Source organism: Rhodopseudomonas sp. P1 (genome assembly GCF_039642825.1).
Classification (GTDB): Bacteria; Pseudomonadota; Alphaproteobacteria; order Rhizobiales; family Xanthobacteraceae; genus Rhodopseudomonas; species Rhodopseudomonas palustris_H.
This window is the reverse complement of the sequence record NZ_CP088006.1, coordinates 912,821-968,905: the sequence shown is the minus strand read 5'-3', so window position 1 is coordinate 968,905 and position 56,085 is coordinate 912,821. Positions and strand designations below refer to the sequence as shown.

The window sequence follows — 56,085 nt, the reverse complement described above, 5'->3', positions numbered from 1 at the left end:
ATGAGATTTAGAGTCGATTCGGCCACATCGAGGATGATTTCGCAGCCAAGCCGAATGGGACCACAGACTATAAGTAGCATTTCTCGTCGAACATTCGCTTTGCGACCCAAATTCGTTGCGAATGAAGACCGCGGCGGACCTATCACTCTCAACGGCATCTCGCGGTTTGCCTGTCAAAGGAATAGGGCCTACTCACCACCTGGGACGCCAAGGTGATCGCGGTCGCCGATCCGGAAGCCGCGGTCCGCGCAATCGAGGGCAGCGAGCAGCGCGTCACCGGCCTTCTGGTCGACTACCACCTCGACCGCGGCAACGGCATCGCGGCGATCCGTGAAATCCGCGCCCGCTTCGGCCAGAGCATCCCGGCGATCCTGATCACCGCCGATCGCAGCCCCGGCGTCCGCGCCTCGGCGCGGCAGGAGGAAATCGCGGTGTTGAACAAACCAGTGAAAGCCGCCTCGCTGCGGGCGCTGCTGAGCCAGTGGCATGCTCAACAGTCGGTCGTTGCGGCGGAGTAAGCGCCGCCGAGACAGGTCGGCGCAAGGCCGAGTTCACAGCGTCATTGCGAGGAAGCGAAGCCGACGAAGCAATCCGGGAGCCCCGTGCGCCGGAGCCCTGGATTGCTTCGCTTCGCTCGCAATGAGGGAGATAGGCCGACGACTTCCGTCATGCCCGGCCTTTTGCCGGGCATCCACGCCTTGCTGCGCAGATACGCTCGTCTAAAGACGTCGATGGCCGGGACGAGCCCGGCCATGACGGAATAAGCAAGAATTGGTCAACCTAAGCCAACGCTCGGCTTACGACGCGATCGGCTCTTCCTGGCGCCACTGGCTGCCGGAGATCTTGGCCGCGGCGATCACCGCCTGGGTGCGGCTTTCGACGCCGAGCTTCTGCAGGATGGCCGAGACGTGAGCCTTGATGGTCGCTTCCGACACCCCGAGCTCGTAGGCGATCTGCTTGTTGAGCAGGCCTTCGGATAGCATCATCAGCACCCGGACCTGCTGCGGGGTCAGCGTCACCAGCCGGTCACGCAGCTTGGAGGTCTCGGGATCGGCCGCCGCCGACAGGTCGACATCCGGCGGAACCCAGACGTCGCCGTCCAGCACCCGCAGGATCGCCTCGCCGAGCTTTTCGACGCCGAACCGCTTCGGCACGAAGCCGGAGGCGCCGAAATCGAGCGAGCGGCGGATGGTTTCGACGTCGTCGCTGGCCGACACCACGACGACCGGGATCGCCGGATACTGGGCCCGAAGGTAGATCAGCCCGGAAAACCCGCTGATCCCCGGCATTTTGAGATCGAGCAGCACCAGGTCGACGTCGCCCTCGCGCTCGAGCATTGCAGTCAGGTCTTCGAAGGAACCGACCTCACCGATCTTCGCGGAGGAAACTACGCTGGCAACCGCCAGACGGAGCGCATCGCGGAACAACGGGTGGTCGTCGGCAATGATCAAGTGCGTGCTGGCGGGGGTGCTCATGGTGTCCCTTACTCGCAAGCTGGAACCAAACCGTCTTCGCTCTCGGACCGCCAAAGCGAACCGATGGCAAGTTGGGTGGCAAGTGTCGCCCTCTGATGGACGGCTGGCAAGGCGGACGTGAATGCCTTGTCCGTACCATCATGCCCTCACGGCAACCCAAAAACATTGAGCAAGCGCAACTATCAGCGGATTTGGCGTCGAAAGTCGTAATGCCGCAGGACGGTACCGGTGCTACCGTACACTGACGGACCGTTGCCGCGCGCCCGGCGCTGTGGCTCGGACCTCAAACAAAACAACAACATAGCCCTCGAAACAACCCAAGGGAGGCAGACGCTGATGGCTACACTTGCCGAGACGAGCAGGCGGTCGGGTGGAATGACCCGTGACGAGCGCTTCGTCATTCTTGCATCTTCGCTCGGTACCGTTTTCGAATGGTACGATTTTTACCTGTACGGCTCGCTCGCCGCGATTATCGGCGCCCAGTTCTTCAGCGCCTATCCGCCGGCCACCCGGGACATCTTCGCGCTGCTCGCTTTCGCCGCCGGCTTCCTGGTGCGTCCGTTCGGCGCCATCGTGTTCGGCCGGGTCGGCGACATCGTCGGCCGTAAATACACCTTCCTGGTCACCATCCTGATCATGGGCCTGTCGACCTTCATCGTCGGCCTGCTGCCCAACGCGGCCACCATCGGCATCGCCGCCCCGATCATCCTGATCACGCTGCGCCTGCTGCAGGGCCTGGCGCTCGGCGGCGAATATGGCGGCGCCGCGACTTACGTGGCCGAGCATGCTCCGCCCGGCAAGCGCGGCTACTACACTGCGTTCATTCAGACCACCGCGACCCTCGGCCTGTTCCTGTCGCTGCTGGTGATCCTCGCCACCCGCACGATCGTGGGCGAAGCGGCGTTCGCCGATTGGGGCTGGCGCGTGCCGTTCCTGGTGTCGGTCGCCTTGCTCGGCGTCTCGGTCTGGATCCGGCTGCGGCTCAACGAGTCGCCGGTGTTCAAGAAGATGAAGGAGGAAGGCAAGAGCTCGAAGGCACCGCTGACCGAAGCGTTCGCCAACTGGGGCAACGCCAAGATCGTGCTGATCGCGCTGCTCGGCGCGGTGATGGGCCAGGGCGTGGTCTGGTACACCGGCCAGTTCTACGCGCTGTTCTTCCTGCAATCGATCCTGAAGGTCGACGGCTACACTTCGAACCTGCTGATCGCGTGGTCGCTGCTGCTCGGCACCGGCTTCTTCATCATCTTCGGTTGGCTGTCGGACAAGATCGGCCGCAAGCCGATCATCCTCACCGGCTGTCTGATCGCGGCGCTGTCGTTCTTCCCGATCTTCCGGATGATCACCACCTACGCCAACCCGGCGCTGGAAAAGGCGATCGAGACCGTGAAGGTGCAAGTCGTCGCCGATCCGGCGGGCTGCGGCGACCTGTTCAACCCGGTCGGCACCCGCGTCTTCACCAAGCCGTGCGACACCGCGCGTGACTTCCTGTCGAAGTCGTCGGTGAAGTACTCCACCATCAACGGCCCCGCCGGCTCCGGCGTCAAGGTGATGGTGAACGACAAGGAAGTGCCGTACACCGACGCCAAGACCTCCAACCCGCAGGTGCTCGCGGCGGTGCAGGAAGCCGGCTATCCGAAGGCCGGCAATCCGCAGATCATCAAGATGGCGCACCCGTTCGACGTGTTCAATCCGAGCACCGCAGCGGTGATCGGATTGTTGTTCGTCCTGGTGCTGTTCGTCACGATGGTCTACGGCCCGATCGCGGCGCTTCTGGTCGAACTGTTCCCGACCCGCATCCGCTACACCTCGATGTCGCTGCCGTATCACATCGGCAACGGCTGGTTCGGCGGCCTGCTGCCGGCGACCGCGTTCGCGATCGTGGCCTCGACCGGCGATATCTATGCCGGCCTGTGGTACCCGATCGTGTTCGCATCGATCACGGTCGTGGTCGGCCTGATCTTCCTGCCGGAGACCAAGAACGTCGACATCAGCAAGACCTGATGATCAGCGGGCCGGCGCCGGCCCTACCAAATAACAACGGCCGCGGAGCAATCCGCGGCCGTTTTTTTGGGAAACTGGGATCCCTCACAGCTTCCTCGCGAGGAGCGCAGGGATGATCCGATCCATCTCGGTGCACCGTGCTGGATTGGATCGCGTCGCTCGCCAAGACGAAGTGATCAAGAAGAGGAACTACCCGGTCGTACCGATGAACTGCAGCACGACCTCGCGGCGATGCGGCCGCGCCCGGTGCTCAATCAGATACACGCCCTGCCAGGTGCCCAGCGCGAGCCGGCCCTGCAGCACCGGGATCTGCAGCGAGACCGACGTCAGCATCGTCTTGACGTGGGCCGGCATATCATCCGGGCCCTCAGTGTCGTGACGCCAGCCGGCATTCTCCGGCGCGAGCCTGTTCAGCACTGTGGTGAGATCGGCCAGCACGGTTGGATCGGCATTTTCCTGGATCGTCAGCGACGCGGAGGTGTGGCGCACGAACACGGTGAGACCACCGTCCTTGGCCTGCGCCTCGGCCACGAATGCCGCGAGCTCGCGCGTGATGTCGGTAAAGCCCGCCCCATTCGTCTGCACGGTCAGGAGCGATGAGGCGACGCTGGTGGCGGTCGCGCGCGCCAGCGGCGCGCGGCTGAGAGTACGGGATGAACTCATCGATGACCTCGTGTCACGACCGATCAGATCTTGTCGCCGCTGAAGTCCTTCTGCAGCCGGTTGGCGGTCTCGACCAGACGGCGCCAGGCGCGCTCGAGGAAGCCCATCACCCGATTGACGTCCTGATCGCTCGGCAGCGGGATTTCCAGTTTGCGCTGGCCGTCCTTCTCGGTGATCTGCGGCTGGGGCAGCTTGTCGCTCTTGGGCAGCGCCTCATCGGTCTTCACGCCGGGCTGTCCGGCGCTGGCAAGCTGCGCCTTCAGGCTGTCGTTGGCAGCGCGCAGCGTATCGGCCTCTTTCTTCAGCCGATCGATTTCGGCCTGCAGCCGTCCGGTCTCGGCATCGAACGCGGCGCGTTCGTCGGCGATCTCGTAGCAGGCCCATCCGCTGCCTTTATCGGTGCAGGTCGAGACCTTGCCGGTGCGGGTATCGAGCCGTACCACGCCCTCGGTTGCGGGCTTAAAGGCATAGCGGCCGTTCTCGCTGTCCGGCAGTGGGGTTTCGGCCAGCGCGCCGCCGGCGCCGCCGACAGCAAGCAGCAACGTCAGCGCGGCGAGGCGCGGGCTGCGCCTGGCGCCCGCGGGCAAGAAGGCCACGGCCATGGGTGCAAAGCTCATCGGGATGCTCCGCCTCTCGGAATCAAAGACCCCGCCTATATGGGGCCTCAGTTCGTCGGCCGGTACGGGGCGCGACCGGATTTCAACGCATCCTCGAGCAGTTCGATCCGGTCCTGGCCCCAGAACACCTCGCCGTCGAGCACATAGGCCGGCGAGCCGAACACGTCGGCGGCGATCGCATCCAGCCGGTTCTGCTCGTAAGCGGCGCGAATTTGGTCCGAACCGGCATGCGCGACCAGCTTTTCGCCGGGCAAGCCGGCCGCATTGGCAAGCTCGATCAGTACCGCCGGCGAGGCGAGATCAAGCTCGCGCTCCCACACCGCGGCAAAAGCGCGCTGCAGATACGGTTCGGGATCGTGTCCAGCGGCAAGCGCCGCGATCACCACGCCATCGGCGAGCCGCGCATCGAACGGCCAGTGCTTCGGCCACAACTTGAAGTCGAGCCCCCGCCTGTCGCGCCAGCGCTGCAGCTCGACCAGCCGGTAGCGCTGCCGCGCCGGGTGCCGCTTCGCCAGCGGCATACCGCCGGTCTCCGAAAACAGCCCGGTCAGCAACACCGGCTTGTAGGCGAGCTGCAGATCGTAGATCTCGACCAGCCGTCGCAACGGCTGGTGGCCGATATAGGCCCAGGGCGATTGAAACGAGAAGTAGTAGTCGAGCCGGCGCGACATACAGTCTCCGATAACGATGGCTTTCCGCGAGACCGTTGCGAACCGGTCGCCGGAAGCGATCGCATCGGATCAGAGCCATTCCGGCCATGCAAGCCGGATCATGGCGCACCGCCGCAAATGCACTGCGGACAAGTTAGCGCACGGACTCGCAAATCCTCAATAAAATCAGCCAAAACAACGCTGTAAGCGGCTGCGACCGAATCTTGACTTGCCAACAGGTGGTCAGTATGGTCCGCGCGGCTTTTAAGGGTTTCTGGGGCGTTATTTCATCGTTAGCGGCAGCTAGTTCGGGTCTCCACGACATGGCGGACGACACGCACGACAGCAGCCGACCAGCGCATGAACCGCGCGACGGATCGCCTGAGGAGGCTGCGCTTTCCGCACGGCTCGGAAGCCTGGAACAACGGTTGGCCCATTCTCGGGTGAGCCGGAAACTCCAGACGGATCAATCCGAAACAGGAAGTGAAAACGGACATGCCAAAGCTTCGGCGATGGCGCTCGGTTTTCGGCTTTCATCGGAGTTGATTGCGGGCGTTCTCGGCGGAGCGGCTCTCGGCTGGGGTATCGATCGTTTGTTTTCGACCTCGCCCTGGGGTCTCATTGCGTTTTCGCTGATCGGCTTCATCGCCGGTGTAGTCAACGTGATGCGGGCAGCAGGCGTTATGGCGAAGCAGTCCGAGCGACTCTGAGCGGGATCCAAGGCGCACCGATCGTTCGAATCCCGCGCAAGCTCGCGACACCGACAGACTGAGAGACGAATGGCCGCCGATCCGATCCATCAGTTCCAGATCACCAAGCTCTTCACCCTCGGTCACGTTGGCGGACAAGAAATCGCGTTCACCAATTCGTCGGCCTACATGTTCGGCACGGTGGCGTTGATCGCCATCCTGATGCTGGTGCCGGGCCGCCAATTGGTGCCGGGCCGGCTGCAGTCGATCGCAGAGCTGTCCTACGAATTCGTCGCCAACATGATACGGTCGACGGCCGGCAAGGAAGGCCTGAAGTTCTTCCCGCTGGTGTTCTCGCTGTTCATGTTCATCGCCGTATCGAACCTGATCGGCATCGTGCCCTACACCTTCACGGTGTCGAGCCACCTGATCGTCACCGTCGCGCTGGCGCTGCTGGTGTTCTTCACGGTGCTGATCTACGGGTTTTCCAAGAACGGCCTGAAGTTCTTCAAGCTGTTCGTGCCCTCCGGCGTTCCGGTCTACATCCTGCCGCTGGTCGTCTTCATCGAAGTGATCTCGTTCTTCCTCAAGCCGGTTTCGCACTCGGTGCGTCTGTTCGCCAACATGCTGGCGGGCCACATCGCGCTGAAGGTGTTCGCGAGCTTCGTGGCGATGCTCGGCGCACTGGGCATCGTCGGCTGGTTCGGCGCCGTGCTGCCGCTCGGCCTGACCATCGCGCTGACCGCGCTGGAGCTGCTGGTCGCGTTCCTGCAGGCTTATGTGTTCGCCATTTTGACTTGCATCTATCTCAACGATGCAATTCATCCGGGCCACTAAAGACCCACTCGCAAACGACTACACCCAACCCCAACAGGAGTTCGTTACATGGATCCGATTGCCGCGAAGTACATTGGCGCTGGTATTGCCTGCATTGGCATGGGCGGCGCCGGCGCTGGCGTGGGCATCATCTTCGGCAACTACCTCGCCGCTGCGGTGCGTAACCCCTCGGCCGCCCAGGGCCAGTTCGGCAACCTGATTTTCGGCTTCGCGGTGACCGAAGCGCTCGGCATCTTCTCGCTGCTGATCGCGCTGCTGCTGCTGTTCGCCCTCTAAGATCCAAAATCCGGTCCTGACCTTCCGGGGTCGCGACCGGCCGAACAGGAGAAGCCCGTGGCTCAAGGTCATGGCGACGCCAAGGGCACCACTGCCCACACGGAAGCGGGCGGAGGCCACAAGGCGCCGTTCCCGCCCTTCCAGCAGGAAACCTTTGCCTCGCAACTGGTGTCGCTGGCGATCGCATTCGTTGCGCTCTACCTGATCGTTTCCAAGATCGCACTGCCGCGCGTCGGCGGTGTGATCGAAGAGCGGCAGAAGACCATCGACGGCGATCTGGCGGCGGCTCAGAAGCTGAAGGGCGAAGCGGACGACGCGCTGAAAGCCTATGAGGCCGAACTCGCCGACGCCCGTGCCCGGGCTCAGGCGATCGGCGCGGAAACCCGTGAAAAGCTCAATGCGCAGGCGGAAGCCGAGCGCAAGACGCTGGAACAGCGGCTCGCGGCGAAGCTCGCCGACGCCGAGAAGACCATCGCAGCGACTCGTACCGCCGCGATGGGTAACGTGCGCAACATCGCGTCGGACGCCGCTTCGGCGATCGTCCAGCAGCTCGCCGGCGTGACGCCGGATGGCAAGGCGGTGGACAGCGCGGTTGACGCTTCGTTGAAGGGCTGAGGCTGATGGCAATCTTCGGAGAAGCAGAAACCTGGGTCGCGATTGCGTTCGTCATTCTGCTCGGCGTGTTCGCCTATTTCGGCGTGCACCGCACCGTGCTGCAGGCGCTGGACAAGCGTCGCGACCGGATCAAGGCGGAGCTCGACGAAGCGCGCAAGCTGAAGGAAGAGGCCGCCAAGCTGCTCGCCGACTATCGCGCGCGCCGTGCCTCTGCCGAACGCGAAGCGCAGGCGATCGTCGAAAGCGCCAAGGCCGACGCCGAACGGATCGCGGCGGAAGCCAAGGCCAAGCTGGAAGACTTCGTCGCTCGTCGCACCAAGACTGCGGAGAGCAAGATCGCCCTCGCCGAGGCCCAAGCGCTCGCCGACGTTCGCGCGGCGGCAGCCGAAGCAGCGGTGGCGGCGGCCTCGCGCATCCTGTCTGAATCGGTCAAGGGCAACCTCGCCGACGAGCTGCTCAGCAAGGGCATCCAGGAAGTCCGCGGCAAGCTCAACTGAGCTGACGCCTGTTACAAATCAAAGGCCGGCGCGAGCGATCGCGCCGGCCTTTTTGTATTTGCAGTCGCGGCGCGGGCAGCGTTGCCGCTGTCGGCGATCGCCGCCGCGGCTATTTCCGCTTGCGCGCCTTCGGCTCCGGCTTCAGCGCCTGCGGATCGAAGCCGACATAAAACACATAGGCGTCGTTATCCGAGACCGAGGGCGCCGGATAGGCGACGTCTTCGGCCACCAGGCTGAAGGGAACGCTGCCGTCCGGCTGCATCGAGACGCTGGTGCGATAGGCCTTGGTGAAGACCGTCTTCGGCGACACGCCTTCCTGCACCACCGCGACGCGCAGCGGCACGTCGACCGAGGTCGGCGCACCAGCCGGACCGGCGATGATCCGGCCCTGGATGCCGATCTTGGCGGTGATGACGCCGGTGTTCAGATTGCACTCGCGGGCGGTGCGGCTGATCACCGCCTGATAGCGCAGATCGGAGCCGCTGGCTTCCTTGCCCGGCAGGCCGACCGCATAGGTCGAGGCGCCGGAGCGCACCGTCACCGACGGGCAGGTCAGCTGGCTCTCGACCGGCGGACCGTTGGAAACGGTCGGCGCCTGATCCTTGTCGGAGCTGCCGAACAAGCTCTTGAAACGATCGGTGATCGATTGCGACCACGCCGGCGTCGCCGCCAGCACAGTGCCGCAGATCGCCACCGCGACGGTGGCGCGCGCCGCGCGCGCGATCCGGTGCCGCGACGGCACCCGTTCAATCTCCTGAGCCATTCACCCTACCCGGCTGTCCAATTCGTTGCGACCGGCGGGGTTATAGCAAAGCAATGCCGGCGAACCAAAGGCGGCAGGTGCTCCCGGACCGGCCGAATCAGCCGCGGAAATCGTCGTGCAGCAGCCCGAACAGCAGATGGTCCTGCCAGACGCCGTTGATGCACAGATACCGCCGGGCCAGCCCCTCGCGGGTGAAGCCGCACTTTTCCAGCACCCGGATCGACGGCGCGTTGGTCGGGATGCAGGCCGCCTCGACGCGGTGCAAATTGAGTTCGCCGAACAGCGTCGGCAGCAGCACCCGCAGCGCCGCCGTCATATAACCCTGATGCGAGAACGGCTGGCCGATCCAATAGCCGATGGTGCCGGCCTGGACGATGCCGCGACGGACATTGGCGAGCGTCACCCCGCCCACCAGCTGGTTGTCGTGCTCGCGAAACACCAGGAACGGGTAGGAGCGGTCGGAGGCGACGTCTTCAGAATAGCGGCGCAGCCGGCGGCGAAAACCGGAGCGGGTCAGGTCGTCGGACGGCCAGATCGGCTCCCATGGCGTCAGATAGGCCCGGCTGTACTCGCGCAGCTCGGCCCATTGCGGGAAATCGGCCATCTGCGGCGCGCGCAGCAACAGCCCATTGCCGCGCGGCGCCAGCGCAGCGGGCCCGACGGATGGCATACGAAACAGCGCCATGCACGGCACTCCCGACCCGCAGAATCGGCGGGCCTCGAACGCCGCGACCCGCGGCGTCAGCTCAATGATAGGACGTCTTGGCCTTGGATTGTGTCAAACCTTCAGCAAAGCTGACAGCTCTGTCGAGACCGCGGCCACTGCCGAGAGCCACCACGGCCGGCCGGCTCCGCGCCAGCAGCGTGCGTCCGGCTTCCCGCGCGGTGTCGATGGTGACGGCATCGATTCGCCCGACCAGCTCGTCGACCGGCAACGGCCGGCCATAGGCCAGGATGTGCCGTGCCAGCTGCTCGGCGCGCGACGAACAGCTCTCCAGCGCCATCAGCAGGCCGGCCTTCATCTGGGCCTTGGCCCGCGAGATCTCGGCGTCGGTCAGGGTGTCGACCGCATCGTTGATGACGTCGACGATCACTTCCATCATCTCCGGCGCATCGGCCGGATCGGTGCCGGTGTAGAGACCGAAGAACCCGGTGTCGCTGTAGGGCGCGTGGAAGGTGTAGATCGAGTAGCACAGCCCGCGCTTTTCCCGCACCTCCTGGAACAGCCGCGACGACATTCCGCCGCCGAGGATGTTGGTGAACACCTGCAGGCTGAACAGCGTCGGCGCGCCCTGCGGCAGCCCTTCGAGCGCCAGCGTCAGATGCGCCTGCTCGAGATCGCGATGCACGACCCGCGAGCCGCCGGCGCCGAACATCGCCGGCTGCGGCTTCGGTGCCGGCGTGGCGTCGAAGCTGGCGAAGCGGTGCGACACTTCTTCGACGATGCGGGCGTGATCGACCGCGCCGGCCGCCGCCACCACCATGTCGGGACCGCGATAATGCGTCGACAGATACGACTGCAGCTTTTCGCGGCTGAAGCTCTTCAGCGTCTTGGCGGTGCCGAGCAGCGAGCGGCCGATCGGCTGCTCCGGGTAGCAAAGCTCGTTCAGATACTCGAACACGACGTCGTCGGGCGTATCCTGCGCGGCGCCGATCTCCTGCACGATCACGCTCTTCTCGCGTTCGAGCTCTTCGGCCTCGAACGACGGATTGGCCAGAATGTCCGACAGCACATCGAGCGCCAGCGGCACGTCCGCCTTCATCACCCGCGCATAATACGCGGTGGTCTCCGTCGAAGTGCCGGCATTGAGATCGCCGCCGACCGCCTCGATCTCCTCGGCGATCTCGCGCGAGGTGCGGCGCGTGGTGCCCTTGAACGCCATGTGTTCGAGCAGATGCGAGATGCCGTGCTCGTCCGGCTTTTCGTCACGGCCGCCGACGCCGGTCCAGACGCCGAGCGCGGCAGTCTCGAGATGCGGCATAGTGTCGGTGACGATGGTGAGGCCGGAGGGAAGCTTGCTGACTTCGACGGTCATCCGGCGGCTCCTTGCTTGGCGGCGCGGCTCACCGCCAGCACGTGACGTTCGATCGCCACCTGATCGCGCGGCATGATCTTGATCGTTTCGGTCTTGCTCATCAGCCCGTCGAGCCAAGCCGGCAGATCCGGCCGGATGCCGCAAGCAGCTTCCACCGCGTCCGGGAACTTCGCCGCATGGGCGGTCGACAGCACGATGTTCGGCACGCTCGAATCGGTGGTGTCGCGATCGGCCACGGCCAGCGCCACCGCGGTGTGCGGATCGATCAGATCGCCCGCCTCGCGCCAAGCGGCACGGATCGCCGATTCGGTCTCCGCCTCGTCGGCACGGCCGGCGTCGAACTCCTCGCGCACCGCGGCGAGCACCGCATCCGGCAGCACGAAGCGGCCGGACTGGCCGAGCGAGCCCATCAGCGAGCGAATCAGCGCCGCGTCGCGCCCGGAGGCCTCGAACAGCAGCCGTTCGAAATTCGACGACACCTGGATGTCCATCGACGGCGAAGTGGTGGCGTGGACCTCGCGCACTTCGTAGATGCCGGTCTTCAGGGTGCGCGCCAGGATGTCGTTGACGTTGGCGGCGATCTTCAACCGGCGCACCGGCAGGCCCATCTTCTTGGCGACGTAGCCGGCGAAGATGTCGCCGAAATTGCCGGTCGGCACGGTGAAGTCGACCACACGGTTCGGCGCGCCGAGCGCGACCGCGCTGGTGAAGTAGTACACCACCTGCGCGACGATACGGGCCCAGTTGATCGAGTTGACGCCGGACAGCGCCACCTGGTCGCGGAACTTATGGTGATTGAACAGCCCCTTCACGATCGCCTGGCAGTCGTCGAAGTGCCCTTCGATCGCCAGCGGATGCACGTTCGGAGCGCCCGACGTGGTCATCATCATCCGCTGCACGTCGGAGATCCGGCCGTGCGGAAACAGCACGACGAGGTCGACATTGTTCAGGTTGGCGAAGGCTTCGACCGCGGCGCCGCCGGTGTCGCCGGAGGTCGCCACCACAATGGTGGTGCGCTGCTTGCGCTTCTCCAGCACGTGATCCATCAGCCGCGACAGCAGCTGCATCGCGACGTCCTTGAACGCCAGCGTCGGCCCATGGAACAGCTCGAGCACGAACTGGCTCGGGCCGGTCTGCCGCAGCGGCACCACCGCCGGATGGCGGAAGGTGGCGTAGGCGTCGCTCGCCATGCGGCCGAGTTCGGCGTCGGAGATCTCGCCGGCGACGAACGGCCGGATCACCTCGACGGCGACCTCCCAGTACGGCCGGCCGAACAGGCTGGTGATGGTATCGGGAGTGAGCTGCGGCCAGACTTCCGGAATATACAGTCCGCCGTCACGGGCGAGCCCGGTCAGCATCACGTCGCAAAAGCCGAGGCGCGGGGCTTCGCCCCGGGTCGAAACATAGGTCGTCAAGGGTGCCTCCAAAGGCCCGGCCCAACGCCCAAGCCTTTGATATTGATCGAGTTCAGTCTCACGCGCGGGTGAAATCGGCCTCACCATAAAGGAGTTTGACCCGCAGGGGAAATCGCTCCCTGTGGCGGATGCGCCTACCGAGGGGGCTCAGGCGATGCGACGTGATGCCTTCGCCGGCGGCACTGCCACCTGCCGTCCCTGGCCGCGCAGCCAGAACGCGAACGCCACCAGCACCGCAGCGGCAAGCCCGAACCAGGTGATGGCGTATTGCAGGTGGTTGTCGCGCAGATGCACGCCGAGCGGCCCCGGCTTCGGCACACCGCCGGCCGGCATCGGTGCTTCCAAGTCGATGTAAAAAGGCGCAATCTCGGCCGGCTTATCCCAACCGAGCGCAGCGGCCATCGCCGGCACGTCGCGGCTGAACCACAGCCGGTTGTCGAGATTTGGGGCCGGCGCAAACAGGCCGGGCTGCTCGGGAAATCGCAAATACCCGGTCAGCGTCGCCGTCTCCCCGCCCAGCAACGGCTGCACCACGCGATCCTCGGCGCCGCGCTCCTGCATGGTGTTGGGCACGAAGCCGGCGTTGATCACCACAATGCGCCCATCCGCCAGCCGCGCCGGCAGGAACGCCCAGGTGCCGGGACCGGCGACGTCGTCGCGAACCGCCGAGCCGGACGAATACACCATCACGTCCGGCAGTTTCAGATAGGTCGCGGTGAAGCGGACGCGGCGAAATTCATCGTTCAGCGGATCGAGCGCCGGCCAGTCGCGCGCGGCGGGCAGCGCGACCGGCTCGGCTGCCAGCCGCTCACTCAGCGCCGCGATCAGCCGATGCTTCTCGTCGCGCCGCTGCAACTGCCAGATCCCCAGCGATAGCAGCACCGCCACCATCGTCAGCGCGATCAGGCTCATCCCGGCGATGCTGCGCCGGCGCGCGGCCTCCGCCGTCATTGCGGCTCGCGACCGACGAGGCGGCCCTCCTGCGCCTTGTGGTAGAACTGCAGGGCGATCAACAGCGCCTTGATCGAGCGCAGCGGCACCAGCGTCGTGATCACCACCAGCGGCAACCAGAGCGCTGCGTGCAGCCAGAACGGCGGCTGATACTTCACCTCGACGATCAACGCGCACAGCACCACGATGGCGCCGCCGATCAGGATGGTGAAAACCGCCGCGCCGTCACCGACATCGGTGAAGCCGAAGTCGAGACTGCAGACCTCGCAGCGCGGCGCCAGCGTCAGGAACCCGGCATACAGCCGCCCCTCCCCGCAACGCGGACAGCGGCACGCAAGGCCGCGGAGCGCGCTCTGCAGGATGGTGGGCGAAGACGTCTCCATTTGGCGTCATTGCGAGGAGCGAAGCGACGAAGCAATCCAGGGGCTCCGAGACGCAGCTCTGGATTGCTTCGCTTCGCTCGCAATGACGAACGTGGCCGAGGGCATCAATGCGCGCCGTGCGCCATCGCCGAGGCGCCGTGGCCCCAGACGTAGATGCAGACGAACAGGAACAGCCAGACGACGTCGACGAAATGCCAGTACCAGGCGGCAAATTCGAAGCCGAGATGCTGCTTCGGCGTGAAGTGACCGGCATAGGCGCGGATCAGGCACACCAGCAGGAAGATGGTGCCGACCAGCACGTGGAAGCCATGGAAGCCGGTCGCCATGAAGAAGGTGGCCCCGTAGACATTGCCGGCGAACGAGAAGGTGGCGTGGCTGTATTCGTAGGCCTGCACGCAGGAGAACGTCGCGCCGAGCAGGATGGTGCAGATCAGCCCCTGCTTCAGACCCTTGCGATCGTTGTGCAGCAGCGCATGGTGCGCCCAGGTCACCGTGGTGCCTGAGGTGAGCAGGATCAGCGTATTGAGTAGCGGCAGGTGCCAGGGATCGAAGGTCTCGATGCCTTTCGGCGGCCACACCCCGCCGAACAACGCCTCGCGGGTGGCGTGGACCGGATCGGCCGGAAACAGCGCTGCGTTGAAGTAGGCCCAGAACCAGGCGACGAAGAACATCACCTCGGAGGCGATGAACAGGATCATGCCGTAGCGGTGGCTGAGCTGCACCACGCGGGTGTGATCGTGCTGATACTGCGCCTCGCGGATCACGTCGCTCCACCAGCTCGCCATGGTGTAGAGCACGCCGATCACGCCGACGCCGAACACGATCGGGGCGCCCTGATACAAATGGTGCATCCAGGACACCGCGCCGAACGCCATGATGAACGCCGACACCGACCCGACGAACGGCCAGGGGCTCGGATCGACGAGATGATAGTCGTGGTGCTTGACGTGCGCCGTGGCCATTGTCGCTCTCCGTTTCGATCCCTCCGGGATGGTGATGCGTGTCCCGGTCGTTTTTGTTGCTGCGTTTCCTGTCAGAGATTGCCCTTGCGCGGTGCCGGTTCGCTTGAAGCCACCGGCTTCGGCGCCGGATCGCGCACCGGGTAGTAGGTGTAGGACAGAGTGATGGTCTTGACGGTGTCGTTCTCCGAATCGGCAGCGAACGCCGGATCGATGTAGAACACCACCGGCATGTCGCGGCTCTCGCCGGCCGCAAGCGTCTGCTCGGTGAAGCAGAAGCAGTTGATCTTGGTGAAGTAGGAACCGACCGTCAGCGGCGTGACGTTATAGGCCGCCTGCCCGACCGTGTCGGATCGCGACAGATTGGTGATGCGGTAATACACCGTCACCACCTTGCCGATCGGCACCTCGATGTCGCGCTGCTCCGGCTCGAACTTCCACGGCAGCCCGTTGACGTTGGAATCGAAGCTGACCGTGACGGTGCGGTCGAGCGGCGCCGAGCTCGGCGCGGCGCGTGACACCTGCGTGGTGCCGTTGAAGCCGGTCGTGCGGCAGAACCAGTTATAGAACGGTACCGCCGCGAACGACGCCCCGACCATCAGGGCGACCACCAGACCGCACGCCGCCGCCACCGCTGTGTCGCGCCCGAGGCCGCGGCGCGGCGCCGGCTGCTGCGGAGCTTGCGGAAGCGGTGGCGACATCGGCGGCACCTTTCTCACATCGGCCGGTGCAGCACCGCCGGTCCCTTGACCAGCGTCACGGCGAAGAACAGCACCACCAGCACGCCGAGCGCCACCGCGATCGCAATCGAGCGTTCGCGCTGACGCTTCTTCTGCGCATCGGTGAGGACGATACCGGGCGGCGTCTTATGAGCTGGCTCCATCGCGCCCTCCATCAGCCGATCAACCGCAGCACGGCCGCGGCGACGACCTCGACCAGGAGGATCGCAAACAGCGCGAACAGATACAGGATCGAGAACTTGAACAGATTGCGGGTCGCGCGCAGCGCTGCGCTGCCGGAGCGATGGCGATACACCCGCACCGCCAGCACCAGCATCCAGCCGCCGAGCGCCAGCGACGCCACGCCGTAAATTGCATCGAAGTACCCGAGCGGCCACGGCGCCGCCGCCACCGCGACCAGCGCCACGGTGTAGAGCAGGATCTGCAGCCGCGTGTGATCGGGGCCAGCGACCACGGGCAGCATCGGCACGCCGGCGCGGGCGTAGTCGTCGTTCCGAAACAGCGCCAGCGCCCAGAAATGCGGCGGCGTCCAGAAGAAGATGATCAGGAACAGCAGGATCGGCTCGACCGCCAGCGATCCGGTGACCGAGGCCCATGCCACCACCGGCGGCAGCGCACCGGCTGCGCCGCCGATCACGATGTTCTGCGCGGTCCAGCGCTTCAGCCACATCGTGTAGATCACGACGTAGAAGAAGATCGTGAAGGCGAGCAGCGCGGCGGCGATCCAATTGACCAGGATGCCGAGCGTCACCACCGAGAAGAACGCCAGGGTCAAGCCGAAGGTCAGCGCCTCCGGCCGCGTCACCCGACCGCGCGGGATCGGACGGTTGGCGGTACGCGTCATCTTTGCGTCGATGTCGTCCTCGTACCACATGTTCAGCGCGCCGGCGGCGCCGCCGCCGACCGCAATGCAGATGATCGCGGTGATCGCCAGCACCGGATGGAAGCTGCCCGGCGCCATCAACAGCCCGACCAGAGCGGTGAACACCACCAGCGACATCACCCGGGGCTTCAGCAGGGCGATGTAGTCCGCGACGCCGGCTTCGGAGATCCGGGGCGCAAGCGGGATCGGATTGACGTCGATGACCGACACGGGCTCACCTCTTCTTTCGAGCTGCATCCGCTGCCGCAACAACGGCGGCGGATGCAGGTTCCAACACCGCCTCAGCGCACCTGCGGCAGCACCTCGAACTGATGGAAGGGCGGCGGCGACGACAGCGTCCACTCCAGCGTGGTGGCGCCGGCACCCCACGGATTGTCGGCGGCACGCTCCTTACGGATGAAGGCGAGCGCCATTCCGTACAGGAAGACCAGCACGGCGAAGCCGGAGATATAGGAGCCGATCGAGGACACCAGATTCCAGCCGGCGAACGCGTCCGGATAATCGACATAGCGCCGCGGCATCCCCGACAGACCGAGGAAGTGCTGCGGGAAGAACACCATGTTGACGCCGATGAAGGTGAGCCAGAAGTGCAGCTTGCCGATGGTCTCGTTGTACATGTAGCCGGTCATCTTCGGGAACCAGTAGTACCAGCCCGCGAAGATCGCGAAGACGGCGCCGAGCGACAGCACGTAGTGGAAGTGCGCCACGACGTAGTAAGTGTCCTGCAGCACCCGATCGACGCCGGCATTGGCCAGCACCACGCCGGTCACGCCGCCGACGGTGAACAGGAAGATGAAGCCCACCGCCCACAGCATCGGCGTCTTGAACTCGATCGACCCGCCCCACATCGTGGCGATCCAGGAGAACACCTTCACGCCGGTCGGCACCGCGATCACCATGGTGGCGGCGACGAAATAGGCCTGCGTCGTGCTCGACATGCCGACCGTGTACATGTGGTGCGCCCACACCACGAAGCCGATCACGCCGATCGCCACCATCGCGTAGGCCATGCCGAGATAGCCGAACACCGGCTTCTTGGAGAAGGTCGAGACGATCTGGCTGATCATGCCGAAGCCCGGCAGAATCAGGATGTAGACTTCGGGGTGGCCGAAGAACCAGAACAGATGCTGGAACAGCAGCGGATCGCCGCCGCCTTCGGCCGAGAAGAAGGTGGTGCCGAAGTTGCGATCGGTCAGCAGCATGGTGATGGCGCCGGCGAGCACCGGCAGCGATAGCAGCAGCAGAAACGCGGTGATCAGCACCGACCACACGAACAGCGGCATCTTGTGCAGGGTCATGCCCGGTGCGCGCATGTTGAAGATGGTGGTAATGAAGTTGATCGCACCGAGGATCGACGATGCGCCGGCCAGATGCAGAGCCAGGATCGCGAAGTCGACGGCGGGCCCGGGATGTCCGATGGTCGATAGCGGCGCATACATCGTCCAGCCGGCGCCGACGCCGTTCGACGACGGCTCGCCCTCGACGAAGGTCGAGATGATGAGCAGCGCGAACGCGGCTGGCAGCAGCCAGAACGAGATGTTGTTCATCCGCGGGAACGCCATGTCCGGCGCGCCGATCATCAGCGGCACGAACCAGTTGCCGAACCCGCCGATCATCGCCGGCATCACCATGAAGAAGATCATGATCAGGCCGTGCGACGTGACGAACACGTTGTAGGTGTGGGTGTTGTGGAAGATCTGAATGCCGGGGAACATCAGCTCGACCCGGATCGCGATCGACATCGCCGCGCCGATGATGCCCGCGATCACGGCGAACACCAGATACATCGTCCCGATGTCTTTGTGGTTGGTCGAGTACAGATAGCGTCGCCATCCGGTCGGATGCGCATGCGCGTGATCGTCGTGCGCGTGTTCGGAATGAGCGACCCTTGCAGCTTCCATTGCCATCTTCAGATCCTGACTTGAAAACCTCAGACCTTGCGGTCTCCGTTCGACGTCTTGCGATCCCGCCGCTTAGCGCGTGGCGGAAGCGGCCGAGGCGTAGGAATCGTCACGCATGCGCGAGGCGACCTGCTGCTTTTTCTTCCAGGCTTCGTACTCCTGTTCGTTCACCACACGGACGACGATCGGCATGAAGGCGTGGTCGCGGCCGCAGAGTTCCGAGCATTGGCCGTAGAAACGACCTTCCTTGGTGGCCTTGAACCAGGCTTCGTTGAGACGGCCGGGAACGGCGTCGATCTTCACGCCGAACGACGGGATCGCCCAGGAGTGGATCACGTCGGCCGCGGTGGTCTGAATCCGAACCACCTTGTCGACCGGCACCACCATCTCGTTGTCGACGCCGAGCAGACGCGGCGGGACCGGATTCATCTTGGCCCGCTCTTCGTCGGTCAGCATGATCGAGGTGAACTCGATCTTGTCGTCGGGATAGGTGTAGGTCCAGTTCCACTGATTGCCGGTCGCCTTCACGGTGAGGTCCGGCTTCGGAATGTCGAGTTCGAGAAACAAGAGGCGGAACGACGGCACCGCGACCGCGACCAGAATCAGCACCGGCACGATCGTCCAGGCGACTTCGATCAGCGTGTTGTGAGTCGTCTTCGACGGGACCGGGTTGGCCTTGGCATTGAACTTCACCACCACGATCACCAGCAGCGCCAGAACGAACAGCGTGATCAGAGTGATCAGCCACAGCATGAAGCCGTGAAACCAGACGATGTTCTGCATCACCGGAGAGGCGGGTTGTTGCAGGGTAACTTCCCACGGGGCCGGCTGCCCCATCTCGGCGAATGCGGTCCCGCCGACCGCCGCCGCACAGCAGGCGATCGCAAGTCCCAGCGACCACCGCCCAAAACGCCCCTTCGACACCTTCATGCCGCCGCGCTCCCTATGACTTGTCACAGCGAGCCCGCCGTATCGGCGTGACCGGCCGTGCAGTTTTATTGCGCTCGGCACAAAAGCGTAGCCTAAGTGCGAACGCTTCTTATTCTACTTTTCAAATCACAATTCTCGGGACGTCGCAATGCAGGAGTGAGGGTTCGCGCGTGCAAACAACCCAGGCCTGCTCATCGGTTAAGAATTTTGTCCGGTGCCGCTGACACAGTACATCGGTCTTGTGAGGCCGGCTTGACAGATGTGCCCCTCGCTGTAGGCAAAGCACCCGGATGTCACGGAAGCCTGATTCGCTGGCGCGCGCGCTGCCTTCATGGCGCCGTCATTGCCGGTCAGTCGGAACCCGCCGCCGACCATCCCGTTCAACCGTCACCACCTCGGAAACATCTCTGATGGGCTTCGCCAGACTTTCGCCAATCCTTGCCTCGAGCCGCCGCGCTGCGTCCGGGGCCATGCTGGCGGTCGGGTTGATCGCGCTGGCGGCGCTGGCCGGCAGCAGCACGGCGCAGGCCCAGGGCGCGGTGCGGTCTGTGCATGGAGACTGGCAGATCCGCTGCGACACCCCGCCCGGCGCCAAGGCCGAGCAGTGCGCGCTGATTCAGAGCGTGGTGGCGGAGGATCGCTCCAACGCCGGCCTCACCGTCATCATCCTCAAGACCGCCGATCAGAAGAGCAAGCTGATGCGCGTGGTGGCACCGCTCGGCGTGCTGCTGCCGTCGGGCCTCGGCCTCAAGCTCGACAACGCCGACATCGGCCGCGCCGGCTTCGTGCGCTGCCTGCCGAACGGCTGCGTCGCCGAAGTGGTGATGGACGACAAGCTGCTCGGCCAGCTGCGCAACGCCAAGACCGCGACCTTCATCATCTTCGAAACGCCGGAAGAAGGCATCGGCTTCCCGCTCAGCCTCAACGGCCTCGGCGAAGGCTACGACAAGCTGCCGTAGGCCGCCCTGCGCAAGAGCGACGGCGCAACGCAAGCCCTCGTCGTGTTGGGCAAGAAGCCCGTGAACAGAATGATGCTGTCATCCCCCGCGCATGCGGGGGACCCAGTATCGCAGAGCTTCCGTGGCAAGCGCGCGGCGTACCAACAAGCGCCCTGGAATACTGGGTCGCCCGCATCCGCGGGCGATGACGTCAGTGTTGTCAACGGCCGCCTTGGCGAGGCGGCCCGGCCGCTCAGACCAGCGTCAGCGTGACGTCGATGTTGCCGCGGGTGGCGTTGGAATACGGACAGACGATGTGGGCGCGGTCGACCAGCGTCTGGGCCTGCTCGCGATCCATGCCCGGCAGGCTGATCTTCAACTCCACCTCGATGCCGAAGCCGGTCGGGATCGGGCCAATGCCGACCGAGCCGGTGACGCTGACATCCTTCGGGATCGGCAGCTTGTCCCGGCCGGCGACGAACTTCATCGCACCGAGGAAGCAGGCGGAGTAGCCGACCGCGAACAGCTGCTCCGGATTGGTGCCGGCGCCACCGGCGCCGCCGAGTTCCTTCGGCGTGGTCAGGGCGACATCGAGATGGCCGTCGCTGCTGACGCCGCGTCCGTCGCGGCCTCCAGTGGCGGTGGCAGCGGCGCGGTAGAGAACTTTCTCGACTGACATGGTGTGGTCCTTTCAGGTGGGAGAGAGGCGGCGGAGGAATATCGCGCGACGCTATATCGCGAACGATATATTAGAGCAGCAATTGGGACTGAACGTGCTCAACGTCATCCCGATCAGGCGCTACGAAACAGATTAGTGCGAAGGCCGGTCAGCCGGTCGCGCAGCTCGGCGATCTCGCTGCCGGAATAACCCATAGCTTCGGCGAGGCAGTCGGGCACGTGCTTGACGCGCGCCCGCAGCCCCCGTCCCTCGTCGGTCAGCGACACGATCACCTGGCGCTCGTCCTCGGCCGACCGCCGCCGCCGGATCAGCCCTCGTGCTTCGAGCCGCTTCAGCAGCGGCGTCAGCGTGGTGGTTTCGAGGAACAGTTGATCGCAGATCTCCGAGACGTTGACCTGATCCTTCTCCCACAACACCAGCATCACGAGATATTGCGGATAGGTCAGATCGAGCTCGCGCAGCAGCGACCGATACACCTTGTTGACCCCGAGCAGCGTCGAATACAGCGCAAAGCAGAGCTGGGTCTCCAGCTTCAGCTTGTCCGCCGGCCGCGGCGCGCGTGACGATGTCGAGGGCGACTTCATGGACCATGATTTATATCGCGCACGATATATTGTCAAGCGAGGCATCCGGGCGCGAACGCGTCTCCCTGAGACCCGGCTTGGTGGAGACAGCTGGATTGCTCCGCAGCGCTCGCAATGACGGCATGTTGAACCGATGCCTGCAAACGCCGGGCACCCTAATCCGCCAACCCCTCGCAGAAACAGGTCAGACCGCCTATCTTGTGATCCAAACAACTTCGGGAACAGGACCTCATGACCAACCCAGCCCAGACCTCGCTCATCGACCGCGCCAATCTCGATCGCGACGAGGTGAGGCGTGAGATCGCACGAGGGCTGCAGGGAGCGGACGATGGCGAATTGTTTCTCGAATACAGCCAGACCGAGGCGCTGGCGTTCGACAACGGCCGGCTGAAGCAGGCGACCTACGACACCGCGCAGGGCTTCGGTTTACGCGCCGTTAAAGACGATGCGGTCGGCTATGCGCATTCCTCCGACGTGTCGCTGCCGGCGCTGATCCGCGCCGCCGATGCGGTCGCTGCGGTGCGCGGCGACTACAGCGGCAGCCTGTCGGTGGCGCCGCCGCACACCAATGTGCAGCTGTATGGTGACGACAACCCGCTCGACGCGCCCGGCTTCGAGGCCAAGGTCAAGCTGCTCGGCGAGATCGACGCCTATATCCGCGATAAGGATCCGCGGGTGCGGCAGGTATCGGTCTCGGTCGGTGCCACCTGGCAGGTGGTCGAGATTCTTCGTCCCGATGGCGAGAGCTACCGCGATGTCCGCCCGCTCGTGCGCGTCAACGTCTCGGTGGTCGCCGGCCAGGGCGACCGTCAGGAGAGCGGGTCCAAAGGCTATGGCGGCCGCGAGCCCTATGCGCGGTTCATCGAGACCAAGGCCTGGCGCGACGCCGCCGATGGCGCGCTGCGCGAGGCGCTGGTCAATCTCGAATCCGTGCCCGCGCCCGCCGGCGAGATGGACGTGGTGCTCGGCCCCGGCTGGCCCGGCGTGATGCTGCACGAGGCGGTCGGCCACGGCCTCGAGGGCGACTTCAACCGCAAGAAGACCTCCGCCTTCGCCGGCCTGCTCGGCCAACAGGTCGCCGCCAAGGGCGTCACCGTGGTGGACGACGGCACCATCTCGGCGCGGCGCGGCTCGCTGTCGATCGACGACGAAGGCACCCCGACCAGCCGGACCGTGCTGATCGAGGACGGCATCCTCACCGGCTATATGCAGGACCGCCAGAACGCCCGGCTGATGGGCATGAAGCCGACCGGCAACGGCCGCCGGCAGTCCTATGCCCACGTCCCGATGCCGCGGATGACCAACACCTACATGCTGGCCGGTCAGCGCGACCCTTCCGAAATCCTCGCCTCGGTGAAAAACGGCATCTACGCGGTGAACTTCGGCGGCGGCCAGGTCGACATCACCTCAGGCAAATACGTGTTCCAGTGCACCGAGGCCTACCGGATCGAGAACGGCAAGATCGGCGCGCCGCTGAAGGGCGCGATGTTGATCGGCAATGGTCCGACCGATTTGCACCGCATTTCCATGATCGGAAGTGACATGCAGCTCGACGACGGCATCGGCACCTGCGGCAAGAACGGCCAGGGCGTGCCGGTGGGTGTCGGTCAGCCGACGCTGCGCATGGACAGGATCACGGTCGGAGGCACCGGCGGATGACGACGAAGACGGAGACGGCCGCGAGCACCGCGCGGCGCTGGGGCTCGCAGCTGACGCAGCTCGCCGCCGTGGTGGCGATCGTGCTGGTCGGCAAGGGCGCGGTCGCCGAGCCGTTCTACGTGCCATCCGGCTCGATGGAGCCGACGCTGCTGATCGGCGACGCGCTGCTGGCCTCGAAATATCCGTACGGCTATTCGGCTGCCTCGCTTCCGATCCACGTGTCGGTGCCGGAAAGCGGCCGGGTGTTCGGCGCGACGCCGCACCGCGGCGACGTGGTGGTGTTTCGCTGGTCCGGCGATCGCTCGCAGGTCTGGGTCAAGCGCGTGGTCGGCCTGCCCGGCGACCGCGTGCAGCTCGACAACGGCCGGGTGTTCATCAACGGCGTCGCCGCCAAGGTCACGCCGGACGGCGTCGGCCGCGCCGAGGACGACAACGGTTCGTATGAGACCGCCGCGCGCTACATCGAGACGCTGCCCGGCGGCGTCGCCCACCCGATCTTCAAGCTGTACGACAATGGCCGGCTCGACAACACGGCGGAAGTCACGGTGCCGCCCGGCCACCTGTTCGTAATGGGCGACAATCGCGACAACTCCGCCGACAGCCGCGTGCCGGTCAGCGAAGGCGGCGTCGGCATGCTGCCGATCGACGATCTGGTCGGCCGGGTCGATGCCATCGTCGGCTCGTGGAATCCCGGCGTCCGCCGCCAGCCGCTCACCGACTGGTTCTCCGGCTTCCGCGTCGCGCGGTTCTTCACCGCGGTGCATTGAGCCGTAGTGCATTGATTCAGAGCGTTTTGCGCCTCAGCGCACCACGCCTGAGATGAACCCGGCCTTGCGGCGCGGCGGCTTGATCTGGCTTTTCAGGAAACAGCGGGCGTTGCGACCGACATAGCCGGGACGCGCATAGGTCCAGGCCCGGCATTTGTGTTCGTCGACGCAGGCCGCCTTGCAGGCCTCGTCGCCCTCCCCCGATTTCAGTTCGAAATTGCGGTAGTCGCCGCCGAAGCGGTCGATCGAGACCTCGTTAGAATCGTTGCGCGGCTCCAGCACGCCGGCACCGCGGACGCCGGACACGCAGCACGAGTTCGGCGTGCGCGGCGGAACCGTGCTCTTCAGCCAGCACATCGCACCGTCTTCGGGCGAGCGCGGATAGCTGAAGGTCCACGACCGGCAGCGCTTGTCGCGCTCGCACAGCAGCGCGCATTCGGCCGGGTCGCCGCTGGTCACAGGCGTGCGCAGGTAATCGCCGCCGATGCGATCAATATTGGCTTGGGCACGGGACGCATGCGGCGACAGCGCCGCCGCAGCCACGGCGAGCACGAGCAAACACGCCCTGAGCAGGCCGCTTCGCATTCACACTTGCTTTCGCGTTAGGCCCGGAACTTTGGCCGATGGAACTCAGGCCAATCCGGAGCGCAGCCCCACGGCCCATCTGACGGCCGGCAACCTGTATGGCGGATGAACGGCGCGGGCCAGCGCGGTCTTGGTCCGCCAGCGCTCAGAAAGCGTATTCGTCGTAAGCCGGCTCCACCGAGCCGCGCCACGCACCGTGATACTTCTCGAGCATCTCCTCGGCCGGGGTATGCCCATTGTCGAGAATACGGTCGAGCGGCGCCAGATGCCGCGATTCGTCGAGGCCGGTTGGATCGACACGGCCGCGGCGACGCAGCCCGGCATGCGCCAGCACCAGGCAATCCTTGGCGATTTCGAACAGGAAGCGGTTGCCGATCTTGGCCTTGAAGCCGAGCCGCGGCACCTCGTCCCGCAGCGCCTGGCGCTCCTCGGCGCTCCAGCCTTTGACCAACTCCCAGGCGGCATCGAGGCTGGTGTCGTCATACAGCAGACCGACCCAGAACGCCGGCAGCGCCGTCAGGCGGCCCCACGGCTGGCCGTCGGCACCGCGCATTTCCAGGTACCGCTTCAGCCGCACTTCGGGGAAGATCGTCGACAGATGATTGGCCCAGTCCGACAGCGTCGGCCGCTCGCCCGGCAGCTTGTCGTTCTTGCCGTCGAAGAAGTCGCGGAACGACGAGCCGGCCACGTCGATATAGCTGTCGCCGCGCTTGACGAAATACATCGGCACGTCGAGCGCGTAGTCGACCCAGCGCTCAAATCCCATGCCGTCCTCGAACGCCCACGGCAGCATGCCGGAGCGATCATTGTCGGTGTCGCGCCAGATCTCCGAACGGAACGACAGGAAGCCGTTCGGCTTGCCCTCGGTGAATGGCGAGTTGGCGAACAGCGCGGTCGCGACCGGCTGCAGCGCGACCGAGACCCGCAGCTTCTTGACCATGTCGGCTTCCGAGGAGAAGTCGAGATTGGTCTGCACCGTGCAGGTCCGGTACATCATGTCGAGGCCGTAACGACCGACCTTCGGCATGTAGTTGGTCATGATCTTGTAGCGGCCCTTCGGCATCACCGGGATTTCGCTCCGCGACCACGACGGCGTCATGCCGAGGCCGAGGAAGCCGATCCCGAGCGGCGTCGCCACTTCACGCACCTGCGCCAGATGCGCCATCAGCTCGGCGTGGGTCTGGTGCACGGTCTCGACCGGCGCGCCCGACAATTCGAACTGGCCGCCCGGCTCCAGCGAGATCGCGCCGCCGCCGGTGACGTCGTGCAGCCCGATGATATGCGGGCCTTCCATGATCGGCTCCCAGCCGAGCAGGATCTGCATCCCTTCGAGCAGGGCGCCGATGCCGCGGGCGCGCTCGTAGGGCACCGGATGATGGCCGTCGAGCGTGAACGGGGTCTTTTCGTGTTCGGTGCCGATGCGGAATTCGGCCGGCGATTTCACGCCCGCTTCGATCCACGCGACGAGTTCGTCACGCGAATTCAGCGGGGTCATATCGAGCTGGTCACGCGCCATGGGAAGTCCGGAAAAAGCGCGCGGGATCGGGCGACGCGAGGTGGTGGAAGCCGCGGCCGGAAGCAACCGCGAACACGAAGCGAGAGCTGTTTATCATCGCGAGACTGCGGTGTCTCGCGCATCGAGCGCAGCGGCGGAGCCGTCGCACGAGCAGCCGAGCCGGTCGAGCAGCCCGCACAGCCGGACGGCGTCGGCATCGGACAATTTCGAGCCGACGTGTTTTTCGATCGCCGCCGAATAGGCGGCCCACATCTTCTTCTGCAATTCGCGGCCCGCCTCGGTGATTTCGACGAACTGGCCGCGCTTGTCGCTGCGGCACTCACGGCGCACCACCAGCCCCTCGTCGACCAGCCGGTCGACCAGCCGCGAGGTAGAGTATTGCGGGATCAGCATCTGCTTTTCGAGCTCGACCGGGCGCATTTCGCCGCCCGGCGCGCGCGACAATTCGAGCAGCGCGTCGTACCAGGCCAGCGGCGGGAAGCCCGCCTTCTTCAATTCCTGCTCGACAGCGTCCAACACCCGGCTCCGGACCCGCATCAGGCGGACCCAGGCCGCAGTGGCCTCGGTCGACGGTTTGCGTTTCATCGGTTCGTCCATCCGTGGCGACTGTAGCCTAGTGTATGCAGCTGCATCAATCTTGACTTGCCCATGCACCGGCATTTAATCGCCCGCGCGCCTGAATCCAATCCCGCCGAGGAGCCCCTGCCATGAAGCTGTATTATTCGCCCGGAGCATGTTCGCTGTCGCCGCATATTGCGCTCAGCGAAGCCGGCCTGCCGTTCGACCTGGTCAAGGTCGACATCCGGGCGAAGAAGCTGGAGACCGGCGACGACTACGCCGCGATCAACCCGAAGGGCTCGGTGCCGGCGCTTGGCCTCGACGACGGCTCGGTGCTGACCGAGGGCCCGGCGATCGTGCAGTTCATCGCCGACAAGGAAGGCTCCGGCAAGCTGGCGCCGGCCAATGGATCACCGGAGCGCTACCGGCTGCAGGAATGGCTGAACTACATCTCGACCGACCTGCACAAGAGCTTCGGCCCGCTGTTCGCCCCGACGCTCGGCGAGGACGCCAAGAATTTCTTCAAGGACCGCATCGCCCGCCACCTCGGCTATGTCGACAAGCAGCTCGCCGGCAAAGACTATCTGATGGGGTCGTCGTTCACGGTCGCCGACGGCTACCTATTCGTGATCCTGAGCTGGTGCGACCGGATGAAGATCGACCTCGCTCCCTACCCCAACCTCGCCGCCTTCAAGGCCCGCGTCGCCGCCCGCCCGAAGGTGCAGGAAGCGCTGCAAAGCGAAGGTCTGCTGCAGAAGGCGTAAGGGATTTCGTTTCTCGCTCGTCATTGCGAGGAGCGAAGCGACGAAGCAATCCAGCGCGATGCACTGAACTGGATTGCTTCGCTTCGCTCGCAATGACGGAGTGGGAGTAGCGGCGAAAGACAAAGGGCCGGATCACGATGAGCCGGCCCTTGTTGTTTCTGCTGGAAGTAAGAGGAAGCCTCGCCCCAGCGGCAGCGCGCTCCCTCTCCCGCTTGCGGGAGAGGGAGCCGGCCGCGCTCGGGGCCGGCTACCCCCGTCTTCTTAAAGAGTCAGCAACTGACTACGCCGCCGCCTGCTTCTTCGGGGCGAAGCGGTGGTAGAAGGTGTCGCCGGTCTTGGCCATGTCCTCGAGCAGCTTCGGCGGGGTGAAGCGCGAGCCGTATTTGCCCTCGAGCTTGTGGCACAGCGCCACGAACTCCTTGGTGCCCATGAAGTCGATGTAGCTGAGCGTGCCGCCGGTGAACGGCGCGAAGCCGAAGCCGAGGATCGAGCCGACATCGGCCTCGCGCGGATCGACGATCACGTTGTCCTCGACGGTGCGGGCCGCTTCCACCGCCTGCACGGCGAGGAAGCGCTGCTTCAGCTCTTCGACGTCGATGGTATCCGGATCGAGGTGCTTGGGCTGCAGCGCGGCAATGCCGTCCCACAGGCTCTTCTGGCCCTTGCCCTTCTCCGGATAGACGTAGAAGCCCTTGCCGTTCTTGCGGCCGAACCGGCCCTGCTTCTCGACCAGCTCGACCATCAGCTTCTTCTGCTGCTGATCGACCGCCTGTTCGCCGAGGTCGGCTTCGGTGGCCTTCATGATCTTGAGGATCAGGTCGAGCGCGACTTCGTCGGCCAGCGACAGCGGGCCGACCGGCATGCCGGCCATCTTGGCGGCGGTCTCGATCATCGGCGCCGGGACGCCTTCCATCAGCATCTCGAGGCCTTCGGCGGTGAAGCGCAGCACGCAGCGGTTGGCGAAGAAGCCGCGGCTGTCGTTCACCACGATCGGGGTCTTGCCGATCTGGCGGGTGTAGTCGAGCGCGGCCGCCAGTGTCGCGTCGCTGGTGTTGTTGCCGAGGATCACTTCGACCAGCATCATCTTCTCGACCGGCGAGAAGAAGTGGATGCCGATGAACTTCGACTGGTCCTTGAACTCTTCGGCCAGCGAGTTGATCGGCAGGGTCGAGGTGTTGGAGGCGAAGATCGCGCCTTCCTTCAGCAGCGGCTGCGCCTTGGCGTAGGTCTCGGCCTTGACCTTGCGATCCTCGAACACGGCTTCGATGACGAGGTCGGCATCCGAGATCGCATTGAAGTCGGCGGTCGCGGTGATCCGCGACATCAGCGCGTCGCGGTCGGCCTCCTTGGCGCGCCCCTTCTTGATGAGACCTTCGATGACCGACTGGCAGTGCGCCTTGCCCTTGTCGGCGCTCTCCTGGTCGCGGTCGATCAGCACCACTTCGATGCCGGCCTTGGCCGAGACGTAGCCGACGCTGGCGCCCATGAAGCCGGCGCCGATGATGGCGAGCTTCTTGACCTTGGTCGGCGGCACGCCCTGCGGACGGCGCGCGCCCTTGTTCAGCTCCTGCATCGACAGGAACAGGCTGCGGATCATCGCAGCCGCTTCCTTGGTCTGCAGCACGTGCGCGAAGTAACGCGACTCGATGCGCAGCGCGACGTCCATCGGCACCAACAGGCCCTCATAGACGCAGCTCATGATGGCGCGAGCGGCCGGATATTTGTCGTAGGTCTCGCGGCGATAGATCGCGTTGCCGGCCGGGAACATCATCATGCCCTGCTTGGAGAACACCTGGCCGCCGGGCAGCTTGAAGCCCTTCTCGTCCCACGGCGCCACCGCCTTGCCGCCGCCCTTGATCCAGTCCTTGGCGGTCTTGATCAGATCGGCCGCCGGCACCACGGCGTCGACCAGCTTCAGCGCCTTGGCCTTGTCGAGCTTGATCTGATCGCCCTTGAGCAGGATGGTCATCGCCTCCTGCGGATTGACGATCCGCGGAATCCGCTGAGTGCCGCCGCCGCCCGGGAACAGGCCGACCTTGATCTCGGGCAGGCCGAGGCGGGTCTTCGGATTGTCGGCTGCGACGCGGTAGTGGCAGGCCAGCGTCACTTCGAAGCCGCCGCCGAGCGCCAGGCCGTTGATCGCCGCGACCCACGGCTTGCCGCCGGTCTCGATGCCACGCAGGATCTGCGACAGCTTGCGGCTCTCGTCGAACAGCATCTTCTGGGCGGCTTCTTCGCCCTTCTCTTTGCGGATCTGGACGAACTGCTGGTTCATGCCTTCCAGCATCGACAGATCGGCACCGGCGCAGAACGCCTCCTTGGCGGAGGTGATCACCACGCCCTTCACCGCGGCGTCCTTGCTGGTCTGTTCGGCGATCGCGCCGAGTTCCTCGATCGTCGCGGTGTCGAGCACGTTCATCGACTTGCCGGGCAGGTCCCAGGTCACCAGCGCGATGCCGTCGGCGTCGGTCTCGACTTTGAAAATCTTGAAGGCCATCTGATTAGCTCCTTCGATGCCAGCAGCCGTTGCGGCGCGGCGGTTGATGTTCTTCTCCCCTCCCCTCGCAAGGGGGGAGGGAGCAGGCCTGCGCGCGTTGCGCGGCCCGCGGCGCTATCGAATACTCACACCCGCTCGATGATCGTCGCGGTGCCCATGCCGCCGCCGATGCACAGCGTCACCAGCGCAGTCGCCTTGCCGGTGCGCTCGAGCTCGTCGAGCACGGTGCCGAGGATCATCGCGCCGGTAGCACCGAGCGGATGGCCGAGCGCGATCGCGCCGCCATTGACGTTGATCTTGTCGTTGTCGATCTCGAACGCCTGGATGTAGCGCAGCACCACCGAGGCGAACGCCTCGTTGAGCTCGAACAGGTCGATGTCGCTCTTCTTCATGCCGGAGCGCTCGAACAGCTTGTTGGTGACGTCGACCGGACCGGTCAGCATCATCGCCGGCTCCGAGCCGATATTGGCGAAGGCGCGGATCTTGGCGCGCGGCTTCAGGCCGTGCTTCTCACCGGCTTCCTTGCTGCCGAGCAGCACCGCGCCGGCGCCGTCGACGATGCCCGACGAGTTGCCGGCATGGTGCACGTAGTTGACCTTCTCGACTTCCGGGTGCGACTGGATCGCCACCGCGTCGAACCCGCCCATCGCGGCGATCGGCGCGAACGACGGCTGCAGCTGCGCCAGCGACTGCATCGTCGTCGAGGGACGCATGTGCTCGTCCTTGGCCAGGATGGTCAGGCCGTTGATGTCCTTCACCGGCACCACCGACTTGTCGAACCGGCCTTCGTCCCAGGCCTTCGCGGCGAGCTGCTGGCTGCGCACCGCATAGGCGTCGACGTCGTCGCGCGAGAAGCCGTATTTGGTGGCGATCAGGTCGGCCGAAATGCCCTGCGGCATGAAGTAGGACGGGATCGCCATCGACGGATCCATCGGCCAGGCACCGCCCGAAGCACCGATGCCGATACGGCTCATCGATTCCGCGCCGCCGCCGATCACCAGCTCATGCTGGCCGCTCATGATCTGCGCCGCAGCGAAGTTCACCGCATCGAGACCGGAGGCGCAGAACCGGCTGATCTGCACGCCGGGCACCGCTTCGCCGAGGCCCGCCTTCATCGCCGCGAACCGCGCGATGTCCGAGCCGGCTTCGCCGACCGGATCGACCACACCCATCACGACGTCGTCGACCACGTCCTTCTTGAGGTTGTTGCGCTCCTTCAGCGCCTTCAGCGGCACGGTGGCGAGCGCCAGCGCGGTCACCTCGTGCAGCGAGCCGTCGGCCTTGCCGCGGCCGCGCGGAGTGCGAACGTGATCGTAAATATAGGCTTCGGGCATCCGTTTTCTCCCGTTTCGGTCCGGGCTCACAGGAGCCGGACGAATTGAACAATCGCGTGTCGAGGCGTCATTGCGAGGAGCGTAGCGACGAAGCAATCCAGACTTCGTGCGCGGCTCGGACTACTTCGCTTCGCTCGCAATGACGACGTTGGTTTGACGAAAGCGTCAGAACGCTTCCGCCGGCAGTTCCATCAGCGTGGCGCAGCCGGATTCGATCCGGGTCAGCCGCAGCGCGGTTTCGGGCAGCATCCGCTCGGCGAAGAACCGGCCGGTGACCAGCTTGCGGGTCAGGAAGGGCTTTGCACCCTCGGCCGCGATCTTGTCCTGCGCCACCTTGGCCATCTTGGCCCACATGTAGCCCATCGCAACGAGGCCGAAGAGGTGCATGTAGTCGGTGGCGGCGGCGCCGGCGTTATCGGGCTGGGCCATCGCGTTCATCATCAGCCAGGTGGTAGCCTTCTGCAGATGGCCGAGCGAAGTCGACAGCGGCGCCACGAACGGCTTCATCGCCTCGTCGCCGCCGTGCTCCTTGGCGAAGGCGCCGACCTCGGCGAAGAACGCCATCACGGCGCGGCCGCCGTCACGCGGCAGCTTGCGGCCGACCAGATCGAGCGCCTGAATACCGTTGGCGCCTTCGTAGATCATCGCGATGCGGGCATCGCGGACGAACTGCTCGACGCCGTTGGCGGCGATGTAGCCGTGGCCGCCGTAAACCTGCTGGGCGGCGACCGCATTGGCGAAGCCGCCGTCGGTCAGAACGCCCTTCAGCACCGGCGTCATCAGGCCGAGATGATCGTCGGCCACCTGGCGCTCCTTGGCATCGCTGGAGCGATGCGCGACGTCGCTCTTCAGCGCGGTCCACAGCACCAACGCCCGCGCCGCCTCGTTGAAGGCGCGCATCGTCAGCAGCGCGCGGCGGATGTCGGGATGCACGATGATCGGATCGGCCGGCTTGTCGGTCGCCTTCGGTCCCGACAGCGCCCGGCCCTGCAGCCGCTCGCGGGCGTATTCGACGGCGTTCTGATAGGCGACTTCCGATTGCGCCAGGCCCTGCACGGCGACGCCGAGGCGAGCCTCGTTCATCATCACGAACATGCCCTGCATGCCCTTGTTCTCTTCGCCGACCAGCCAGCCGGTGGCGCCGTCGTAGTTCATGGTGCAGGTGGCGTTGCCGTGGATGCCCATCTTGTGCTCGATCGAGCCGCAGATCACGCCGTTGCGGGCGCCGACGGTACCGTCGGGGTTGACCAGGAATTTCGGCACCACGAACAGCGAGATGCCCTTGATTCCGGCCGGTGCGCCTTCGATCCGCGCCAGCACCAGATGGATGATGTTATCGGCCATGTCGTGCTCACCGGCCGAGATGAAGATCTTGGTACCGGTGATCTTGTAGCTGCCGTCCGCCTGCTTCACCGCCTTGGTCCGCAGCAGGCCGAGATCGGTGCCGCACTGCGGCTCGGTGAGGTTCATGGTACCGGTCCACTCGCCGGACACCATCTTGGGCAGATAAGTCTGCTTCTGCTCCGGCGAGCCGTGCACCGTCAGCGCCGCCGCGGCGCCCATCGTCAGGCCCGGGTACATCGCAAACGCCATGTTGGCGGAGTTCAGGAATTCCTGCACCGTCTGGGTCAGCGTGATCGGCAGGCCCTGGCCGCCATATTCGGCCGGCGACGACAGGCCCATCCAGCCGCCTTCGGCGATCTGCTTGTAGGCGTCCTTGAAGCCCTTCGGCGTGGTGACGCTGCCGTCGTCGTGGCGGGTGCAGCCTTCGTGATCGCCGACTGCGTTGAGCGGATGCAGCACTTCCTCGCTCAGCCGAGCCGCCTCGTTGATGATCGCGTCGCGCACGTCGGCCGCAGCATCGGCGAACCCGGGCAGGTTGTTGTAGCGGTCGAACTGAAAAACGTCGTTGAGCAGGAAGCCGACTTCTTCAACCGGGGCCTTGTAGATCGTCATGCGGTTCTCTCGATCGGGATCAGGTGTGAAGTGTGCGCCGCCTGAAACAACTTCAGGCGACGGCGAGATGAATTCGACCAGTCGCCGGCGCGCTTATTGCTGCGCCAGCTGTTCTCCCATCAAGCGATGCAGCAGGTTGATCGCTTTCAGGGGTCTTACCATGACCTTGAAGTGGGTAATACGTCCGTCGTCGGCGAAGGTGATGATGTCGACGCCGTTGATCTTGATGCCTTCGATCACGTTCTCGAACTCGAGCACCGCGCTGTTATCGCTGCGCCATTCGCCCACATAGGTGAAGCCCGGGCCGCCGAGCACTTTTTCTGCCCCCTTAAGGTACTTGAACACGATGTCGCGCCCGACCTGCGGGGTGTGAACCACCGGGCTTTCGAACACCGCGTCCGGATGCAGCAGATCCCACAACGCATCTGAGTCGTGGGACTTCATGAAGGCATACCAGGTGTCGAGCCCGTTCAAGGCCATCGGCAGTTCTCCGGATGAGCAAGATCAGATTGTGGCAAAGACGTAAGGCGGGGCGGATGTTCGACCATCATCGGTCGCGACATCAAGCGCGATGACGCCGCGGCGCACTCGGGCGCCGGCACGTCTCCAAATCTCTGCAAAGCACCGGGATGGCGGCTCGGAACAGGTCGACCATCGGCCGCTTGGACCCACATGGCGTGCACGAGCGCTCCTCCGATGTGATGATTTCCAGCGGCCGCAACGCAGCAGCCTGCCAGATCATCTCCATACACCTCTGAATGGCATCTAACGGCGCGGCTTGGCCGTGTCAATACACACGTGTATGGTGCCGGCATGGATTCGGATACCAAAGATCGGCTGACGCGCGCGGACTGGCTCGCGCATGGGCTGCGGACACTCGCCCGACATGGCGCCAACGCCCTCAAAGTCGGCGATCTGGCCGCCGGCCTGGACGTTTCCCGCGGCAGTTTCTACTGGCACTTCAAGGACGCCACCGACTTCCGCACCCAGTTGCTTCAACTCTGGAAGGAGCGGGTCACCGAGCAGGTGTTCCGCGAGATCGATGCGGCGATCGTCGGCCCCGCACGGCTGACACATCTGATGAAGCTCGCCTTCAACGAGGACCGCAGCCTCGACCGCGCCATCCGCGAGCTCGCCGCGACCGATCCGGCCGCCGCCGAGATGGTCGCCGCGGTCGACGCGAGGCGGGTCGAATACCTGTCCAAGCTGATGATCGAGTCCGGCGTCGAGAGCCGCCATGCCCGGCCGCGGGCGGAGTTCCTGTACTGGGCCTATATCGGCCAGACCGCGGTGATGAATCCGGCGCTCAACGCCGTGACGGAATCCGACATCGACGACCTCAGCGCGCTGTTCACCCGCGCCGGCGGTTAGCAACGCCGACGGTAACGGACGGCCTCCCGAGCCGCTCCCGCCCCGCTGAAAGCGCGGCAAAATAGCTGCAAAACCAAGCTATCTGCCTCGACCGTTAAGTTTCACCGCCGTCCGCGCCGATCCTTAACTCGGTATTTACCCTAACGGGAAAAAGTCGATCCAGAGGCAGACTCCCGCGTCGTGTCGATGTTCGCTTGAGCACGACGCGGAGGTGTGCGGGGCGCGGCATGGGCCGGCTTGGGTGCGGACAAGAGCATGAATCGCGTGTCGTGGAGTGTCGAGGAGATCGAGCCGTCAGTGCGCGAGAAGGCCGAGGCCGCCGCCAAGCGCGCCGGGCTGTCGCTCACCGACTGGATCAATGCTCAGCTCGGCGAGGCTGCCCCGCAGCAGCCGGCCACCGAACAACCGCGCATGCCCGGCCGCCCGGCAATGCCCGAGCGCAGCGCTACCGAAGTCGCTGAAATCCATCAGCGGCTCGACGCCATCGCCCGCCAGATCGACCATATTTCCCGCACGCCGGCGCGCAGTGAGCCGCCGGTCGCGCGGCAGCTGAACGACGCGATTTCCCGGCTCGACGCCCGCCTGGCGCGGATTACCGAGCCGAAGCCTGCGGCAGCTCGGCCGGCCGAGGCCGCAGCCGTGCCGCCCCAATCGCCCACCGAGCGCGTCGAACGCGCCGCCGAGCAAGTCTACCCCTCCCCCACACTCGACCCGAACGCGCTCGACAAGGCGATTGCCGAAATCGCCGCGCGGCAGAGCGAACTCGATGCCAGCATCGGCCGGATGCCGCGGCAGCCGGCGTCGTTTGCGCCGCCGATCGCACCCGCGATGGCCCCCCCGAATCCGCTGGCCGGGCCGGATTTCACCAGCCTGGAGAAGCAGCTCCACAAGATCACCAGCCAGATCGACGCGCTGCAGCGCTCCGACAAGGTCGAGCAATCGATCGCCGCGTTCCGTGCTGACCTCGCCGAGATCCGCCAGACCATCACCGAAGCGATGCCGCGCAAGGCGATCGAAACGCTGGAAGGCGAGATCCGCTCGCTGGCGCAGCGGCTCGACGAAAGCCGGGCCAACGGCAGCGACAGTGAAGTGATTGCCGGCATCGAACGCGCGCTCGGCGAGATCTACACCGCGTTGCGCTCGCTGACGCCGGCCGAACAGCTCGCCGGCTTCGACGAAGCGATCCGCAATCTCGGCGGCAAGATCGACATGATCGTCCGCAACAGCGACGATCCGGGCACGGTCCAGCAGCTCGAGAACGCCATTGGCGCGCTGCGCGGCATCGTCTCCAACGTCGCTTCCAATGAAGCGCTGGGGCAGCTCAGCGCCAACGTCCACGCGCTTGGCGAGAAGATCGAACAGCTGGCGCAGGCCGACAACCACAGCATCTCGTTCGCCGCCCTGGAGCAGCGCATCTCGGCGCTGACCGCGGCGCTGGAAAGCCGCGAGCGCCCTGCCCCGAGCGAATCCACCGAGCAGCTCGAAAGCGCCGTACGGGCGCTGTCGGAACGGATCGATCATCTGCCGATCGGCAACGACAATCAGTCGGCGTTCGCGCATCTCGAACAACGCGTCACACATCTGCTGGAGCGGATGGAAGCCGCGACCGAGCAGCGCGGCGGCAGCGCCAATCTCGGCCGGGTCGAGGAAGGCCTGCACGACATTTTGCGGATGCTCGAGCGGCAGCAATCGCAATTTGCGGTGCTGACGGAGCTCGATCGCCGACCGGCGCCGGCGCTCGACCCGAGCTTCGTCGACACCATCAAGCGCGAACTCTCCGATATGCGCTTCAGCCAGTCGGAAACCGATCGCCACACTCAGGATTCGCTCGAGGCGGTGCACAACACCCTCGGCCATGTCGTCGACCGGCTGGCGATGATCGAAGGCGATCTGCGCACCGCGCGGGCGACACCTCCGCTGGCACCGCCGCCCGTCCCAACTCCGGCACCCGAACCGGCGAAGCCCGCTTTCCTCGCTGCCGCGCCGATCGCGCCGGCCCCGGTTGCTCCCGCGGCCACGCCTGTTCCGCCGCAGCCTCAGCCCGAGATGGCCAATCCGGCCGTCGAGGCGTTCGCTGCCGCGCCGCGCGAATTCGCCGCCGCCAAACCAGCCGCCGAGCCACCGGCCCCGGCGCCCGAGCCGCGTGGGCCGCGAGCTTTCCACGACATCCACGAGTCCGCCGCGGGCCCGCATCAGCCGCAGAAGATCGAGCCGGTCGTTGCTGTGCCGCCGCCCGCTCGCCGGGAAGCCACGCTGCCGCCGGACCATCCGCTCGAGCCCGGCACCAAGCCGCCGGCCCGGGTCGCTTCGCCGTCGGAACGGATCGCCGCTTCTGAAAGCGCGCTGGGCGAGATCGCGCCGGCGCAGCCGGAGCCGGCAAACGCCACCAGCTTCATCGCTGCCGCGCGCCGCGCCGCGCAGGCGGCAGCATCCGCCAGCGCCGGCAAGGCCAAGCCCGGCAAGCCGAAGACCGATGGCGACAAGCCCGATCCGGACGGCGGCACTCCGGGCTCGCCGCTCGGCTCAAAGATCAAGTCGCTGCTGGTCGGCGCCAGCGTCGTGGTGATCGTGCTGTCCAGCTTCCAGATGGCAATGAAACTGTTCGACAGCGGCGAAGCGCCGCCGGTCGCCAGCGTCACTGCGCCGAAGCCCAGCCCGGCGCCGGAAAAACAGCGCCTGCCTGCGGACGAGCGGCAATCAGATCCGACCGAGCCCGCCGCGCCGCCGTCTGTCGCGCCGGTCGCTCCGCCGCCTTCGATGATTTCGCCGACTCCGGTCGAGCGTCAGTCGCTGTACACGCCGCCGGCGGCGCAGCAGACCGAGCCTGCAGCGTCCAGCGACATCACCGGCACAATCCCGTCGCAGCCGAGCGCGGCGCCGGAGAAGTTCGGCACCGTCGCGATTCCGTCTGCCGAGCGGCTGCCCGACACCATTGGCGGTGCGACGCTGCGTACCCTGGCGCTCAAGGGCGACGCCGCCGCCGCTTACGAAGTCGCGACCCGTTACGCCGAAGGCAAGGGCGTGCCGGTGAACTACGACGAAGCCGCCAAATGGTATCAGCGCGCAGCGGATGCCGGCGTGACGCCGGCGATCTTCCGCATCGGCACGCTTTACGAGAAGGGCCTCGGCGTGAAGCGCGACCTCGACGTCGCGCGGAAGCTGTATTCGACCGCGGCCGATCGCGGGAATGCCAAGGCGATGCACAATCTGGCCGTGCTGTACGCCGACGGCGGCAGCAAGGGCGCGAACTACAAGACCGCCGCGGCCTGGTTCCGCAAGGCCGCCGAGCGTGGCGTTGCCGACAGCCAGTTCAACCTCGGCATCCTGTATGCCCGCGGCATCGGTGTCGATCAGAACCTCGCGGAGTCGTACAAGTGGTTCTCTCTCGCCGCCGCTCAGGGCGACGAGGATGCGGGCCGCAAGCGCGAAGATGTCGCCAAGCGCCTCGACCCGCAGTCGCTGGCGGCCGCCAAGCTCGCGATCCAGACCTTCACGGCCGAACCGCAGCCCGACGCCGCCGTCAAGGTCGCGGCGCCAGCCGGCGGCTGGGACGGGCAGCCGGCCGCTGCGGCCAAGCGCGCGGCTCGCTAACGCCAGCGTCCATCAGGTGGACGAGATCGCCGCTACCGAGCCTAAAAAACTCGGTTGCGACCGATTCTGTAATCCCGGCGTGAACTAATTTCGGTTATGCAAGGACAGCGGTTCAGATGGACCGCGATCTGGCGCGAAGTCCGCCATGCCGGTCCGGCTGAGCGGGTCTGATGTGTTGCCAGATCATTGAATCAAGAACATCTCCGGGGCGAAGCGTCAGCCGTTGAGCCGGGGGATGCTGTCGTCACAGCGAGAACTCCGAAGCGAACCGCGCGTGCAGCTCTATCTCCCGATCGCCGATCTCCCGGTCAACGTCCTGCTCGTGCTGGCGATGGGCGCCGCGGTCGGGTTCGTGTCAGGGATGTTCGGCGTCGGCGGCGGCTTCCTGATGACGCCGCTGCTGATCTTCATCGGCATCTCGCCCGCGGTCGCGGTCGCCTCGGTGACCAGCCACATGGCCGCCTCCTCATTCTCCGGTGCGCTGTCGTACTGGCGACGCCGCGCAATCGATCCTCTCCTCGCGTTCGTGCTGTTATGCGGGGGCATTGCCGGTACAGGACTTGGCGTCTGGTTCTTCGTGCTGATGCGCTCGGTCGGTCAGCTCGACCTGGTGATCGCAGTGTCCTACGTGGTGCTGCTGACCTCGGTCGGCGGTCTGATGGTGTACGAAGGCATCCGCGCGATCCGCCGCTCCAGCCGCGGTGAGGTGCCGCTGGCAGGCCGCTCCGGCAACCGCAACTGGCTGTATGCGCTGCCGTTCAAGGTCCGGTTCAAGCGCTCCAAAATCTATCTGTCGGTGCTGCCGGTAGTGGCGATCGGCGTACTGATCGGCTTCATCGGCGCGGTGATGGGCGTCGGCGGCGGCTTCATCCTGGTGCCCATGCTGATCTATCTGCTGCGGGTGCCAACCAGCACCGTCGTCGGCACTTCGATGGTGCTGACCCTGGTGACGATGCTGATCGCCACCGTGCTGCATGCCGCCACCAGCCACCTCGTCGATGCGGTGCTGGCGCTGATCCTGATGATTGGCGGCGTCACCGGCGCGCAGTTCGGCGCCCGAGCCGGCCAGCGCATCCGCGGCGAACAGCTCCGCCTGCTGCTCGGCCTGCTGGTGCTGGCGGTTGGCGTGCGGTTCGCAATCGAACTCGGCATCCGCCCTGCCGAACTGTTCACGCTGCGCGAATTGAGCCCGACGTGACGGCGCGGCTCACCTCACTCCGCACGATCGCCACCGCCGCGCTGCTGGCGCTGATGCTGCCGCTCGCTGCGCCCGCGCGTGCCGAGCGACTGATCGTGTCGGTCTCCAACGCCCGCGTCACCGTCACGCCGAACTATTCGGGCGGCGAGCTGGTGCTGTTCGGCGCGATCGAGAAAGACCATCCGGCGTTCGTCGAAGCCGGCAAATACGATCTGGTGATCAGCGTGTTCGGCCCCCGCGCCAACATGGTGACGCGGCGCAAGGAGCGCAAATTCGGCATCTGGATCAACAGCGACTCTCGCGAATTCCTGATGGTGCCGAGCTATCTGGCGATCTTCGCCAACCGGCCGATCGACGCCATCGCGCCGACCGAGGTGCGGCGCCGGCAGCAGCTCGGCATGAACCATGTGCTGCTGACCCAGCGGATCGGCACCGACTACGCCGACGTCGTCGCCGACGATCAGTTTCGCCAGGCTTTCCTCCGGCTGCGCGAGGATCGCGGGCTGTACCGCGAAGACACCACCGCGGTGAAATTCCTGACCCCGACGCTGTTCCGCACCGGGATTCCGCTGCCGGCCGAAGTGCCGATCGGCAGCTACGACATCTCGATCAAGCTGTTTTCCGGCGGCGAGCTGCTGACCGAGACCGACACCTCGTTCGAAATCGCCAAGATCGGCTTCGAACAGTTCGTCGCCACCGCAGCGCGCCAGCACGGCATCATCTACGGCCTGATCACCGCCCTGATGGCCCTCGCCACCGGCTGGATGGCATCGATCGTGTTCCGGCGCGACTAAACCTTCCCCACACTCGTCATTCCGGGGCTTAAGGGCACCCGGCAGCGCCACGTGTGTCGACCTCTCGGCCTGATAGCTTCGGGATTCCGGGTTCGGTCGCTTCGCGACCGCCCCGGAATGACGGCGTATGGGGCTAACTAAAGCAAATAGCCCACCGCCATTGCCACCACGCTGACACCCATCGCGGCGGTCGAGAGCCAGCCGAGCCAGTGCAGCGGGCCACGGACGACGAAGCCGTGCATGGCGTCGCGGCGGCGGGCGATCAGCATCAGCAGCACCATCACCGGTACAGCCAGGACGCCGTTGATCACTGCGCTCCAATACAGCGCCGAGATCGGGTTGATCGGGGCGAAATTGAGCGCGATGCCGAGCACAGCCGACAGCGCCAGTACGCTGTAGAACGCCACCGCCTGCTTCGGCTTTCGCGCCAGACCGACCGGCCAACGCCTCCCCTCACCGACCGCATAGGCCGCTGAACCCGCCAGCACCGGAATCGCCAGCAAACCGGTGCCGACGATGCCGAGCGCAAAGATCCATTCGGCGAACGAACCGGCAATCGGCTGCAGCGCCTCGGCAGCCTGCGCCGAGGTTTCGATATCGGTCTTGCCGCTGGCGTGCAGCGTGGCGGCTGCAGTGATGATGATCGCCAGCGCAATCAGATTGGAGAACGCCATGCCGATGATAGTGTCGGCCCGGATGCGCTGGAATTCCTGTGGCGCGTCCTGTGGCGTTTTGATCAGCGGCTTCTTGTGCGGATCGATCCGCTCTTCCTCCGCCTCCTGCGAGGCCTGCCAGAAGAACAGATAGGGCGAGATCGTGGTGCCGAGGATCGCCACGATGGTGGTGAGATAAGTGCTGCTCCACGCGACGTGCGGGATCAGCACGCCGGCGGCAGCCTGTCCCCAGTCGACTTTGGCGGCGGCCAGTGCGCCCACATAGGCGAACAGGCATAGCGTCAGCCATTTCAACACAGAGACGTAGCGCTTGTAGTCGAAGAAAATCTGCGCCAGCACCGAGATCGTACCGAACGCCACCACGTAGAATAGTGCCGGCCCGCCGATCAGCAACTTGGTGGCGTCGGCCATCGCGGCGAGATCGGCGGCGATGTTGATGGTGTTCGCGGTGAACAGCAGCACCACGATTACGGCGAGCAGGCGGCCGGAATAATGCCGACAGACGTTGCCGGCGATGCCGTGGCCGGTGACGCGCCCGACCCGGCCGGAAATCTCCTGGATCGCCACCATCAGCGGAAATGTCAGCAGCATGGTCCAGCCGATGCCGTAACCAAGCTGCGCGCCGGCCTGACTGTAGGTGCCGATCCCGGACGGATCGTCGTCGGAGGCCCCAGTGATCAGGCCGGGGCCGAGAGTCTTGAAGAAGCCGCGGAGCCGGAAGGTTTGGAGGCGTTGGACCTTGGGCGCCCCATCCGGGGCTGGATCGATCAAGTCTGGCCGGTCGAACTCTCGTCTGGCGTCAAAGGTCACGCTCGGGATCCCGGCTAAGTGGATGAGCTCCAACGTAGCGGAAGCCGCTTCGTTCCGGCAGCGGAACGCTCCACCGGCAATTCAGCCTGCCGGGACAGCCGGACGCGCCGGCCTTGTCACCAGATAGATTCCGATCGCCACCGGGATCACACCCAGCAAATCTCGGCCATCGATCGATTCGCCAAGCACCAGCCAGGCGAACAACATCGCCAGCGGCGGCATCACGAAGTGCCAGGCGCTGGCGGCAGTCGCGCCATAAAGCGTCAGCAGCCGAAACCACAGCCAATAGGCGATGATCGAACCGCCGAGCACCAGGAAGGCAAATGCGCCGGCGAGCCGCCAGCTCGGTACGATGTCGTTGACGCTCGATAGCGAGAACGCCAGGGGCGTCAGCGCGAGGCCGGCGGCGAGATTCTGGATGCCGTTGCCGATCCACAGGCTGCCACTCGGCGCCAGACGCTTGAACAGGATGGTGCCGGCGACGATCGACGCCAGCGAGGCTAGTGTGAAGCCGAGCCCGGTCCATGCCTCGGCACCGATCGCGACGCGGTGCCAGACGATGAAAGCGACCCCGGCGACACCCAGTACCAGGCCGGCGACCTTTCGCCAGGTCAGCGCCTCGTGCAGCAGCAGCGCGGCCGCCACCGCGGTGAATACCGGATTAGCGCTGACGATCAGCCCGCCGATGCCGGCCGAGACGGTCTGCAGCCCGACATAGCCGAGGCCGAGATACAGCGCGTTATTGGCGAGGCCGAGCAGCGCGCAAATCGCGACATCGCGTGGCCGCAACGTCCACGACTCGCGGCGCAACGCCGAGATGCCGAGGATCAGAATGCCGGCGAGGCTGAATCGCGCCGCCAGCAGGATCAGCGGCGGGCAATCGGAGACGCCGACTTTGCCGGCCACGAAGGCGAAGCTCCACAGCGCGCAGAACAGCACGATCTGGAGGGCACGCGGGTTGAGCAGCGGCGAGGCGAGCGAAACAGCGGGCGTAAGCGACATCGAAAGCGTCTCCTGATGCCTCGGCTTAGGGGCTCGCGTTGTCATTGGGAAATTAAATGATAAAATCACCCTCAGTGGATTTTCGAATGAGGCTGCGATGCTCGATCTCGAACTGCTGCGCAGTTTCGTCTCGGTGGTGGAGGCCGGCGGCTTCACACGCGCCGGCCAGCGCGTGCACCGGACGCAGTCGACGGTGAGTCAGCAGATCAAGCGGCTTGAGGACGATCTCGGCCAGCAACTGCTCGACCGCAGCGGCAAGGACGTGCTGCCGACCGAGGCGGGCGAGCGGCTGTTATCCTACGCAAGGCGCCTGCTCGCACTCGCCGAAGAGGCACGCGATGTGGTCGGGCGGCCGAGCACCGAGGGCGCGGTGCGGCTCGGGATTCCGGAAGACTTCGCGCTGTACCGGCTGCCGCGGCTGCTCGGCAATTTCTCGCGTGCCCGTCCCGGCCTGCGGCTCGATGTCCGCGCCGATCAAAGCCTGAATTTGAAGCGCGATCTCGAACGCGGCGATCTCGATCTGGTGCTGCTCAAGCGCGAAGCTGGCGGCACCGGCGCGGTCGCGGCGTGGCCGGAGCGCGTGTACTGGGTGAACAGCAAGAGCCACCCGTGCAACCCCAAGGCCAACTCGGTGCCGCTGATCTTCTTTCCCGGCGGCTGCCTGTATCGGCGCCGCGCGATCCACGCAATCGAAGCCGCGGGCCGGCGCTGGCACATGGCCTATACGAGCTCGAGTCTCGCCGGCATTCAGGCCGCAGTCGCGGCGGGGCTCGGCCTGTCGATCCTGTCGGAGATTTCAATTCAGGCCGATCATCGCAAACTCACCGCGCGCGATGGCTTCCCGCCGATCGAACGCACCGAGCTCGCGCTGATCGCCGCCCCGCAAGCCAGCCCGGCGACGTTGCGGCTCGCCGACAGGCTCGCCGAATTTTGCGAGGAGGTTCACACCAAGGCGGCGTGAGCATTCTTCTCGTCGTCATTCCGGGGCGCGCGTAGCGCGAACCCGGAATCCCGAGGTTACTTTGTGTTGCAGATTCCGGGTTCGCTCGCTTTGCGAGCGTCCCGGAATGACTCGTAGATAGTTATGGAATCAGCAACACCGCGAGGCGGCAATGGCGTGGAGGCGGTTGTCGCCGAGCACGTGGGCGGTGAAAGTCGCACCGCCGAACAGTCTCGCGAACGCTGCATCGCGAATGTTCAGCCCACCCGTATAGGCACCGAACGCCGGCATCACCACGCGCGTGCCGTCGCCGGCAAAGCAGCGCCGCTCGATGCTGCGGCCGCGGCGGCTGACCCTCGCCTTCGGATGCAGGTGGCCGGCGATCTCTCCACAGGCACCGGTGGGCTCGTGGCGGAACGCGACGGCACCGACCGCCACCTCGGCCGCAACGCTGCCGCCGAGATCGGACGGCAGGTCCGGATCGTGATTGCCGGAAATCCAGATCCAGTCGCGCCGCGCCTGCAGCGCGGTGAGGATGTCTCGATTGGCGGGCGACAGCCGGTCATGAGCGTCGCGGTCGTGGAAGCTGTCGCCGAGCGCGATTACGGTGGCCGGATTGAACCGCGCGATCACCGCGCCGAGCCGTCCGAGCGTCGCTACCGTGTCGTAAGGCGGCAGCAGCACGCCGCGCATTGCGAAGCTCGAGCCTTTTTCGAGATGCAGATCGGAGACGACCAGCAGCCGCTCGTCTTCCCAATACAGCGCGCCGAATAGATCGGCGACCAAGGTCACGCCGGCGATGGTAACGACAGGCACCTCTTCCAGTTCGTTCGAAGCGCGGTCTGCCAGCAAAACAATCCACCCGTAGGATGGGTTGAGCGAAGCGAAACCCATCGATTCAATGCGCGCGTCTGATGGGTTTCGCTTCGCTCAACCCATCCTACGTGGATCCCATCGCCTCGCGGACCAGGTCGTCGGCAGCTTCGGCGAGCAGGATGTCGGAGGCCTCGCCGTACACGGCTTCCCGGCCGATTTCCAGCATCACCGGCACCGCGAGTGGCGACACCCGGTCGAGTTCCTTGTGGACGATGCGCCCGTTGATTCGCATCAGCATATCACTCAGCCGCCGCAAATCGAGCAGCCCGGTGGCGGCGTCGGCGCGGGCGGCGCGCAATAGCACATGATCGGGCTGATGCTTGTTGAGGACGTCGTAAACGAGGTCGGTTGAAAACAGCACCTGTCGCCGCGACTTCTCTTCGCCAGCGAAGCGCCGCGCGATCAGGCCGGAAATGATCGCGCAATTGCGGAAGGTGCGTTTCATCAGCGCCGACTCCGCAAGCCAGGCTTCGAGATCGTCGCCGAGCATGTCCGGATCGAACAGCGCATCGAGATCGAGCCGGCCCTGCCGGATCATCTGCGACATGTCGCTGAGACCCCACACCGCGAGCGCGTATTCGTTGGCGACGAAACCGAGCGGCCGCGCGCGGGCGCGTTCCAGCCTTCTCGTCACCAGCATGCCGAGCGTTTGATGGGCGAGCCGGCCCTCGAACGGATAGCAGACAAGATAATACTTGGCGGCGCGCGGGAATGTCTCGATCACCAGTTCGCGCCGGGCCGGGACCTGCGACGCCCTGGTCTGCAGCGCCAGCCAGTCGCGCACCTGATCCGGCAAGCCCTTCCATGCCCGCTTGTCGGCGAGCAGCCCGCGGACCCGCTCGGCCAGATAGGTCGAGAGCGGAAATTTCCCGCCCATATAGGACGGCACCCGCGCGTCCTTGTCGTGCGCGCGCGAGACGTAGACCTGATCTTCCATCAGCGCCTCGTAGCGTACCACCTCGCCGCCGAACACGAAGGTGTCGCCGGGCGTCAGCCCTTCGATGAAACCCTCTTCGATCTGGCCGAGCATCCGGCCGCCGCGCGCGATCGCGCCGGTGGTGCCGCTGCCCTTGGCGCGCGACGAGCGCACCAGCTTCACCTTCAGCATCGCCTCTTCGACGATGGTGCCGACGTTGAGCCGATAGCTCTGCCGCACTTTCGGATTGGCAACCCGCCAGCGGCCTTGCTTGTCCTGCTTGATGCGGGCGAAGCGCTCGTAGCTTTTCAGCACGTAGCCGCCGCTGGCGACGAAATCGAGCGTGTCGTCGAAGTCGGCGCGGGATAAATCCGCATAGGGTGCAGCGCTGCGAATCTCCGCGTACAGATCATCGGCGAAGAACGGCTCGCCGCAGGCACATCCGAGGATGTGCTGCGCCAGCACGTCGAGCGCCCCCTTGCGCTGCGGCGGCGTGTCTTGCGCATTCTCGGCTACCGCCTCGATCGCGACGGCGCATTCGAGCACTTCGAAACGATTGGCCGGCACCAAAACGGCGCGCGAGGCCTCGTCGATGCGGTGATTGGCGCGGCCGATGCGCTGCATCAGCCGCGACGATCCCTTCGGCGCGCCGACATTGACGACGAGATCGACGTCGCCCCAGTCGACGCCGAGATCGAGCGACGACGTACAAACAACTCCGCGCAAGCGCCCTGCTGCCATTGCGTCCTCGACCTTGCGGCGCTGGCCGACATCGAGCGAACCGTGATGCAGCGCGATCGCGAGGTTGTCGTCGTTGATCCGCCAAAGCTCCTGGAACAGCATCTCGGCCTGGCTGCGGGTGTTGACGAACACCAGCGTCGTGGTGTTGCGCCGGATCAGGTCGTAGATCTCCGGCAACGCGTGGCGTGCGGAGTGCCCAGCCCATGGCAACCGCTCCTTGGTGTCGAGCATCTCGACGATCGGCGGCGCGGCGCCGGTGGCGACGACGATGTCGGCCGAGACAGCCTCGCCGTCCGGCTGCGGCACCAGGAAGCGGGCGAGTTCGTCCGGGTCGGCCACCGTTGCCGACAGCCCGATGGCGCGAAGTTGCGGCGCAATCCGCCACAGCCGGGCGAGGCCGAGCGATAGCAGATCGCCGCGCTTCGACGTCACCAGCGCGTGCAATTCGTCGAGCACGATGCGCCGCAAGGAGCCGAACAGATAGGGCGCATCGTCGGAGGCGAGCAGCAGCGCGAGCTGTTCCGGCGTGGTCAGCAGAATGTCCGGCGGATTGCGACGCTGCCGCGTCCGCCGAGACACCGGGGTATCGCCGGTGCGGGTCTCGACGCGGATCGGCAGCTTCATCTCTGCGATCGGCGTCTCGAGGTTGCGCGCGATGTCGACCGCAAGCGCCTTGAGCGGCGAGATGTAGAGCGTATGGAGCCCGCCGCTGCGCGGGACCATTCCTTCTCCCCGCGCGCGGGGAGAAGGTGGCGCGGCAAGGCTGGCTTGCGGCGCCGGACGAGGGGGCGTCTCGGCAAGCGGGGCTGGTTCAACCGGGTGAAACTCATCAGCCCCCTCACCCGGCTTGCCGGCATTGCCGACAAGCCGCCCCCTCCCCGCAAGCGGGCTTGAAGAGGACAGTTCCACCAGGGACGGCAGAAAGCCGGCCAGCGTCTTGCCGGCACCGGTCGGCGCGATCAGCAGGGCGGAGCGTTGCGCCTGTGCCTTTTCCAAAAGCGCGAGCTGATGGTCGCGCGGCTCCCAGCCGCGTTCGGCGAACCAGCGGCGGAACCGGTCGGGCAGCAAATCGGAGGAAGAATCGGCGACGCTCACCCCGCCAAGCTAGGCATTCGCCGTGCGGCGGTCGAGGTTGCGCGCGAGAAATGCCCGCCGCCTGCCAGTCTCTGCCGCATCATGGTTCGAGACGCCTGGCTGACGCGATGCTTCTCACCCTTGAGGGGCCGTCGCCGTAACGAAAACCCCGGCCGCGCTTCCGCTTGGCCGGGGTCATCACAGCACGCGCGGCTGTTACTCCGTGAACGGCTTCTCCGAGATGTCCCAATCGGTGCCGTTGAAGGTGGCGATGTAGAGGGTCTTCATCGGGGTGTAGTCGTCCGGCGTGTAGCTGTAGTCGATGCCGTCGAGGAAGTAGGGCGAGTGGAAGCCCTTCAGCGAGGTCGCCTGCTTGATCACGTTTTCACGGGTCAGGTTATCGCCGCAGCGACGCAGGATCTCGGCCATCGTCACGGCCTGGCCATAGCCCGCGTACGCAATGGTGTTGTCCTTATCGACGTTGGGCAAGTACTTGGCGCGCAGCTCTTCGAACGCCTTGACGTCCGGATCGTTCTCGAAGCGCGGCACGCCGACTTCCTTCGAGTAGCGGACCGCCACGATGCCCTTGGCATTGTCGAGCCCGGCGGCGTTGAGGATCGAGCGGCCGGTCGAACCGGCCGACAGCAGGTGCAGCGGCTTCCAGCCGATCTCGGCGATCTTGCGGATCGACTGCGAGGTCGCCTTGCCGGTCGTGATGTTGAAGAACACGTCGGCGCCGGACTTCGACAGGTTGATGATCTGCGAGTCGATCGTCGGCTCGGTCAGGTCGTAGCTGGCTTCCGCCACCACCTTGGCCTTGCCTCCGGCCTCTTCCAGCACCTTTTTGAACGGCCCCAGGAAGTCGCGGCCGAAATCGTCGTTCTGGTACAGAATCGCCACCTTGGCGTCCGGCTTCACCGCAATGACGTGCTTGGCGAGGATGCGGGCCTCGGTCGGGTACAGCGGCAGGCCCGCCATGGTCCATTTGAAGTTCTTCGGGTCGTTCCACTTCGACGCCCCGGTGTTCAGCAGCAGCTGCGGAACCTTCTTGGAATTCAGATACTTATGGACCGCAGTCTGGGGCGCGGTGCCGAGCGAGCCGTACAGCGCCAGGACTTCCTCCTGCTCGACCAGCCGGCGGGTCGCTTCCACCGCCTTCGGCGCGCTGTAGGAGTCGTCCAGGGTGATGAACTTGACCTTGCGGCCGTTGATGCCGCCCTTCTCGTTCAGCATCTGGAAATAGGCTTCACCGACGCGGCCGAGCACGCCGTAGAGCGAGCCGGGACCGGAATGCGGGACGGTCTGGCCGATCTTGATTTCGGTGTCGCTGGCGCCCGGATCGTATTTCTTGTCCGCCGCCGTCGCCGCCCCCGCGGTCAACATCACCGCCGCGATCACCGCCACGGACGTGCGGACGGAGCTGGTGCGCAAATTCATCGAGTTTCTCTCCCCTTGGATGTGCCGGCTCGAAACGACCGGTTCTTGTTCGGCCGCGGCGCTGTGCGCTTCTGCGGCGGAGCCATCCTGGGCAGAGGCGGAAAGCCGCGCAACCCATCAACCGATTGAATGATCGCCGAATACGCGCAAGGAGCGAGATTTCTGCCGCGCGGCGGGCAATCGGAGGGCGACTCGTCGCCGCACCCCGGAACTTTGAAAACCGGGATTTACCGCGTCAATCAATCGTTTACCCGCGATTTTCGGCCGGTGTGGCCGCCCGGGTACAGACGACTCGATGCCGTCCCCGTAATGTCCGCCCAGGTTTAAGAGGGGATTCCCGTCCATGAAACGCATCTTCGCCGGCGTCGTGCTGGCTGGCACCGCCGCCGTCAGCGCCCAAGCGGCCGATCTCGCCGTCAAGGCTCCGTACCTGAAGGCCCCGGTTGCCGCCGTCTATGACTGGACGGGCTTCTACATCGGCGCCAACGTCGGCGTCGGCCTCGGCCGCAACCTGCAGACCCATGCCTATCCGGGCGGCGGCTCGCTGAACACCACGTACCTGCAGCCGCAGGGCGTGATCGGTGGCGGCCAGATCGGCTACAACTGGCAGCTCGGCTCGTTCCTCGGCCCGATGCTGCTCGGCCTCGAAGCCGACATCCAGGGCAGCGGCGCCAGCGACGGCTACACCTCGCTCAACGGCCTCGCCACCAACTACAACCAGAAGCTCGACTGGTTCGGCACCGTGCGCGGCCGCGTCGGCCTCGTGCGCGGCCCGGCGGTCGCCTACTTCACCGGCGGTTATGCGGTCGGCAGCGTCAAGACCACCGTCACAGAAGGTGGTCTGGTGGCGTTCGACAACAGCAAGACCCGCTCCGGCTGGGTGATCGGATCGGGTGTGGAAGCTGCGCTGGGCGGCAACTGGACCGGCAAGATCGAATATCTGTATCTCGACCTCGGCAACCAGACCGACTTCTTCGGCAATCAGAGCCTGCGCACCGAAGTTCGCGAGAGCATCTTCCGCGCCGGTCTGAACTACCGCATCGGCGGCAACGGCACTTACATCACCCCGCCGCCGGCGAACTGGGCTGGTCTGTACATCGGCGGCAATTTCGGCGGTGCGACCGGGCGTGATCGCTCGAGCCTGACCCTCGGCGGCGCGACCGACGCCTTCAACCTGGCGCCGGACGGTTTCATCGGCGGCGGCCAGATCGGCTACAACTGGCAGGCCTCGAACTGGGTGTTCGGTGTCGAAGCCGACTTCCAGGGCTCGACCCAGAAGGACCAGCGCGCCTCGGTGCTCGGCCCGCAGGCCTACTATGATGCCAAGCTGCCCTGGTTCGGCACTGCGCGTGGCCGCATCGGCTACTCGCTCGGCTCGACGCTGTTCTACGGCACCGCGGGCTACGCCTACGGCAACATCAAGTCCGACATCGTCAGCTCGATCGGCAACTACAGCTTCAAGACCACCAAGGGTGGTTGGGCTGCCGGCGCCGGCATCGAGACTCCGTTCCAGCTGTTCGGCCTGCTCGGCCCGAACTGGACCTCGAAGACCGAATATCTCTACGTTGACCTCGGCTCGACCACCGACGTGTTCGGCGGCACCGGCATCAACACCACCAAGGTCACCGAACACATCCTGCGCACCGGCATCAACTATCACTTCAATCAGCCGGTGGTCGCGAAGTACTAATCTTCGCCTCACAGCGACGGACACAGAGCCCCGGCCTAGCGGCCGGGGTTTTTGTTTGCGGCAGCCTCGTCATTGCGCACGAAGCGAAGCAATTGGGACCTGCGTGAACCAAGCTGGATTGCTTCGTCGCTCCACTCCTCGCAATGACGAAAAATCACTCGGTCCGTTGTCAAAGCTCGGCTAGGTATCGCAAGGCGTCTCGGGTTCGACGCGTCGGACCTCGTCGTCGGGCTTGAAGGCAACGACGACCACCCCCGGCAGCGGGGCTTGATTCTCATTGCGGGCCGACGCGTGCTGCAGCAGCGCGACCGCAAGACTCGCCTGCTCCAGTTCTTCGCGCAGATAGCTTTCCGCCTGGGCGAACCGCAGCCCGGCCGTCAGCACCACGCCATCGCCCGGATGCGTCTCAGCAGTGACGGCGAGCAGGCCGCCCGGCCGCAGCACTCGCGTAGCTTCGCGGAGCAGAGGCGCCACGTCCTGGATGTAGATCAGCACGTCGGCGGCAAGGATCAGCTCCGCACTCGCCGGCGGCTCGTTGGCAAGGCCCTGCACCAGATCAGTCACTGCGAGCCGCGCATACACGCGGCTCGCGCGGGCGCGCTCGATCATCTGCGGCGACAGATCGAAGCCGATGATTTCGGAAACGATTGGCGCAAACGCGCGGCCGACCAGCCCGGTGCCACAGCCAAGATCGATTGCGCGCCGGAACGACATCGGTCGGCCTGTCGTTGTGCAGACCTCGCGTACCGCCTCGAGCAGCAGCGCCGGGCCGCGATAGCCGAGATCCTCGACCAGCGACTTGTCGAACCGCGGCGCATACTGATCGAACAGCGTGCCGACATAGGCGGGCGACATCGCATCGAGATTGGCGGCGCCGAGCCGCATCAGGCGCAAACCGGCGCCGTGCCGATCGCGCGGGTCCGCCGCGCGCGCCCGCCGAAACGCATCGATCGCCCCGTCGCGGTCGCCGAGCCGGTCCTGACGAACTTCCCCGAGTGCAAACCACGCCGAGGTAAACTCCGGCGCCAGTTCGACCGCCTGCGCCAGCAGGTCGGCTGCCGCCTCCGCCTCGCCGCGAGCCAGGAGCTCGCGCGCAAAGTCGTAGCGTCGGTCGGCAAGAACATTTCCGGACGACAGGAACAGGTACGTCGGCATCGACGGAACCCGGCGGGATGAGACTCGTTTGAAAGGTACGCCCGCCTATATAGCGAAGATGCGACCGCACGACATCCTGATGCCGACCGCCGCGGGCCTGTGTTGCAGGCTTGGCGGCTTCCACATCGATCCGGTCCGGCCGGTCGACCGCGCGGTGATTACTCACGGCCATTCCGACCACGCCCGCGCCGGCCATGGCACCGTGCTGGCGACCCAGCCTACGCTCGACATGATGCGGCTGCGCTACGGCGACAACTTCGCAGGCTCGACCCAGGCGGTCGCCTATGGCGAGACCATCCGGCTCGGCGACACGACGGTCACGTTCCATCCTGCCGGCCATGTGCTCGGCTCCGCCCAGGTCGCGGTCGAAGCCGGCGGCATCCGCATCGTCGCGTCCGGTGATTACAAGGACGCGCCGGACCCGACCTGCACGCCGTTCGAGATCGTGTCGTGCGACGTCTTCATCACCGAGGCGACCTTCGGTCTGCCGGTGTTTCGCCATCCCGACGCGGCGGGCGAAGTCAGAAAGCTGCTCGACTCCGTCGCGCTGTTTCCGGAGCGCGCGCATCTGGTCGGCGCCTACTCGCTCGGCAAGGCGCAGCGGGTGATCGCACTGATCCGGCAGGCCGGCTACGACGCGCCGATCTATCTGCACGGCGCGATGGAGAAAATCACGCATTACTATCAGGTATCCGGCATCCCGCTTGGCGAACTACGCCCGGTGAAAGGCGTCAAGAAGGCCGAGCTGGCCGGCACCATGACGCTGGCGCCGCCGTCTGCGACCTCCGACCTCTGGACCCGCCGCTTCCCCGATCCGCTCACAGCGTTCGCGTCGGGGTGGATGCGGGTGCGCGCCCGTGCCCGCCAGCGCGGCGTCGAACTGCCGCTGGTGATCTCCGATCACGCCGATTGGGCCGGCCTCACTGCGACAATCGCGGCCACCGGCGCCGGCGAAGTCTGGGTCACCCATGGACAGGAAGACGCGCTGGTGCATTGGTGCAAGAGCAAGGGCCTCGCCGCCCGGCCGCTCGATCTGGTCGGCTATGGCGACGAAGATGAAGACGTCGGCATGCCGGCCGCCGACGAGGCGAACGACGCATGAACCGCTTCGCAGAACTGCTCGACCGCCTCGGCTACGAGCCCGGCCGCAACAACAAGCTGCGGCTGATCACTAATTACTTCCGCGAGGTCGAAGATCCCGATCGCGGCTGGGCGCTGGCGGCGCTGACCGGCGCGCTGTCGTTCCGCCACGCCAAGCCCGGCCTGATCCGCGCCCTGATCGCCGAGCGCACCGACCCGGTGCTGTTCGGCCTGTCCTACGATTACGTCGGCGACTTGTCCGAGACGGTGGCGCTGATGTGGCCCTCTCCCCACGCACAGCGCAACTCCCCTCCCTCTGGCAGGGCCTCCTCCCCTCCCCCTTGCGGGGAGGGGTCGGGGGTGGGGGGCCACGACGGGACGCCATCCTTGGGGCGCCCTCACCCCAACCCTCTCCCGCAAGCGGGAGAGGGGGCTCGCCCCGCAAGCGGCGAGGATGTCGCCTTACAGAATCAACTGATCAGCACCGGCCACAACAACCCTCCTCCTCCCACGCTCACCGAGATCGTCACCACGCTGCATAGTCTCGGCAAGGCTGAGCTGCCGGCGCAGTTGGCGCGGTGGCTGGATGAGCTCGACGAGACCGGGCGCTGGGCGCTGTTGAAGCTGGTGACCGGTGCCTTGCGGATCGGTGTGTCGGCCCGGCTGGCCAAGACCGCAGCCGCTGCGCTCGGCGATAAGGATCCGCACGATGTCGAATTGGTTTGGCCCGGACTGGAGCCGCCATATCGCGAGCTGTTCGCCTGGCTCGAAGGTCGCGGCCCGCAGCCGGTCAACCGCGATCCGGCGCCGTTCCGCCCGGTGATGCTGGCGCATGCGGTCGAGGACACCGACTTTGCAGCGATGAATCCGGCCGACTACATCGCCGAATGGAAATGGGACGGCATCCGTGTCCAGGCCGTCAGCGGCCAGAACGAGCACGGCGACACGGTGGTCCGCCTGTATTCGCGCAGCGGCGAAGACATCACCATGAGCTTTCCCGATCTGTTGCCATCGCTGCACCTGCCCGGCGCGATCGACGGTGAGCTGCTGGTGCTGCGCGACAAGCGCGTGCAGTCGTTCAATGTGCTGCAGCAGCGGCTGAACCGTAAATCGGTGACGCCGAAGCTGACGAAGGACTATCCGATCCACCTGCGCGCCTATGACCTGCTCGGCGACGGCGACCAGGACCTGCGGACACAGCCGTTCGCGGAACGCCGCGCGCGGCTGGAGACCTTTATCGCCAGACTCGACGATCCCAAGGTCGACCTGTCACCGATCATCACGTTTGACGACTGGGAAGGTTTGCGCGCCGCCCGCCGCGATCCGGCCAGCGCCGGCGCAGGGCTCGATGCCGATGCGGTCGAAGGCGTGATGCTGAAGCGGCGCGATGCGCTGTATCTGCCCGGCCGCCCGAAGGGCCAGTGGTGGAAGTGGAAGCACGACCCGCACATCATCGATGCCGTGCTGATGTATGCACAGCGCGGCCACGGCAAGCGCTCGTCGTATTATTCCGACTACACCTTCGGGGTCTGGACCGACGGCGATGGCGGCGACCAACTCGTGCAGGTCGGCAAGGCGTATTTCGGCTTCACCGACGAAGAGCTGCTGCAGATCGACCGTTTCGTCCGCCGCAACACCACCGAGAAGTTCGGCCCCGTCCGGCATGTGGTGCACGAGCCCGATAAGGGCCTGGTGCTGGAAGTGGCGTTCGAAGGCCTGCAACGTTCGCCGCGCCATAAATCCGGCGTGGCGATGCGGTTTCCACGCATCAACCGGCTACGCTGGGACAAGCCGCCGAAGGACGCCGACCGGCTGGAAACGCTGGAGCGGATGCTGAAGGCGGAGACCGTAAATCCGCCGGCGACCGCCGCCCGCGGCCATTGACGGCAAGGCGCCGGTTCCCCATCTGCCCAGCACCGAATATGATGCGTCAGCGACGCGCGAGGACCATGACGATGCGAGACGACATCCGGGATCTGCCGGCCAGTGACGACAGGATGACCCGCTTCCTCGGCGGCTCGCCGATGGCGGTGGCATTTCGTCTGATCCTGATGTCGATCCTGGTCGGCGTCGTGCTGGCGGCGATCGGCCTCGATCCGTGGAATATCATCACCAGCATCCGGCTGCTGTTTGAGCGGATCTGGGATCTCGGCTTCGATGCGATCAACGGCCTGTGGCGCTACTTCCTGCTCGGCGCCGTGATTGTGATCCCGATCTGGCTGCTCACCCGATTGTTCAGTACGCCGCGGGGACGCTGACGGCCGCCCGCGTCCGCCGTGGAACCCGTCCAGTCGCCCGTAACCACCCGGCAGGTGTTTGCCATTGCCGGGCCGGCGATGGTTGCCAACCTGACCACGCCACTACTCGGCGTCGTCGCCACCACGGCGATCGGGCGGCTCGGCGAGGCGACGCTGCTCGGCGGCGTCTCAATGGCCTCGGTACTGTTCGACTGTCTGTTCTGGCTGTTCGGCTTCCTGCGGATGAGCACGCTGGCCTTCACCGCGCAAGCGCTGGGCGCCGGGCAGAGCCGTGAAGTCCCGGCGCATCTGCTGCGCGGCCTGATCGTCGCGGCTGGCATCGGCCTGTTGCTGATCGCCCTGCAGGGTCCGCTCGCCGCGGTGCTGATCGGCGCGATGGGCGGCAGCGAGGCGGTGAGCGCCGCAGCCAAGACCTACTTCTCGATCCGGATCTGGTCGTCGCCGCTGGTGCTGGCGAACTTCGCGGTGCTCGGCTGGCTGGTCGGTCAAGCGCGCGCCACGCTGGCACTGGCGGTGCAGATCGCCATCAACCTGATCAACATCGCCGCCACCATTCTGCTGGTGCTGTGGTTCGATTTCGGCGTTGCCGGCGCCGCGATTGCCGCGGTGATCGCCGAGGGCTCGGGGCTGGTGATCGGGCTCGCGATCGCCGCCTGGCGCGGCCGCGGGCTGTTCAAGGTATCGCGGGCGATGCTGTTCGATCCGCACCGGTTGCGGCGGATGTTCGCGGTCAATCGCGACATCATGATCCGCACTGCGGCGCTGATCGCCGTGTTCCTGTTCTTCACCGCGCAGGGCGCGCGCGGCGGCGACGTGGTGCTGGCCACCAACGCGGTGCTCAACAACTTCCTGATGATCAGCGCGTTCTTTCTGGACGGCCTCGCCAACGCCGCCGAACAGCTGTGCGGCCGCACCCTCGGGGCACGTGATCGCGCGGGCTTCGTCAAGGCCACGCGGCTGGTGATCCTGTGGGGCTTCGGCTTCGCGCTCATCGTCAGCGCGATCTATGCGTTTGCCGGACCGATGCTGATCGACTTCATCACCTCGAACGACGAGCTTCGCCGCACCGCGCGCGATTATCTCTGGCTGGTGACGCTGGCGCCGATGCTCGGCGTGTTCGCGTTCGCCTATGACGGCGTCTTCATCGGCGCCACCTGGGCGCGCGAAATGCGCAACCTGATGCTGCTGTCGCTGGTTTTGTTCCTGGCGTCGTGGTTCGCGCTCCGCCCACTCGGCAACACCGGACTATGGATCGCGCTGTTATCGCACTACGTCTGGCGCGGCGGCCTGCAGGCGCTGCGCTATCCGGCGATGGTGCGGACCTCGTTCGCGGCGCACTGAGTTTTCATCAAATCGCTCG

General features: G+C 65.6%; 52 protein-coding genes and 1 pseudogene (1 of these 53 running past the window's edge). 21 read left to right on the top strand and 32 right to left on the bottom strand.

What is annotated here, in order from left to right; all coding sequences use genetic code 11:
• Nucleotides 1-80 carry the 5' portion of a helix-turn-helix domain-containing protein gene (locus LRC39_RS04490; RefSeq protein ID WP_346296474.1) on the bottom strand. It extends 190 nt beyond the left edge of the window, so only the first 80 of its 270 coding nucleotides appear in the window; its start codon is at nucleotides 78-80; its stop codon lies beyond the left edge, outside the window.
• Nucleotides 81-188: 108 nt separating this feature from the next.
• Here LRC39_RS04490 and LRC39_RS04485 point away from each other — a divergent pair.
• A pseudogene (locus LRC39_RS04485) lies at nucleotides 189-518 on the top strand (response regulator); the annotation flags it as partial.
• Between the two features lie 279 nt (nucleotides 519-797).
• Here LRC39_RS04485 and LRC39_RS04480 read toward each other — a convergent pair.
• Entirely contained in the window at nucleotides 798-1,475 is a 678-nt protein-coding gene (locus LRC39_RS04480; protein ID WP_011156603.1) for a response regulator transcription factor, read from the bottom strand.
• A gap of 336 nt (nucleotides 1,476-1,811) precedes the next feature.
• Between LRC39_RS04480 and LRC39_RS04475 the strand changes: the two genes are divergently transcribed.
• Entirely contained in the window at nucleotides 1,812-3,476 is a 1,665-nt protein-coding gene (locus tag LRC39_RS04475) for an MFS transporter (protein WP_346296473.1), read from the top strand.
• Nucleotides 3,477-3,665: 189 nt separating this feature from the next.
• Here LRC39_RS04475 and LRC39_RS04470 read toward each other — a convergent pair whose 3' ends face one another.
• From LRC39_RS04470 to LRC39_RS04460, 3 genes are read right to left on the bottom strand one after another with little or no spacing between them, the layout of a single operon-like run.
• Nucleotides 3,666-4,139, bottom strand: coding sequence for a secondary thiamine-phosphate synthase enzyme YjbQ (locus LRC39_RS04470; RefSeq protein WP_346296472.1), 474 nt, complete (start codon nucleotides 4,137-4,139; stop codon nucleotides 3,666-3,668).
• Between the two features lie 23 nt (nucleotides 4,140-4,162).
• A complete protein-coding gene (locus tag LRC39_RS04465) occupies nucleotides 4,163-4,756 on the bottom strand; it encodes a hypothetical protein (protein ID WP_164571778.1) in 594 nt (197 codons plus the stop codon).
• Between the two features lie 47 nt (nucleotides 4,757-4,803).
• Nucleotides 4,804-5,427 (bottom strand): 2-hydroxychromene-2-carboxylate isomerase, encoded by a 624-nt coding sequence (locus LRC39_RS04460; protein WP_346296471.1) that lies wholly within the window; start codon nucleotides 5,425-5,427, stop codon nucleotides 4,804-4,806.
• Between the two features lie 302 nt (nucleotides 5,428-5,729).
• On the opposite strand from LRC39_RS04460, the gene LRC39_RS04455 reads away from it, so the two are divergent.
• The 5 genes from LRC39_RS04455 (at nucleotide 5,730) to LRC39_RS04435 (ending at nucleotide 8,320) form a co-directional block, all read left to right on the top strand.
• A complete protein-coding gene (locus tag LRC39_RS04455) occupies nucleotides 5,730-6,116 on the top strand; it encodes an AtpZ/AtpI family protein (protein WP_346296470.1) in 387 nt (128 codons plus the stop codon).
• Between the two features lie 69 nt (nucleotides 6,117-6,185).
• Nucleotides 6,186-6,932 carry a F0F1 ATP synthase subunit A gene (locus tag LRC39_RS04450; RefSeq protein WP_107354293.1) on the top strand — a complete coding sequence of 249 codons (747 nt, stop codon included), beginning with the start codon at nucleotides 6,186-6,188 and terminating at the stop codon, nucleotides 6,930-6,932.
• Between the two features lie 48 nt (nucleotides 6,933-6,980).
• Nucleotides 6,981-7,208, top strand: coding sequence for a F0F1 ATP synthase subunit C (locus LRC39_RS04445; protein ID WP_009796340.1), 228 nt, complete (start codon nucleotides 6,981-6,983; stop codon nucleotides 7,206-7,208).
• Between the two features lie 57 nt (nucleotides 7,209-7,265).
• Complete coding sequence (locus LRC39_RS04440; protein ID WP_107343013.1) at nucleotides 7,266-7,823, top strand: F0F1 ATP synthase subunit B; 558 nt, start codon at nucleotides 7,266-7,268, stop codon at nucleotides 7,821-7,823.
• 5 nt (nucleotides 7,824-7,828) lie between these two features.
• Nucleotides 7,829-8,320, top strand: coding sequence for an ATP F0F1 synthase subunit B (locus tag LRC39_RS04435; protein WP_107343012.1), 492 nt, complete (start codon nucleotides 7,829-7,831; stop codon nucleotides 8,318-8,320).
• Nucleotides 8,321-8,429: 109 nt separating this feature from the next.
• Here LRC39_RS04435 and LRC39_RS04430 read toward each other — a convergent pair whose 3' ends face one another.
• The 12 genes from LRC39_RS04430 to coxB form a co-directional block, all read right to left on the bottom strand.
• Nucleotides 8,430-9,083 carry a hypothetical protein gene (locus tag LRC39_RS04430; RefSeq protein ID WP_107354292.1) on the bottom strand — a complete coding sequence of 218 codons (654 nt, stop codon included), beginning with the start codon at nucleotides 9,081-9,083 and terminating at the stop codon, nucleotides 8,430-8,432.
• Between the two features lie 97 nt (nucleotides 9,084-9,180).
• Nucleotides 9,181-9,768: a GNAT family N-acetyltransferase gene (locus tag LRC39_RS04425; RefSeq protein WP_107354291.1), complete on the bottom strand. Its 588-nt coding sequence runs from the start codon at nucleotides 9,766-9,768 to the stop codon at nucleotides 9,181-9,183.
• A gap of 61 nt (nucleotides 9,769-9,829) precedes the next feature.
• Nucleotides 9,830-11,119, bottom strand: coding sequence for a M16 family metallopeptidase (locus LRC39_RS04420; protein ID WP_107343010.1), 1,290 nt, complete (start codon nucleotides 11,117-11,119; stop codon nucleotides 9,830-9,832).
• Nucleotides 11,116-12,534, bottom strand: coding sequence for a threonine synthase (gene thrC / locus LRC39_RS04415; RefSeq protein WP_164633885.1), 1,419 nt, complete (start codon nucleotides 12,532-12,534; stop codon nucleotides 11,116-11,118). The genes LRC39_RS04420 and thrC overlap by 4 nt, the downstream gene beginning before the upstream one ends.
• 147 nt (nucleotides 12,535-12,681) lie before the next feature.
• Nucleotides 12,682-13,485, bottom strand: a complete 804-nt coding sequence (locus tag LRC39_RS04410) for an SURF1 family protein (protein WP_346296469.1) — start codon at nucleotides 13,483-13,485, stop codon at nucleotides 12,682-12,684.
• Complete coding sequence (locus tag LRC39_RS04405) at nucleotides 13,482-13,868, bottom strand: DUF983 domain-containing protein (RefSeq protein ID WP_346296468.1); 387 nt, start codon at nucleotides 13,866-13,868, stop codon at nucleotides 13,482-13,484. The genes LRC39_RS04410 and LRC39_RS04405 overlap by 4 nt, the downstream gene beginning before the upstream one ends.
• A gap of 104 nt (nucleotides 13,869-13,972) precedes the next feature.
• Nucleotides 13,973-14,830 carry a cytochrome c oxidase subunit 3 gene (locus LRC39_RS04400; RefSeq protein ID WP_107343006.1) on the bottom strand — a complete coding sequence of 286 codons (858 nt, stop codon included), beginning with the start codon at nucleotides 14,828-14,830 and terminating at the stop codon, nucleotides 13,973-13,975.
• A gap of 71 nt (nucleotides 14,831-14,901) precedes the next feature.
• Nucleotides 14,902-15,528, bottom strand: a complete 627-nt coding sequence (locus LRC39_RS04395; protein WP_264054319.1) for a cytochrome c oxidase assembly protein — start codon at nucleotides 15,526-15,528, stop codon at nucleotides 14,902-14,904.
• Between the two features lie 14 nt (nucleotides 15,529-15,542).
• Nucleotides 15,543-15,710 (bottom strand): hypothetical protein, encoded by a 168-nt coding sequence (locus LRC39_RS04390; protein ID WP_012494516.1) that lies wholly within the window; start codon nucleotides 15,708-15,710, stop codon nucleotides 15,543-15,545.
• Nucleotides 15,711-15,721: 11 nt separating this feature from the next.
• Nucleotides 15,722-16,660 (bottom strand): heme o synthase, encoded by a 939-nt coding sequence (locus LRC39_RS04385; protein WP_346296467.1) that lies wholly within the window; start codon nucleotides 16,658-16,660, stop codon nucleotides 15,722-15,724.
• Between the two features lie 71 nt (nucleotides 16,661-16,731).
• Nucleotides 16,732-18,357, bottom strand: a complete 1,626-nt coding sequence (gene ctaD, locus LRC39_RS04380) for a cytochrome c oxidase subunit I (RefSeq protein ID WP_107354285.1) — start codon at nucleotides 18,355-18,357, stop codon at nucleotides 16,732-16,734.
• A gap of 66 nt (nucleotides 18,358-18,423) precedes the next feature.
• The gene (gene coxB, locus LRC39_RS04375) at nucleotides 18,424-19,281 is read right to left on the bottom strand and encodes a cytochrome c oxidase subunit II (RefSeq protein ID WP_263990612.1); all 858 of its coding nucleotides are present in this window, start codon (nucleotides 19,279-19,281) and stop codon (nucleotides 18,424-18,426) included.
• 410 nt (nucleotides 19,282-19,691) lie between these two features.
• Here coxB and LRC39_RS04370 point away from each other — a divergent pair, with 410 nt between their 5' ends.
• Nucleotides 19,692-20,240: an invasion associated locus B family protein gene (locus tag LRC39_RS04370; RefSeq protein ID WP_107354283.1), complete on the top strand. Its 549-nt coding sequence runs from the start codon at nucleotides 19,692-19,694 to the stop codon at nucleotides 20,238-20,240.
• A gap of 232 nt (nucleotides 20,241-20,472) precedes the next feature.
• Here the strand turns inward: LRC39_RS04370 and LRC39_RS04365 are convergent, their stop codons facing one another.
• On the bottom strand, nucleotides 20,473-20,898 hold the full coding sequence (locus LRC39_RS04365; RefSeq protein ID WP_346296466.1) for an organic hydroperoxide resistance protein: 426 nt from the start codon (nucleotides 20,896-20,898) through the stop codon (nucleotides 20,473-20,475).
• A gap of 113 nt (nucleotides 20,899-21,011) precedes the next feature.
• Nucleotides 21,012-21,482, bottom strand: coding sequence for a MarR family winged helix-turn-helix transcriptional regulator (locus LRC39_RS04360; RefSeq protein ID WP_107342999.1), 471 nt, complete (start codon nucleotides 21,480-21,482; stop codon nucleotides 21,012-21,014).
• Between the two features lie 231 nt (nucleotides 21,483-21,713).
• On the opposite strand from LRC39_RS04360, the gene tldD reads away from it, so the two are divergent.
• Nucleotides 21,714-23,141, top strand: coding sequence for a metalloprotease TldD (tldD, locus tag LRC39_RS04355; protein ID WP_346296465.1), 1,428 nt, complete (start codon nucleotides 21,714-21,716; stop codon nucleotides 23,139-23,141).
• A complete protein-coding gene (lepB, locus tag LRC39_RS04350; protein WP_107354279.1) occupies nucleotides 23,138-23,908 on the top strand; it encodes a signal peptidase I in 771 nt (256 codons plus the stop codon). Before tldD ends, lepB begins: the two co-directional genes overlap by 4 nt.
• Nucleotides 23,909-23,941: 33 nt before the next feature.
• On the opposite strand, the gene LRC39_RS04345 is transcribed toward lepB, so the two are convergent.
• From LRC39_RS04345 to LRC39_RS04335, 3 genes are all read right to left on the bottom strand, one after another.
• Complete coding sequence (locus tag LRC39_RS04345; RefSeq protein ID WP_263990607.1) at nucleotides 23,942-24,493, bottom strand: PAN domain-containing protein; 552 nt, start codon at nucleotides 24,491-24,493, stop codon at nucleotides 23,942-23,944.
• Nucleotides 24,494-24,638: 145 nt separating this feature from the next.
• Complete coding sequence (locus tag LRC39_RS04340) at nucleotides 24,639-26,009, bottom strand: glutamate--cysteine ligase (RefSeq protein WP_346296464.1); 1,371 nt, start codon at nucleotides 26,007-26,009, stop codon at nucleotides 24,639-24,641.
• Between the two features lie 93 nt (nucleotides 26,010-26,102).
• Nucleotides 26,103-26,594, bottom strand: a complete 492-nt coding sequence (locus tag LRC39_RS04335) for a MarR family winged helix-turn-helix transcriptional regulator (RefSeq protein WP_107357390.1) — start codon at nucleotides 26,592-26,594, stop codon at nucleotides 26,103-26,105.
• Nucleotides 26,595-26,716: 122 nt separating this feature from the next.
• Between LRC39_RS04335 and gstA the strand changes: the two genes are divergently transcribed.
• The gene (gene gstA / locus LRC39_RS04330; RefSeq protein WP_346296463.1) at nucleotides 26,717-27,331 is read left to right on the top strand and encodes a glutathione transferase GstA; all 615 of its coding nucleotides are present in this window, start codon (nucleotides 26,717-26,719) and stop codon (nucleotides 27,329-27,331) included.
• 280 nt (nucleotides 27,332-27,611) lie between these two features.
• Here the strand turns inward: gstA and LRC39_RS04325 are convergent, their stop codons facing one another.
• From LRC39_RS04325 to LRC39_RS04310, 4 genes are all read right to left on the bottom strand, one after another.
• The gene (locus tag LRC39_RS04325) at nucleotides 27,612-29,828 is read right to left on the bottom strand and encodes a 3-hydroxyacyl-CoA dehydrogenase NAD-binding domain-containing protein (protein ID WP_346296462.1); all 2,217 of its coding nucleotides are present in this window, start codon (nucleotides 29,826-29,828) and stop codon (nucleotides 27,612-27,614) included.
• A gap of 125 nt (nucleotides 29,829-29,953) precedes the next feature.
• Entirely contained in the window at nucleotides 29,954-31,162 is a 1,209-nt protein-coding gene (locus tag LRC39_RS04320; RefSeq protein ID WP_263990603.1) for an acetyl-CoA C-acetyltransferase, read from the bottom strand.
• A 165-nt stretch (nucleotides 31,163-31,327) separates the two neighbouring features.
• Nucleotides 31,328-33,118: an acyl-CoA dehydrogenase C-terminal domain-containing protein gene (locus tag LRC39_RS04315; RefSeq protein WP_107342991.1), complete on the bottom strand. Its 1,791-nt coding sequence runs from the start codon at nucleotides 33,116-33,118 to the stop codon at nucleotides 31,328-31,330.
• A 93-nt stretch (nucleotides 33,119-33,211) separates the two neighbouring features.
• On the bottom strand, nucleotides 33,212-33,598 hold the full coding sequence (locus tag LRC39_RS04310) for a nuclear transport factor 2 family protein (RefSeq protein WP_107342990.1): 387 nt from the start codon (nucleotides 33,596-33,598) through the stop codon (nucleotides 33,212-33,214).
• A 333-nt stretch (nucleotides 33,599-33,931) separates the two neighbouring features.
• Between LRC39_RS04310 and LRC39_RS04305 the strand changes: the two genes are divergently transcribed.
• The 4 genes from LRC39_RS04305 (at nucleotide 33,932) to LRC39_RS04290 (ending at nucleotide 40,072) form a co-directional block, all read left to right on the top strand.
• On the top strand, nucleotides 33,932-34,489 hold the full coding sequence (locus tag LRC39_RS04305) for a TetR/AcrR family transcriptional regulator (RefSeq protein WP_119018500.1): 558 nt from the start codon (nucleotides 33,932-33,934) through the stop codon (nucleotides 34,487-34,489).
• A 255-nt stretch (nucleotides 34,490-34,744) separates the two neighbouring features.
• Complete coding sequence (locus tag LRC39_RS04300; RefSeq protein WP_346296461.1) at nucleotides 34,745-38,080, top strand: hypothetical protein; 3,336 nt, start codon at nucleotides 34,745-34,747, stop codon at nucleotides 38,078-38,080.
• Between the two features lie 274 nt (nucleotides 38,081-38,354).
• Nucleotides 38,355-39,278 carry a sulfite exporter TauE/SafE family protein gene (locus LRC39_RS04295; protein ID WP_199851791.1) on the top strand — a complete coding sequence of 308 codons (924 nt, stop codon included), beginning with the start codon at nucleotides 38,355-38,357 and terminating at the stop codon, nucleotides 39,276-39,278.
• On the top strand, nucleotides 39,275-40,072 hold the full coding sequence (locus LRC39_RS04290; protein WP_413776093.1) for a TIGR02186 family protein: 798 nt from the start codon (nucleotides 39,275-39,277) through the stop codon (nucleotides 40,070-40,072). The genes LRC39_RS04295 and LRC39_RS04290 overlap by 4 nt, the downstream gene beginning before the upstream one ends.
• A gap of 137 nt (nucleotides 40,073-40,209) precedes the next feature.
• On the opposite strand, the gene LRC39_RS04285 is transcribed toward LRC39_RS04290, so the two are convergent.
• Entirely contained in the window at nucleotides 40,210-41,517 is a 1,308-nt protein-coding gene (locus tag LRC39_RS04285; RefSeq protein ID WP_205523576.1) for an NRAMP family divalent metal transporter, read from the bottom strand.
• Between the two features lie 120 nt (nucleotides 41,518-41,637).
• Nucleotides 41,638-42,558 carry a DMT family transporter gene (locus LRC39_RS04280; protein ID WP_346296460.1) on the bottom strand — a complete coding sequence of 307 codons (921 nt, stop codon included), beginning with the start codon at nucleotides 42,556-42,558 and terminating at the stop codon, nucleotides 41,638-41,640.
• Nucleotides 42,559-42,655: 97 nt separating this feature from the next.
• Here LRC39_RS04280 and LRC39_RS04275 point away from each other — a divergent pair, with 97 nt between their 5' ends.
• A complete protein-coding gene (locus tag LRC39_RS04275) occupies nucleotides 42,656-43,519 on the top strand; it encodes a LysR family transcriptional regulator (protein ID WP_107354268.1) in 864 nt (287 codons plus the stop codon).
• A gap of 129 nt (nucleotides 43,520-43,648) precedes the next feature.
• Here the strand turns inward: LRC39_RS04275 and pdeM are convergent, their stop codons facing one another.
• The 3 genes from pdeM to LRC39_RS04260 all read right to left on the bottom strand — a co-directional run bounded on the left by pdeM (nucleotide 43,649) and on the right by LRC39_RS04260 (nucleotide 48,542).
• Entirely contained in the window at nucleotides 43,649-44,323 is a 675-nt protein-coding gene (gene pdeM / locus LRC39_RS04270; protein WP_346297471.1) for a ligase-associated DNA damage response endonuclease PdeM, read from the bottom strand.
• A 115-nt stretch (nucleotides 44,324-44,438) separates the two neighbouring features.
• Nucleotides 44,439-47,126 carry a ligase-associated DNA damage response DEXH box helicase gene (locus LRC39_RS04265; RefSeq protein ID WP_346296459.1) on the bottom strand — a complete coding sequence of 896 codons (2,688 nt, stop codon included), beginning with the start codon at nucleotides 47,124-47,126 and terminating at the stop codon, nucleotides 44,439-44,441.
• A gap of 195 nt (nucleotides 47,127-47,321) precedes the next feature.
• Nucleotides 47,322-48,542: an ABC transporter substrate-binding protein gene (locus LRC39_RS04260; protein WP_430624922.1), complete on the bottom strand. Its 1,221-nt coding sequence runs from the start codon at nucleotides 48,540-48,542 to the stop codon at nucleotides 47,322-47,324.
• A gap of 343 nt (nucleotides 48,543-48,885) precedes the next feature.
• Here LRC39_RS04260 and LRC39_RS04255 point away from each other — a divergent pair, with 343 nt between their 5' ends.
• Nucleotides 48,886-50,232, top strand: a complete 1,347-nt coding sequence (locus LRC39_RS04255; RefSeq protein ID WP_346296458.1) for an outer membrane protein — start codon at nucleotides 48,886-48,888, stop codon at nucleotides 50,230-50,232.
• Nucleotides 50,233-50,412: 180 nt separating this feature from the next.
• Here the strand turns inward: LRC39_RS04255 and LRC39_RS04250 are convergent, their stop codons facing one another.
• Nucleotides 50,413-51,387: a class I SAM-dependent DNA methyltransferase gene (locus LRC39_RS04250; protein WP_346296457.1), complete on the bottom strand. Its 975-nt coding sequence runs from the start codon at nucleotides 51,385-51,387 to the stop codon at nucleotides 50,413-50,415.
• A gap of 58 nt (nucleotides 51,388-51,445) precedes the next feature.
• Here LRC39_RS04250 and LRC39_RS04245 point away from each other — a divergent pair, with 58 nt between their 5' ends.
• The 4 genes from LRC39_RS04245 (at nucleotide 51,446) to LRC39_RS04230 (ending at nucleotide 56,066) form a co-directional block, all read left to right on the top strand.
• Nucleotides 51,446-52,489 carry a ligase-associated DNA damage response exonuclease gene (locus LRC39_RS04245; RefSeq protein WP_346296456.1) on the top strand — a complete coding sequence of 348 codons (1,044 nt, stop codon included), beginning with the start codon at nucleotides 51,446-51,448 and terminating at the stop codon, nucleotides 52,487-52,489.
• Entirely contained in the window at nucleotides 52,486-54,351 is a 1,866-nt protein-coding gene (locus LRC39_RS04240; RefSeq protein ID WP_346296455.1) for an ATP-dependent DNA ligase, read from the top strand. The genes LRC39_RS04245 and LRC39_RS04240 overlap by 4 nt, the downstream gene beginning before the upstream one ends.
• A gap of 71 nt (nucleotides 54,352-54,422) precedes the next feature.
• Complete coding sequence (locus tag LRC39_RS04235; RefSeq protein ID WP_346296454.1) at nucleotides 54,423-54,725, top strand: DUF6460 domain-containing protein; 303 nt, start codon at nucleotides 54,423-54,425, stop codon at nucleotides 54,723-54,725.
• Between the two features lie 78 nt (nucleotides 54,726-54,803).
• Nucleotides 54,804-56,066, top strand: coding sequence for an MATE family efflux transporter (locus LRC39_RS04230; protein ID WP_346296453.1), 1,263 nt, complete (start codon nucleotides 54,804-54,806; stop codon nucleotides 56,064-56,066).
• Nucleotides 56,067-56,085 lie beyond the last annotated feature (19 nt).

What these genes read in the sequence shown, in the direction of transcription:
- LRC39_RS04480 (WP_011156603.1), bottom strand. Translation starts at nt 1,475, where the DNA reads ATGAGCACCCCCGCCAGCACGCACTTGATCATTGCCGACGACCACCCG.
- LRC39_RS04475 (WP_346296473.1), top strand. Translation starts at nt 1,812, where the DNA reads ATGGCTACACTTGCCGAGACGAGCAGGCGGTCGGGTGGAATGACCCGT.
- LRC39_RS04470 (WP_346296472.1), bottom strand. Translation starts at nt 4,139, where the DNA reads ATGAGTTCATCCCGTACTCTCAGCCGCGCGCCGCTGGCGCGCGCGACC.
- LRC39_RS04465 (WP_164571778.1), bottom strand. Translation starts at nt 4,756, where the DNA reads ATGAGCTTTGCACCCATGGCCGTGGCCTTCTTGCCCGCGGGCGCCAGG.
- LRC39_RS04460 (WP_346296471.1), bottom strand. Translation starts at nt 5,427, where the DNA reads ATGTCGCGCCGGCTCGACTACTACTTCTCGTTTCAATCGCCCTGGGCC.
- LRC39_RS04455 (WP_346296470.1), top strand. Translation starts at nt 5,730, where the DNA reads ATGGCGGACGACACGCACGACAGCAGCCGACCAGCGCATGAACCGCGC.
- LRC39_RS04450 (WP_107354293.1), top strand. Translation starts at nt 6,186, where the DNA reads ATGGCCGCCGATCCGATCCATCAGTTCCAGATCACCAAGCTCTTCACC.
- LRC39_RS04445 (WP_009796340.1), top strand. Translation starts at nt 6,981, where the DNA reads ATGGATCCGATTGCCGCGAAGTACATTGGCGCTGGTATTGCCTGCATT.
- LRC39_RS04435 (WP_107343012.1), top strand. Translation starts at nt 7,829, where the DNA reads ATGGCAATCTTCGGAGAAGCAGAAACCTGGGTCGCGATTGCGTTCGTC.
- LRC39_RS04430 (WP_107354292.1), bottom strand. Translation starts at nt 9,083, where the DNA reads ATGGCTCAGGAGATTGAACGGGTGCCGTCGCGGCACCGGATCGCGCGC.
- LRC39_RS04425 (WP_107354291.1), bottom strand. Translation starts at nt 9,768, where the DNA reads ATGGCGCTGTTTCGTATGCCATCCGTCGGGCCCGCTGCGCTGGCGCCG.
- LRC39_RS04420 (WP_107343010.1), bottom strand. Translation starts at nt 11,119, where the DNA reads ATGACCGTCGAAGTCAGCAAGCTTCCCTCCGGCCTCACCATCGTCACC.
- LRC39_RS04410 (WP_346296469.1), bottom strand. Translation starts at nt 13,485, where the DNA reads ATGACGGCGGAGGCCGCGCGCCGGCGCAGCATCGCCGGGATGAGCCTG.
- LRC39_RS04405 (WP_346296468.1), bottom strand. Translation starts at nt 13,868, where the DNA reads ATGGAGACGTCTTCGCCCACCATCCTGCAGAGCGCGCTCCGCGGCCTT.
- LRC39_RS04400 (WP_107343006.1), bottom strand. Translation starts at nt 14,830, where the DNA reads ATGGCCACGGCGCACGTCAAGCACCACGACTATCATCTCGTCGATCCG.
- LRC39_RS04395 (WP_264054319.1), bottom strand. Translation starts at nt 15,528, where the DNA reads ATGTCGCCACCGCTTCCGCAAGCTCCGCAGCAGCCGGCGCCGCGCCGC.
- LRC39_RS04390 (WP_012494516.1), bottom strand. Translation starts at nt 15,710, where the DNA reads ATGGAGCCAGCTCATAAGACGCCGCCCGGTATCGTCCTCACCGATGCG.
- ctaD (WP_107354285.1), bottom strand. Translation starts at nt 18,357, where the DNA reads ATGGCAATGGAAGCTGCAAGGGTCGCTCATTCCGAACACGCGCACGAC.
- coxB (WP_263990612.1), bottom strand. Translation starts at nt 19,281, where the DNA reads ATGAAGGTGTCGAAGGGGCGTTTTGGGCGGTGGTCGCTGGGACTTGCG.
- LRC39_RS04370 (WP_107354283.1), top strand. Translation starts at nt 19,692, where the DNA reads ATGGGCTTCGCCAGACTTTCGCCAATCCTTGCCTCGAGCCGCCGCGCT.
- LRC39_RS04365 (WP_346296466.1), bottom strand. Translation starts at nt 20,898, where the DNA reads ATGTCAGTCGAGAAAGTTCTCTACCGCGCCGCTGCCACCGCCACTGGA.
- LRC39_RS04360 (WP_107342999.1), bottom strand. Translation starts at nt 21,482, where the DNA reads ATGAAGTCGCCCTCGACATCGTCACGCGCGCCGCGGCCGGCGGACAAG.
- tldD (WP_346296465.1), top strand. Translation starts at nt 21,714, where the DNA reads ATGACCAACCCAGCCCAGACCTCGCTCATCGACCGCGCCAATCTCGAT.
- lepB (WP_107354279.1), top strand. Translation starts at nt 23,138, where the DNA reads ATGACGACGAAGACGGAGACGGCCGCGAGCACCGCGCGGCGCTGGGGC.
- LRC39_RS04345 (WP_263990607.1), bottom strand. Translation starts at nt 24,493, where the DNA reads ATGCGAAGCGGCCTGCTCAGGGCGTGTTTGCTCGTGCTCGCCGTGGCT.
- LRC39_RS04340 (WP_346296464.1), bottom strand. Translation starts at nt 26,009, where the DNA reads ATGGCGCGTGACCAGCTCGATATGACCCCGCTGAATTCGCGTGACGAA.
- LRC39_RS04335 (WP_107357390.1), bottom strand. Translation starts at nt 26,594, where the DNA reads ATGAAACGCAAACCGTCGACCGAGGCCACTGCGGCCTGGGTCCGCCTG.
- gstA (WP_346296463.1), top strand. Translation starts at nt 26,717, where the DNA reads ATGAAGCTGTATTATTCGCCCGGAGCATGTTCGCTGTCGCCGCATATT.
- LRC39_RS04325 (WP_346296462.1), bottom strand. Translation starts at nt 29,828, where the DNA reads ATGGCCTTCAAGATTTTCAAAGTCGAGACCGACGCCGACGGCATCGCG.
- LRC39_RS04320 (WP_263990603.1), bottom strand. Translation starts at nt 31,162, where the DNA reads ATGCCCGAAGCCTATATTTACGATCACGTTCGCACTCCGCGCGGCCGC.
- LRC39_RS04315 (WP_107342991.1), bottom strand. Translation starts at nt 33,118, where the DNA reads ATGACGATCTACAAGGCCCCGGTTGAAGAAGTCGGCTTCCTGCTCAAC.
- LRC39_RS04310 (WP_107342990.1), bottom strand. Translation starts at nt 33,598, where the DNA reads ATGGCCTTGAACGGGCTCGACACCTGGTATGCCTTCATGAAGTCCCAC.
- LRC39_RS04305 (WP_119018500.1), top strand. Translation starts at nt 33,932, where the DNA reads ATGGATTCGGATACCAAAGATCGGCTGACGCGCGCGGACTGGCTCGCG.
- LRC39_RS04300 (WP_346296461.1), top strand. Translation starts at nt 34,745, where the DNA reads ATGAATCGCGTGTCGTGGAGTGTCGAGGAGATCGAGCCGTCAGTGCGC.
- LRC39_RS04280 (WP_346296460.1), bottom strand. Translation starts at nt 42,558, where the DNA reads ATGTCGCTTACGCCCGCTGTTTCGCTCGCCTCGCCGCTGCTCAACCCG.
- LRC39_RS04275 (WP_107354268.1), top strand. Translation starts at nt 42,656, where the DNA reads ATGCTCGATCTCGAACTGCTGCGCAGTTTCGTCTCGGTGGTGGAGGCC.
- LRC39_RS04260 (WP_430624922.1), bottom strand. Translation starts at nt 48,542, where the DNA reads ATGAATTTGCGCACCAGCTCCGTCCGCACGTCCGTGGCGGTGATCGCG.
- LRC39_RS04255 (WP_346296458.1), top strand. Translation starts at nt 48,886, where the DNA reads ATGAAACGCATCTTCGCCGGCGTCGTGCTGGCTGGCACCGCCGCCGTC.
- LRC39_RS04250 (WP_346296457.1), bottom strand. Translation starts at nt 51,387, where the DNA reads ATGCCGACGTACCTGTTCCTGTCGTCCGGAAATGTTCTTGCCGACCGA.
- LRC39_RS04245 (WP_346296456.1), top strand. Translation starts at nt 51,446, where the DNA reads ATGCGACCGCACGACATCCTGATGCCGACCGCCGCGGGCCTGTGTTGC.
- LRC39_RS04240 (WP_346296455.1), top strand. Translation starts at nt 52,486, where the DNA reads ATGAACCGCTTCGCAGAACTGCTCGACCGCCTCGGCTACGAGCCCGGC.
- LRC39_RS04235 (WP_346296454.1), top strand. Translation starts at nt 54,423, where the DNA reads ATGCGAGACGACATCCGGGATCTGCCGGCCAGTGACGACAGGATGACC.
- LRC39_RS04230 (WP_346296453.1), top strand. Translation starts at nt 54,804, where the DNA reads ATGGTTGCCAACCTGACCACGCCACTACTCGGCGTCGTCGCCACCACG.